A 47,117-nucleotide genomic window follows, 5' to 3' on the forward strand; every position below is an offset into this window, starting at 1 on the left:
TTGTGGAAGCTATCCGCGCCGAGGTCGAGTAACCCTTTCTGAGCCACCGCACGGGGGCAGCGCTCCTCCGTGCCATTTGACACCTTCAGGGTGGAGGCGGGACCATTGCTTTCCAAGCTAGACAGGTATTTCGAAGAGGTGATCTGTACGATCTGCCTGACGGTTGTGGTGGGGTCTGTCCTGCTTCAGGTCATCTTGCGCTACTTCTTTTCGACCGCCGCCGCCTGGGCCGAAGAGACGGCCGTCTACGGCATGATCTTCGCGGTCTATCTCGGGGCCACGATGGCGGTCCGCGAACGCGCGCACATCCGCATCACCCTGTTGGTCAGCCGCCTGCCGCGTGCCTTGCAGGTAGGGGCCGTGGTGTTGGCCGATACGCTCTGGGCCGGCTTCGTGATCTTCATGATCGTGCAGACCACGATCTACACGCAGCTTCTGTTCAACGTCACCTATATGACCCCAGGCCTAGGGATCGAGCAGCGATGGGTGCAGATGATCATCCCCATGGCCTTTGGCCTGATGCTGTTTCGCATCTTTCAGGTCTATTGGCGGTGGGGGCGTGACGGCTGGAAGGATCTGCCGCTATGAATGGCCCCCTTGTCATGGCTGCGGTCTTCGTCTTTGCGATGGCGATCGGCGTGCCCATTCCCTTCGCCGCCGGGCTGGCCACGGTCGCGGGCCTGCTGATCGCGGACATTCCCCTCACCCTGATGGCGCAGGCGGCCTGGACAGCGTTCGAGCCGTTTCCGCTGGTGACCATCCCGCTCTTCATCCTTGCGGGGCAGTTGATGGAACAGGGCGGCATGTCGGAAAAGCTGGTCACCATCGCAAAGCGCCTTGTGGGCGCCTACAAGGGCGGCATGGGGCTGGTGACGGTGGTGGCCTGCATGTTCTTCGCCGCGCTCTCGGGGTCGGGCCCCGCGACCACCGCCGCTATCGGCTCGATAACCATTCCGGCGATGCAGAGGGAAGGTTATCGCTCGCGCTTTGCCGGGGCCATCGCCGCTTCGGCGGGCGCACTCGGCAGCATGATCCCGCCCTCCAATCTCTTAATCATTTTTGCGCTGGTCACCGATGTTTCCATCCCGCGGCTCTTTCTGGCGGGAATCCTGCCGGGTCTTATCCTGGGGCTGATGCTGATGGTCGTGGTTTTCGTCATCTCGTGGAAGAACGGCTATGGCGGCACCGAAGAGCGGTTTCGCTGGGGCCCGCTGCTCTGGGCGTTATGGGATGGCAAATGGGCGGTTTTCGCACCGATCCTGATCCTCGGCGGCATCTATGCCGGCATCTTCACCCCGTCCGAGGCGGCGGCGGTGGCAGTTGCCTATGGTCTCTTCGTCGGGCTTTTCGTCTACAAGGGCCTGACATGGGCCAAGCTGCTACACGCGTTCAAGTTCACCGCCATCGTCATCGGCACGGTGCTGTTTATCCTCGGCTCCACCAAGGCGTTCGGCCAATTGGTGACGATCTTCGACATTCCCAGCGATATCCTCGCGCTGTTTCAGGGGCTGATCGCCTATCCGTGGATGATCATGCTGTTCATCGGGATCTTCTACATCCTCGTCGGCATGTGGCTGGAGAGCATTCCGCAGATCATCATCTTCACCGCCGTGTTCTTTCCGCTCGTGACCAGCCTCGGCATCGACCCGGTGGTGTTCGGCATCTTCACCGTGATGACCTGCGAGATCGGCTTTCTGACACCCCCCATCGGCGTCAATCTCTTCGTCGCAGCTCGGATCAGCAAAATCTCGATCGAGGATATATCAGTCGGGGTGCTGCCGCTGCTCATCCCCTACATGCTGATGATCCTGCTTCTCGTCTTTTTCTCGGACTGGGTCACCTGGCTCCCCGATCTCGTCTACGGCCCGCAACTGAGGTAAGCGCATGAATGAAGTCCCCCTAACCGGCTATACCGACCGTCTCTCGGCGCGGCCGGGCGAAGATATCGCCTTCAAGGTCTCGTCGACCAGTGGTGGCCGCTATCGCGCACGACTGGCCAGGTCGATCTGCGCCGATCCGAACCCAGTGGGCATGGGCATCACCGAAGTGGATGCAAGCGCATGGTTCGCACCGCGCGATCTGCCAGCCCGGCATCAGCCGTTCTTTCCCGGTTCCTACGGCCATAGCGACGCAGCAATCACGCTGCCCGCTCAGGGCAACGTCACTCTGTCTGCCACGATCCAACCCACGTACCTCAATGGAGGTGATCAGGCGGTTCTGTCCTGCGGTCCACTGACAATGGGGCTCGATGCAGAGGGCTGCCTTTTCGTAACAGCGGGGGCGGCGCGGGTCACGTCACCGGTGCCCCTGCCACCGCATCGCTGGTCGCAGATCGAGGCGCGATTGACGGATGGTCACGCGACGCTTGTCCAGACGGTTCTTGGACACCACAGCCGCGAGACGCATGAGGCAAGCGGTGCGCTGTCTCGCGCCGCGATCACGGCCCCTGTCGTCCTTGCCGCAGGTTTGGCTGATACCCGGGCGACAGAGTTCTTCAACGGCAAGATCGAGGCCCCGGCCATCGTAGGCCCGGAAGGAATGATCGCGGCCTGGGATCTGGCGCTCGCGATTTCGTCGGCCCATGTGCCCGCCCTGACCGGACCGGCGTTGCAGCTTGTCAACTTTCCCACCCGTGCGATGACCGGCTCGGACTGGGACGCCTCCGAAATGTGCTGGCGGCACAAGCCCGCGCATTACGGCGCTATCCATTTCCACGAGGACGATATCTATGATTTCGGCTGGCAGACCGATTTCACCCTGACCGTACCCGATGACATGCCGTCGGGCGTCTATGTCATGCACATCGAAGGCGATCATGGCAGCGACGCCTTACCGTTCTATGTCTGTCCACCTAAGGGCATGCGGCGCGCCGATCTCTGCGTGTTGATCCCGACCTTAACCTATGTGGTCTACGGCAACCATGCCCGGCCCGATTACGACCCGGCATGGCAGAGCCGCATGCGCGATTGGGGCGCCTATCCGTATAATCCGGCGGAATATCGTGAGTATGGCCTGTCAACCTACAACACCCATTCCGACGGGTCGGGCATCTGCCACGCCTCGCACCGGCGGCCGCTGTTCAATTTCCGGCCTGGTTTCGTTACCTTCGGGGCTACTACCTGCTCGGGCCTGCGGCATTTCCCGGCTGACAGCCACCTGATCAGCTGGCTGCATGCCAAGGGCATGGAGTATGATATCATTACCGACCACGAGTTGCATGCCGAAGGGGCTGAGGTTCTGGCCGGGTACAAGGCCGTCACCACCACCACCCACCCCGAATACCACACCGCCGAGACTCTGGACGCACTGCGCGATTATCGCGATTCGGGTGGCAATCTGCTCTATCTGGGGGGCAACGGCTTCTACTGGCGCATCGCCCGGCATGCCGAGAATGACAGCCTGCTCGAAATCCGCCGAGCCGAGGACGGCATCCGCGCATGGGCGGCGGAACCGGGCGAGTATTACAACGCCTTCGATGGCACCTACGGGGGCCTTTGGCGGCGCAGCGGGCGGGCACCGCAGGCCCTCGTCGGGATCGGCTTTGCCGCGCAGGGCGAGTTTCACGGTGCGCCTTATCAGCGGATGTGCTTCGATCCGAGGTTCGACTGGCTCTTTGAGGGCGTAACCGATGATCTGTTCGGCGATTACGGGTTCAGCGGCAACGGTGCCGCAGGCTTCGAGCTTGACCATGTCGATCATCGCATCGGCTCGCCGCAGGACCACGTTTTGCTGGCACGCTCCGCAGGCGACAATCAGGCCTTCATGCTGGTCCCCGAAGAGCAGCTTACCCACCTGACGAACCTGACCGGCGGGCCGGAGGAAGACGCCAAACACGCAGATCTGATCTATTTCGACCTGCCAAAAGGCGGATCGGTCTTTTCGGTCGGATCGATCACCTTTTGCGGCAGCTTGCCGTGGAACGGGTTCGACAATGATGTCTCGCGACTGTTGGACAATTTTCTGCGCTGCAAATTGGCGCTGCAGTAAACTCGAGTTATCCGAGTTCAAGAAGGCTCGGGAAGAGAGCCGCAATTTCTGCGCTCGCAAACGTCAATTTTTCCACAATATGGGCGATTTCCGGTCATTCGCGGCACCCAATTAGACCAAGCTAGAGCGCAGCAAAGCAACCATTCAAAGTCCGAGAGGCACGACCACGATGCTGCGGTTTGGACCAAAGTCTGCTACGCGCAGGAAGCGGAGTTTGCAAAGGCATGGTTGGTTCATGACAGCCAACCTTCGAGCCAATTGCGGTGAATGCCAGTAGTGAGCCCATTTTGACTGAGTTGGAGGTGCGGGCCCTGCAGTTACAACGGCGAAGTAGCTGGGGTGCCAGATAAAAACCTGCCCTCGGCCGACCCTCATTCCAACCACATTGCTTGACTGGTATCCCTCGCAAATGGGCCTGCCGGGTGGAAACCCATGTTCAAAACAAGGTCCATGACGGAAACGAGATCAGTCTGGACGAGCAAGTGCATTTGCCACGTCGCGCCGCGCCGATATACCATCGGCTTGCACCTGCGCGTGCAGCCAATCCGAGAACTCCGGAACCATAGGATCGTTTTTGCGCGCAACCGAAGAGGCGACCGAGTAGATCACGAAGGGCATTGTCACTGTATCGAAGTCGCTCACATGATCCGAAAGGACCAGTTTGCAGCAAACGGAACAACCCCCTTCCAGAAATTTGCTGCGCTTGCGGCATAATCATGCCCGCAGGTTAACCTTTTCAAAGCCTTGCTAAAGTTTGCGACAGAACCGAAACACGCGGGGGGCGGGTCCGTCCTGCCCCCCGCTCTGTTCCCTGACCGTCAAAGGGCGGAATTCAGGGCTGTTGCGCCTTTGAAATCCAAGCGCGCGTCTGCTCCAGTATCTCGTCCGACAAGGCACCATCATCGACGGCTCGGGCAAGGATCATCGCGCCGACCATCGCCGACCATGAGCCTATCGCCGCCCGACGCGAGTCTTGGCTGCACTGATCGGACAGCGCGTCGGTGATTCGGTCAATCTGCGCCTGTAGCCCGGCGGCCATCGCGGCGCGCGATTTGGCAGGCTGTTGGCGGGTGTCCGAAGCGAGCGCTGCCGTCGGGCAGCCTGTGGCGGCGCGGTCGCGGTGCCGGGGCGAAAGGTAAGACTCAAGATAGGCGTCAAACCCGCGACTGACCCCCGAATCCCCGGCAAGGGCATGCTCCAGCGTCTGTGCGATCAGATCGCTTTTCGAGCTGAAATGCCCATAGAAACCGCCATGGGTCAGCCCAGCGGCCTGCATCACCTCGGCCACCGACACCTGATCAAAGCCCCGATCCTTAAACAGGCGGCTGGCTTCGGCAAGGATCCGATGGCGGTTTTCTGCCATCTGTTCGCGGGACACTTTCATGGCTTGACCTCTCTGTTTCCTGCTCTTGACATATTCATGATGGTCATCATATTAGAGATCAATCATGATGCGTGTCATGAATATAGCCCCGATCCAGAAAGAGAGCAATGCCATGACCAAACCCACAGTCCTCATCACCGGCGCATCGACCGGAATTGGTGCGATTTATGCCGACCGTTTCGCGCGCCGCGGCCATGACCTTGTGCTGGTCGCCCGTGACCAGGTGCGGATGGAGGCTGTGGCTGCCCGTTTGCGTCAAGAAACCGGCGTAGCGGTCGACATCCTTCAGGCGGATCTGACGCAAGCCACCGAGCTCGCCACCGTCGAGGCGCGGCTGCGCGACGACGCCAGCATCGGGATTCTGGTCAACAACGCCGGAACCGGCATCGGCGGCAGCTTCATCGAGCAAAGCACCGACTCCGTTGCGCAGCTTGTGGCGCTTAACACCACCGCGCTGCTGCGGCTGGCCAGCGCGATTGCGCCGCGTCTGGCGAAATCCGGCGAGGGCGCGATCGTCAACATCGGCTCGGTGGTCGGACTGGCGCCCGAGTTCAGCATGACGGTCTACGGGGCAACCAAGGCTTTCGTGCTGTTCCTGTCGCAGGGGCTTAGCCTCGAACTTGGGCCGAAGGGCGTTTACGTCCAAGCCGTGCTTCCCGCCACGACGCGCACCGAGATCTGGGATCATGTCGGGGCTGACGTCAACACTTTGTCCAATGTGATGGAGGTGGGCGATCTGGTTGACGCGGCGCTGGTCGGCTTTGACCGCCGCGAAACCGTCACCATCCCGCCGCTGCCTGATGCCGGGCAATGGGAAGCCTATGACGCCACCCGCCAAGCGATGCTGCCCGGTTTTCGCAATGCCCAGCCCGCCGAACGCTACCGCAAGTCGGCCTGAACGAACACGCCACAGCAACCGTGCTGAACGAACGCAATTCCCAACCGAAAGTCTGAACATGACAAACAATGCACTCTTTCAACCGGTCACGGCACCGTAAGCTTAATGCACGGCCTCCATTGATGTGCGATGGGGCCGCATGATCACAACCAACACCGCACCGCTTTATCACCGCCACCGATTTCCACCTGAGGTGATCGCCCAAGCGATCTGGCTGTATTTCAGGTTTCCGCTCAGTTTGCGGATGGTCGAGGATATTCTAGCCGAGCGAGGTATCATTGTTTCGCACCAGACGATCCGAACCTAGGCTGAGAAATTTGGACGTCATTTTGCCGCCGACATTCGCCACAGATCGGCCGGTAAATTTGATGGCAAGTGGCACCTCGACGAGGTCGTGATCACGATGCGCGGCAAGAAGCATTGGCTGTGGCGCGCGGTTGATAAGGACGGATTTGTTTTAGACGTTTTGGTACAAAGTCGTCGCAATAGGGCCGCAGCTAAGCGCATCATGCAAAAACTTCTGAAGCGGCAAGGGGCAGCCCCGCGTGTCATGATAACGGACAAACTCCGGTCATACGGAGCGGCAAAACGCGAAATCATGCCCAGTGTTGAACACCGATCGCACAAGGGTCTGAACAACCGATCTGAGAATTCGCACCAACCGACGCGACAACGGGAGCGAGGGATGAAGACGTTCAAATCACCTGGTCATTTGCAGCGGTTCCTGCCCATCCACGATCCCATAGCCAACTTGTTCCATCTTCCGCGCCACGAAATGCCGTCCACCGACTTCCGCGAAATGAGATCGCTCGCCATGCAAATTTGGCGCGAAATCGCTCAGGTTGAAGTCGCGTAAGGATCAAACTGCTAGATTCCCTTGGCTGGAGTCAGTTAACTTTACGGTGCCGCCCCGCCCTCAGCCATCTTGAGGCGGGACAGGCTCGTTCATGACGGCGCGCACGGTGCGGGTCGTAATATCTTCGCCCGTGTTCCGGTCGATCAGCATCGGTGCGATCGGCTGATTGGTGCTGCGCGACAGAAGGGTCACCGCCGATTCACCTTCCAAAGGAACGTGCGCATTGGCCCAGTCGATCAGAGAAACGAGTATGGGATAAAGCGCCTTGCCTCTGTCCGTGAGCCGATATTCGTACCGCACAGGGCGATCCTGATAGGCCTCGCGCCGCAGAACGCCGTCGGCCTCGAGAGTTCTTAGACGATCTGCAAGGACATGACGCGTAATGCCCAAGCGGCTCTGCATCGCATCGAAGCGCCGAATTCCCAAAAAACACTCCCGAACAACCAGCATCGTCCAACGGTCGCCAATGACGGACAATCCGCGGGCAACTGGGCATGCATCTGAGTGAAGCTCGTTCCATTTCATACCCCTCTCGTATCAGGAATTGACAGGTTCCGGAAGGGAACTTACACATATAGAGTTCCCTTTTGGAACTTATTGGCTGAAAAGCCGTATTGGGCGCGTCTGAAGAGGGCAGCATGCAAATAAAAGAACGGTTCTGCCTCGCGAGGCAACATGCCTTATGCGGCTCGCCTGCATCCTGTTTTCGCGTGAGAGAGCGGCAATGAGCGAGGTTTCTCTTTCGGAAAACACTGAAGCTCCAAGTGCCGCTGCCACGCTGCGGGCCTCTCGCACGCGCGCGCTTTTGACTGCCCCGATCGGACCGACTTTGCTGAAACTGGCCGCGCCGAACGTCTTGGCAATGTTTGTTCAAGCCGCCCAGAGCGTCGCAGAGGCGTATTATGCCAGTGTGTTGGGGGTTACGGCCCTTGCGGGGCTCGCGCTGGTGTTTCCTCTCGTCATGCTAACGCAGATGCTGTCTGCGGGGGCAATCGGCGGGGCGGTTTCCGCCGCGATTGCGCGCGCCCTCGGGGCATCGCAGCAGCAGCGCGCCGCGACGCTAGCGTTGACCGCCGGCCTGATCGCCGTCGGGTTTACACTTGTGTCGGCGGCGCTGATGGCGACAGCTGGGCAAGCGGTGTTCGCCCGTCTGGGCGGTGGCTCTGACGCCATCACGGCAGCATCTACCTATGCCGCCGTCTTCTTTCCGGGCTGTCTCGCCATCTGGCTCTTCAACACGGCCCTCAGCGTCATTCGCGGGACTGGTGACATGCAGACGCCTTCCCTCATGCTGCTATTGGTTGCAACCGGATCCATCCCGCTGACAGGCGCCTTCGCGTTCGGTTGGGGCCCGTTCCCCGCCCTTGGCATCGTCGGGCTGCCGATGGGCCTAATCGTGGCCTACAGTATTGGGGCGCTTGTCGCGATCACGCTGATTGCCACGGGCAGGACCGGACTGATCTTCTCTGGCGCGGCACAACGGATTGACGTCGGTATGTTCCGCGACATCCTGCGCGTTGGAATGATGGCATCGGTGAACACGGTTCTGACTGTCTTCACGACGGTGGTCATGGTCGGCCTCGTCGGGCAGTTCGGCGAAGCGGCCCTCGCAGGCTATGGCCTCGGGGCCCGTCTTGAGTTCTTGATGATCCCCGTGATCTTCGGCATCGGCGCAGCCATGACCGCGATGGTCGGGGCGAATGTAGGCGCAGGTCAGACCGACCGTGCGCTGCGGGTGGCGTGGACTGGATCACTGGCAGCGGCAGTCATCGTCGGGGGTATTGGGCTGATCCTAGCGATCGTTCCGGACCTCTGGCTCGGCCTGTTCCTTGATCCGTCAAACGAGGCCGCGCTCGCCGTCGGGCGCAGTTATTTCCGCATCGTAGCCCCTTTCTACGCCTTTTTCGGCGTAGGCCTCGCGCTCTATTTCGCATCTCAAGGTGCTGGCCGCATGTTCTGGCCCATCATCAGCAGCCTGACCCGCGTAACCGTCGCGGTACTTGGCGCATTCGTTCTAATCCAAGTGACGCCGCTCGGAGTCCGCGGCGTCTTTGCCGCGATTGGCCTCGCAATGCTGGTCTACGGGCTGGTCATCGGGATCGCCATTAAACTGAAGCGCTGGCAGGAGAGACCGCAATGACACTTCTTTACCTTGAGGATTTCACGCCCGGCCGGACCTTCACAACGCGCAGCCTGACGGTGACGCAAGACGACATCATCGCCTTCGCCACTCAGTTCGACCCACAACCTTTTCACCTAGATCCAGAGGCCGCGACTGCGACGTTCTTTCACGGTCTCGCCGCCAGCGGCTGGCACACCGTGGCACTGACGATGCGTCTTCTGATCGGATCGGAGATGTCACCCGCCGGCGGAATCATCGGCGCCGGTGTCGACGAGCTCAGCTGGCTGCGGCCGGTTCGACCGGGCGACACGTTGCGCGCCGACAGCGAGATTCTTGAGGCCCGGCAATCGAGATCGCGTTCGACGCAAGGCCTGATCAAGGCGCGTGTTGTGACTCTGAACCAGAACGAAGATCCCGTTCAGCGCTTTGTCACCAATCTTGTCGTGCAGACAAGGCCGCTCCAGCCAGAGTGACGACGCGGGCACCGTAAAGTTAACCGACTCCAGCCAAGGGAATCTAGCAGTTTGATCCTTACGCGACTTCAACCTGAGCGATTTCGCGCCAAATTTGCATGGCGAGCGATCTCATTTCGCGGAAGTCGGTGGACGGCATTTCGTGGCGCGGAAGATGGAACAAGTTGGCTATGGGATCGTGGATGGACAGGAACCGCTGCAAATGACCAGGTGATTTGAACGTCTTCATCCCTCGCTCCCGTTGTCGCGTCGGTTGGTGCGAATTCTCAGATCGGTTGTTCAGACCCTTGTGCGATCGGTGTTCAACACTGGGCATGATTTCGCGTTTTGCCGCTCCGTATGACCGGAGTTTGTCCGTTATCATGACACGCGGGGCTGCCCCTTGCCGCTTCAGAAGTTTTTGCATGATGCGCTTAGCTGCGGCCCGATTGCGACGACTTTGTACCAAAACGTCTAAAACAAATCCGTCCTTATCAACCGCGCGCCACAGCCAATGCTTCTTGCCGCGCATCGTGATCCCGACCTCGTCGAGGTACCACTTGCCATCAAATTTACCGGCCGATCTGTGGCGAATGTCGGCGGCAAAATGACGTCCAAATTTCTCAGCCTAGGTTCGGATCGTCTGGTGCGAAACAATGATACCTCGCTCGGCTAGAATATCCTCGACCATCCGCAAACTGAGCGGAAACCTGAAATACAGCCAGATCGCTTGGGCGATCACCTCAGGTGGAAATCGGTGGCGGTGATAAAGCGGTGCGGTGTTGGTTGTGATCATGCGGCCCCATCGCACATCAATGGAGGCCGTGCATTAAGTTTACGGTGCCATCAGATAATGCTGCACGATGCCGCGAAGGCCCGGTTCGGGGAAGCTGCGCAGCAGCGATGACAAACCTCGCGAAGGTCCAGTTAGGGCCGTTGAAGTCGATCGACGGCGGAGAGTGGAAGTTCGCTGCGCTCTGCGACAATGGCCACTACTATTTTCGACGCGCAAGCTATGAAGCCAGCCATCGCCCGGCTTCATAGCCCGGGCGACGACGATACCGGGTGCTGTGCGGCCTCACCTGAAGATCAGAAAGAGACCGCTGACAATTGCAAAGACAAGCACGGCCAGACGAAGCCCCGGCCCGCTGATGCGGCTATGGGTCAGCCGCGACAGGCCACTTCCAAGCAGCACAGCGGGGCACAGATACAAGGCGGCAAGAAGTTGCTCCTGACCGATCCGTCCCGCGCCTGCGAGCACAATCAAAGAAAGAACCTCGCCCGCCAGAAAGCACACGGCAACGGTCGAGCGCAAAACCGGTCCTGACGCATGTTGATATAGCAGGGCCAGCGGTGGCCCCCCGATTCCTGTCGAGGTTTCGGTGATGCCGGTAAACAAACCGACCCCAAGCGCGGTAGGCTTGTTTGGATCAAAGGGGCGTGCAAACAGCGCTGCACCAGCCGCAATAATAGTGAACCAGCCAACGGCCAGATCCAGTTGACTTGCAGACAGTGCGGCCAACAGCCAGAGCCCGGCAAATGTGCCCGCAAACCGCCCGACGGTGATCCACTTTGCGCCGTTCCAGTCCACATGTGGCCGCTCGCGCCACGCGACAAGGCTGTTCAGCGGCAGCATTAGGATGAGCAACGTGACAGGAAGCAGGTCGGGTCGCATCAGGCCGATGATCGGTGCCACAATCAGTGCAAAACCGATGCCGATTGCACCTTGAACGAACGCAGAGGCAAACACGATCAAAGATAAAATGAGAAGCAATTCAACGGTCACGATGTGCGTGCCTTCTTGTGTGCTGCGGCAACCGGATGAATGCGTTTGATGTCAGACCTCTCAATCGCGTTGCCCGCATGCGCGCGGATCTCTGCCAGCAATGCGCGGGCATCCCAATCGACAGGCCAGCCCTGCCACAGCCGAAGCTTGCCTTGGGTGAATACCGCATCGATTTGGTCGCGGTTTCCGTAACGCACCAACTCCCAGATCAAATCATAGGTCGGCGTGAATTCGGGCCGATCCAGATCAACCAGAAGAAAGTCCGCCTCAAGGCCGATTTTCACCGCCCCCGTGACCTTAGACAATCCCGCACTGTCGGCGGCACGGCTGGTTACAGCTTCCAGCCAAAGCCAGCCGCCGCCACAGGATGAATCGCCAGTCGCCAGACCGAAGCCTGCACGCTGAAGGCTTTCGGCGGCATCCATCAGGCGAAACCCGTCTGCCCGTGTGCCGTCAGTCCCCAGACCAAAGCGAATGCCCAAGGCCTCCATCTGCAGGGCCGGTGCAATGGCATTTCCCTTCCAGACGCTGGCGACGGGGTTGTAGGCAACCGCTGTTCCGCTGTCGCGTAACAGGTTCAGTTCAGTTGGTGTGACCAATGTCGAATGGGCAATCAGAACATGCGGTCCCAGCGCACCGATGTGCGCCAGATGTTCCAGCGGACGCATGCCACGATCCACAAGAGACCTTTCGACAGCGACAAGGTGTTCATTGACATGGGTCTGGAAAATGGCCCCAGCCTGACCAGCCATCTGCGACACATCACACAGCATCTCATCGGTTCCGACTTCGGGAATGGAAATTGCCAACGAAGGGTGGATCAAGGGATCGTCTTGCCACCCGTCCAGATGGCGCTGCGCCCGATCCAGAATGTCCGCCCGGTCAGGGATATGTGCAGTACCGCCCAGATCGTTGCAGATCAATCCGATCACACTGCGCAGTCCGGTTTCCCGTGCCGCCTGTGCCAGTGCGTCGATGCATCCTCTCGAACGGGTACCTGCATCTACTGCGGTGGTGAAGCCTCCGCGCAAACACTCCAACGCAGATAGTTTTGTCGATAGATAAACCATCCGCTCGGAGAGGCTGGATTCAAGCGGCACCCAGATACGGCGGAAAATCTCGGACGGCTCGCCAAACACCAGCGACTTTCCAAGAGACTGTGTCAGATGCGTGTGGGTGTCGATGAAACCCGGCATCATCAGATGATCGGGAAGGTCAACCGGCGACAGGTCAGGATGACAGGCGGCAAGCGCCGCTGCATCGTCGATTTCGTGGTACTTACCCTTTCGGATAAGCACCCCTTTCCCGCTTTGACATGCGCCGTCAGCATAGAGCTGTCCCGGCAACAACAACAGATCGCCTTGGGCGGCCAGACGCTCGCGAAGGGCAGTCATACGCCTGTCTCCGCTTCGGCCACGGCCTGTTCGGTCTCACTCAACGTCCCTGCGCCGATATGGTAGAACAGGGCGTTGATGATCACGGCTGTGATCGTTCCCATCGCCAGACCGTTTCCAAGGATCATCTGGGACCATTGTGGAAACTGGCTGTAGACGCCGGGCACCAGGATGGGCAGCAAGCCCAATGACAGGGCTGTGGCCAAGGTGAACATATTGCCATGCTCACGCAGGTCGACACGGCGCAACAGATCGATACCGATAACACCAATGATGGCAAATACGATGACTGCAGTGCCCCCGACGACCGGCCCCGGCAAGGCAGACGCCAATCGTCCGATTGGCGCGATCAAGGCGATTACAACCAGAATGACGCCGGCAACAGCAGTCACATACCGTGATTTCACGTTGGTGGCGCGCACGATACCGATGTTTTCGCCAGATGTGATGATTAAGGATGTGCCAAACAAACCACCAACCAGAGATGTCAGCGCATCACCACGGATCGTTTTGGGCACGATTGCGTGCGCATCCCCACGTCGACCGACAATCTCAGCTGTTGCAATGGTCTGCCCTGTCGCTTCGGCCATCGAAATGATGGAAAAGACAATCAGCGGCAGGGCGGCAAGTAGGTTGAACGTGGGCATGCCAAAGGGAAACAACTGAGGGACGGCAATCGCTGGACCGGTTAGAACACCGGACAGATTGACCTGTCCCAGCGCCATCGCAATCAGCGTACCACCGACAAGACCCAGCATAACCGCAAGGCGTTGTAGTGTGCCCTTGAAAAATCGGGCAAAGAGCACTGTCAAAACAATGGTGGCCAAGGCCAGTCCGATCTTCACGGGGTCAGCAAACCCTTCCGATCCGGGTTTTCCCGTGATCGTGCCTCCGTAGATCCGCACAAGGTTGATCGAAACGAGAAGCAACATGGTTCCCACGACGATTGGCGGAAAATAGGCCAACAGCCTGCGGAACACCGGCAATGCGATAAAATAGAAGATCGCCGTCATGATCACTGCACCGACAGCGGTCTGGACATCGGTTTGCATAGCAATCGCCAGAAAGATCGCGATTGGCGCGCCACCCGGCACCATGATGAAAGGCAGGCGCGCACCAAATCCCGCAGGGCCAAAGCTTTGCAGGATCGTACCAAAGCCGCAGATGAGGAATGTCGCGCTGATCAGTGAAACGGTTACCGCATCATCAAAATTCAACGCCTTTGCAACGAGAAATACCGCGGTGATCGGCGATGCCGCCATCACTAGCACATGTTGCAGACCAAACAGGATCAGGCTGCGCAACGGCAGCACCTCATCGGTTGGGTCGTGTGGTTCATCAAGTGTTGTCATTTTTTTCTCCCTGTTGTCGCAAAATTCAGGAACGCAGCCCGAAACGTGGCGATGCAAATCGGTTTGCACGAGCTTTATCTAGCAGAAAATGTGATTCGTGCAAATCGATTTGCAAATCTCGGCCATTCGTTTAACTTTGGTCAAAGAGAAGCGTTCTTGATCTCGGGGTGAAATGAGCAAACCGACAATAAGCGATCTGGCCCGTCTGGCTGCAGTCTCGAAGACAACTGTTTCCCACGCCTTCAGTGGTCGGCGGCATGTTGACCCCGAGACTTGCAAGAAGATTAAGGACTTGGCACGGGAAATGGGCTATCGCCCTAATCGGTCGGCGCAATCCCTTCGCACCGGACGGACAGGCATGATCGCACTTGCATCTTCGATGCCCTTCTCGATTGCAGCCGGGCCATCGCGGCTTGGGTTCTTTATGGAAATCGCAGCGACCGCTGCGGTCGCATCGTTGACACGCAATCAGGCACTTTGCCTGATCCCGCCGATGGAGGCAGACAGCGAGCTTGATGCCATTGCGATGGATGGTGCCATTCTGGTCGAACCCTTTGCGGACGACCCCATGGTGGACCGCTTTTTTAACAGCGGTATCCCGGTCGTTTCAATCGGACGCGTGCCGGGGCGGGATGACATTCCTTTCGTCGATCTACACTCTTATGCGACCGCCCTTATGGTCCTGAACCACCTGCGCGATGCCGGTGCCACCAAGGTCGCCCTGATCACGGGCACACAACGCCGCAATTCCTATCTGGAGACCGAGGCGGCCTATACCGCCTTTTGTGAGAACCACAGCATCCCGCTAACTCTTGTCCGCGTAGATGAAGCCGGAGGGGAAACTGAAGCCGAACAATGTTGTACTGCCTTGCTGGCGGATCATCCCGACCTTGATGCCCTCTATGTGCCCGTCGACGCATTTGCCTCCGGCGCCACCAAAGCAGCCAAATCACTGCATCGGGCTGTGCCGGAAACTTTGCGTTTGGCCACTCGATATGACGGTTCACGTGCAAAGTTGGCTGATCCGCCCCTGACCGCGGTGGATCTGCATTTGGACGAGCTCGCCAAACTGGCCGTTGATCTGTTGATCCAGACAATTGAAGGACAAACCGGCAGGAATTTGATTTCCCCTATGCCGGACTTGGTGCCCCGCCAGTCATCTGGGCAGTGAGGGCGGATTCTGTTGAAAAACACCGTGCTGCGGCCGCAGAGATTTCGCCTTTGAGCGTGTCGTAAGCGCCTTTCCTATCAGACTTTCAGGGGGTCTGTTGCATTAACTAACCTGTCGTCGCAGGTTTGGTGTGTTCATGATGATGGAGGTGCCGATGGCGCAGCGCAAGAACCCGTTCAGGCGGCATCGGTTCCCGCGTGTTGAACGCTGTGAAGGTCCGACATGGTGGGATGGCAGCGCGTGGACACGTGCCGCCATCCCGGTTGGGTCAGGCTTCTTTCGGAACCGGTGTATTCAGCAATTGCTGTTCCCACAGGAGGGCGATGCCGCTGCCTCCGCAATGCTGGATCAGGAGTTGCCCCAATTCTTCGGCGTGCTCGGTCCAGGCCCAGTCGCGCTGCCATTCGGCGACCACCGCCAGCCAGGTCATCATGTTCGCACCCGCGCCGGTCATGCGTTGGATGGCGACCTCGTGGGCCTCGACTGAAGTGCCGCCGGACGCATCCGTGACGACCGTCACGTCCCAGCCATCACCCAGTGCATGGATTGTTGGCATCGCCACGCAGACCTCGGTCCAGAGACCGGCGATGATGAGTTGCTTGCGACCCGTGGCCTTTACCGCGTCGACGACCTTTTCGTCCTGCCAGGTGTTGACCAAGGTCCGGTCGATGACCTCCTGGCCGGGAAATACATCGGTGATCTGCGGAAAGATTGCTCCGCCCCGACTGGCGATGACACTCGTCAGGATTGTCGGGACATTGTATGCCTTTGCGGCTTTCGCCAGCGCCGTCGAGTTGTTGACCACCATGTGGGGATCATGGCTGTTCAGGTTTGCCAGTTGATAGGGCTGGTGGTCGATCAGAACGAGGACGGAGTCTTCGGGGCGTAGAAGTGAGTCGAGTCCGTTGCGAAAGGTCATGGGTGCCTCCTTTTCATGTGCTGTACTCAGCAATGGTTTCTCTCAGTGTGGCGGGCGCAAACTGCGCGTCTGCCTGCGGCGGTATTGCCGGTTCCCACCTGGCGGCGATAGTGCCGTGCGCCGGTACACTGTGTGCAGCGATCCGGGACACAACCCTGTGACCTGTGCGGATAGACCGGGTGTCCGGGTGTCGGGCGACCACCGAAAATACACGAAATATTGGGGTTTGAAGGACGGCAGGCGACTACTCTTCCTGCAATGATCCCGAAGCCGATATGCCCGGTTTTGCGAAAACCGGGACAGAGCTGGATGCTCCCTGGCAGTCAATGGACTTGCAATGTAAAGCGATCGTTTTACATTAGGGCACGCGAGCGCTGGAAAGGGGACCCCATGGATTTGACACGCAAGCTCATTGCGACCGCACAAAACAGCCTTCCGGGCGCGGGTGCGTGAAATCGTTTCCGAAGAGCTTGGACGTGACAACCCCGACCTGGCCGAGCAGGTGCTTCTGCTTTGCGAGGGTGCGACACATGCAACGGTTTATCGGGGCGCGGCGGCGATAACAGCTGCGAGATTGGCGGCAGCTGTCTTTGTCGAAAAAGCACGATCATGAGCCCGGCCCTGCGCATCGGCGCCACGGGCTTTGGCCTGATCGCTGTTTGTTACGGGTTCGCCCGCTTCGCTTTTGGTTTGTTTCTGCCGCAGATCGACGCCGATCTCGGCCTTGGACCGGAATTGAGCGGCGTGATCTCCGGTGGGTCCTTCGCCGGCTACTGCGTCGCGATCATCGTTTCGGCCGTGCTGACCGAGTGGATCGGCGCGCGGGCCGTTGCCACCACGGCGGCCATCGTTGCAGCCGTCGGCATGGCAGGCATCGCGCTGGCGCCGTCGCCGATGGTTTTAGCTGTCGTCGTGATCGTGGCCGGGTTAAGCACCGGATTGGCCTCTCCGCCGATGGCCGAAGCCGTGGCGGCAACCGTTCGCGCGAGGCAGCAAGACGCCACAAATACTACGATCAATGCCGGGACCAGCGCGGGTGTCGCCCTGTCCGGGCCGATCGCGCTGGCAATGGCAGGGCAGTGGCGGCTTGCCTTCGCCTGCTTCGCGGCCCTTGCGGCAATCCTCGCGGTAATCGCCGTGATCTCGTTGCCTGCATCCCGCGGCGGTACGCGGCCGGGCGGGGTTCCGGCCATTACGGGGCAATTGTTCCGGCTGGTCGCGGCAGCGTTCCTGATGGGCGCGGCGAGTACGGCGCTGTGGTCTTTCGGCAGCCAACTGATATCACAGCGCCTGGATTGGGGCATAACCGCATCGAGCTTCCTGTGGAGTTGCATCGGTGCCGGCGGAATCGCCGGGGCCTGGGCCGGGAGCCTGATCGACCGCTTAGGGCTGGAGCGCGTTCACTGCGCGTTCCTTGCCATGATGGCGGCCAGCATCCCGGCGGTTGGCTACACCGTGGCATCCACAGCGACGGCGATGCTGGGCGGCGCGGTTTCTGGGGCGTCCTATTTGATGCTTACGGGGGTCTACCTGGTCTGGGGCCTAAGGGTCCTGCCGCATCGTCCGGCGACAGGGCTGATGGTGGGATTTTTGACGATTGCCGTAGGGCAAACCGCCGGCGCACCGATTTTCGGGGTTTTCCTGGCAGCCTTTGGCGCGGGGCCGACCGTAACGGTATTCGCCGTGCTTGCGCTCATGACAGGCCTTTTTCGGCCCCAAAGGGCCGGGTCGCTCGCCGCGACATGAATCCGGGCTCGACGCGGGCAGAGATTTAAATTCGGGGCGAGAAGGGGAACGGATCGCACAGATTCGGTACCGTTCTGCGACCGCTGTTTGAAGTGAAATCCTGAGTCCTGCTCGACTTTGCCACCTTGAAAGAGCGGGCATAAGGCCGAGCAGGTTTTGCAGAGCCGCCGCGGCTCAGGCCTTTATGAAGGTCAGCAGGTCGGCGTTTATGAGATCAGGATGCGTGGCAAACATTCCGTGAGACAGACGCGGATAGACCTTCAGCGTTCCGTTCGCCAGCAGCTTGATCGACTTCTCCGCCGACGCGGCAATCGGAACAACCTGATCGTCTTCGCCGTGCATCACCAGCGTCGGCCCGGTGATCGCCTTCAGGTCTTCGGTCTGGTCGGTTTCCGAAAAGGCCTTGTTGCCGTCGTAATGCGCCTTGGCGTTGCCCATCATGCCCTGCCGCCACCAGTTCTGGATCATGCCTTCCTGCGGCTCCACGTCATCGCGGTTGAAGCCGTAGAACGGCCCCGCCGGGACATCGCGGAAATATTACGCACGGTTGGCGGCCAATGCTTTTCGAAAACCGTCGAAGACCTTCATCGGCGTGCCCTCGGAGTTGTCGTTGGTTTTGAGCATCAGTGGCGGAATGGCGGCAATGAGAATTGCCTTGGCCACCCGTCCCACCGTTTCCCCGTGCTGCGCCACGTAGCGGGCCACTTCACCACCGCCGGTGGAGTGACCGATGTGAACCGCGTTTCGCAGGTCCAGCGCTTCTGCCACGGCAAAGGCATCGATGGCGTAGTGGTCGATATCGTGACCGTCATCGACCTGCTCGGAGCGGCCATGACCGCGCCTGTCATGGGCGATGACGCGATACCCTTTTGACAGGAAGAACAGCATCTGCGCGTCCCGGTCATCGGAACTCAACGGCCAACCGTGATGAAAGACGATCGGCAGGGCGTCTTTAGGGCCCCAGTCCTCGTAGAAGATCCGGACGTTGTCTTTAGTTGTGATATAGCCCATGGCGTTTTCTCCTTGCGGGATATCGTGAATGGCGGGCCCTGCAGCCAGTGCCGAGCCCGATGGAATGGCCAGGCTTGTTGCGAATGCGGTGCCGGCGATCAGACTTTCACGGCAACTGCGCGGAAGGCCCTTGGCCGTTATGGAATGCGTGGGAAATCTCCTTGGTTGCGTGGAAGTCGGCAAGGGTCTGAATGTTAGTTCCGTATGGGATGCGGTAGCGAGTGCTGCCGGAACGCAGTGTTTCGGACTTCGGAACGCCGAATGCGACGCCTACGATGCAATTGAAGGGAGCCGGTCGAGGCGCCTACATCCGCGGCCGATGGGACAGGCTTGGTGGGAAGACGGTGGAAACCACGTTCCACGATTTCGGCGCTCGTCTGTTCTTAGATGCTATCGACAGCCCGTTCACGCGCCGCTTGTCGGAGCGGCACGTGAACAACCGGATCAGACCGTGGGTCTCAAGATCACGACAGTGCGGCCCGGCCTTGTCCTCGTGACGAGGCAGGAAGAGAACGGGATCACCGTGAGCCAGATCCCCGATTTGGGGAACGGCCAGGCGTGCAGCAGCGTGACCATGCCGAACGGTGCACTTATCAAGTTGGTCCGTTCTGTAGACGTTGTCGAACGGTAGGTGCGACTTCGGAGTCCAGCAGTTCGATCGATCTCATCATCGCCGCCGCGTCTTGAGCGCCGGTGCTCATCTGGAAGTTTATCCGGGAAACGCCTCCGAGCGTCTCGCTGGCAAACAGGATCTTGTCTACGACCGCGGCAGGTTTCCCGATCAGGAACGCGCCTTCCGGACCGGCCATCACGTAGAATTGCTCGCGGGTCGGCTGAGACCAGCCGCGTTCGCGGCCGATCTTTGCCGTCAGCCGGGCCCAGCCGGTGAAGAATGCGTCAGCCGCCGCCGATAATCGCCATCATCAGCGGCAGGCCCAGTGCGTCGTCACGAGCAAAGGATTGCAGCGTCCCGCCCACGCCCAGCCGGAGGGGTAGGCGGACCTGGTGCGGGCGCGGATAGACACCTGGCCGTCGAGCGTCGGACGGAAACGGCCATTCCAGGTGATTTCGGTCGTTTCGCGAAGTTTCAGTAGCAAGTTCATATTCTCGGCGAAGAGGTCGTCATGGTCGGCGGTGTCCAGCCCGAATAATGGGAAGGCTTCCACGAATGCTCCGCGACCGGCGACGATTTCGGCACGCCCGGCAGAGATCAGGCCAAGGGTTGCGAACTGATGGAAAACCCGCCAGCATTGGCCGCGCTCAGAACCGTCACGGCGCTGGTAAGGCGGATATTGCTGGTGCGGGCCGCCGCCGCGAGAATGACTGCCGACACGGCATCGAGGAATTCCGCACGATGGTGCTCACTTATCCCGAAGACATCGAGGCCGACCCGGTCGGCAAGTTCCACTTCCCCGAGGAGGGTTTTCATCCCATCGGTTGCCGAGGGTGGGGCACCTGTCGTCTGATCGGGATTATCGCGGCGAAGCTGTCGATGCCGATTTCCATTACGGCTCCTTAACGCAAATCATTCAATAGAGGCGATCTCGGGCCGATTTTCTCGGAAGAGCCGACCATGCGCTTTGGGCAAACCCGTTGCCCCTAAGCGCATGGCTTCGACGCAGAATTACTGGCCCGACTTCGACTTGGCATGGCGGCCAAAAGGTCGTTGGTGCTGTACGCTACGATAACAGCGTCAACACCTACCTTGTCGACAGCAGCGCATGGGGTGGTTCCATGCGGTCGCCATCCCCGGCCAGTGGGCCGGAGAGCGACAGGCCGTCGCAGATGCGGATGTGAGGTTTCGTCATGGATCAGGTCCCCGGCTGGTCAACACATACGAGAAAGTTCCGGATTTGTCTGTTTTCGAAACAGCTATATCGGTACCGGTCGCGTCGGCGGGGCCGTTGGGTGGCGTGGCGGGCCATTGCAGGCGGGCGACGTAGTCGAGGGCAAGGGCGGGCCTGATCGCGGTGAAGGCAGCGTGCTTTGGCAGGTCCGCCTGCAGCTGAGTTGCGGTGCGGTCGATCGCCACGTGGCCCCGAACGGACTCCGCCGGCTCATGAAGTTCGGCGAACTCCGCGTAAAACTCCCGCGTCGCTGCGAGGTGTCGGCGGAATCATGCTCGTTGAAGACCCGGTCGAGGTTGGCCTGTATTATCGTTTCATAGGTCATTGCTCTTCCCTTCGGACGGAGTGCTGTCAGCTTCGGTCGCCTTTTTTTGCCGCCCGTCGATCACGCCGATTGCAGATTGTACAGCCGGAAGGCATGCCGTTGTATTGCCGTTCCTGAATGAGATGCGATAGTGTCCTACAGCGAATAATTGAGTTGCAGAGCTGGGAACGCGAAAGTGGATGTCGAGGACCTTCGGACGTTCGTGGATGTAGCCGATGCAGGAGGTATCTCAGCTGCAGCACGGCGGTTGGGCGTCTCGAAGTCGATCGTCAGCCGGAGGCTCTTCAAGCTGGAGGGAGAACTTGGCGTCCAGCTTCTGCTGAGGACCACGCGTGGCGCCGCGCTGACGGAAGCGGGAATCACGTTTCGTGAACACGCTGCCCGGATCGGAGCGGAACTAGAGTTAGCCAGGGAGACGATACTTCCGACCGGCGAACTTCGCGGCCGCCTGAGAGTGGCGATGCCACTGACCTTCGGTCCGACCCATTTCGCGCCGGTCCTGGCCGAATTGTCGAAACGCAATCCCAAGCTTCAGGTCCACGCCACCTACAGTGACAGATTTGTAGATATCATCGCGGAAGGTTTCGATTGCGCGATACGTGTGGGATACCTTGAGGATTCGAATCTGATCGCGAAACGCATCGGTCCGATCACCGGAAAGCTGGTTGCAAGCCCCGACTATATAGCCGAGCACGGCGTGCCCGAGACGCTGGACGACCTTGCCACGCACAGGGCGCTCATGCAGGGAACCGAGACTTGGCATCTCACGGATGGCGGTAGGACCATAACCTTTCAGCCGCAGGGCATCTTCAAGGCCGATAACGGCATTGCCCTCATGACGGCATGTGTCGCGGGGCTGGGCATCGGTTACCTGCCGGATTGTATTACTCATCAGCATGTCGCCTCTGGCAGGCTCGTTGAGGTCATGCCAAATCATCAACCTCCTCCCGCGGCCGCTTACGTCATCCGTCCCCCGGGCCAGCATCCCGCGCGAAAGCTGCGGGTTCTGACGGACATGTTGATCGAGCACTTCAAGAAGAATCCTGAGCACTGGGGGCTGTAAACCTGAGTGTCGCAGGTTTCCGCGCTGTCCCCCTGCCAAATTCCCGACATCGCCACCCGGCGGGCGTTCCGCTCGACGCGACGGAAATTTGCGCATTGCGAGACTAGTGCCAGCGCCGGAGGCTGGCGACAGTGGAGGCAGCCGCGCACTCGTTTCGCGCGCCGCCGTCTGGGGCCTGCGTGATAGTCGGCCTCGCTTGCAAGAATGAAGAGGAACGTAATCATGAGCTGGAATCCATCCGTAGATCCGGGTTGTCCCGACGACGTTGGCGTGGACTCGATCGAAACACTCATCATTCCACGCTCGCGCGACCTGGGCAATTTCGAAGTGCGCCGCGCCCTCCCGGCGCCAAATCGGCAGATGGTCGGCCCCTTCATTTTCTTCGACCAGGCCGGTCCGGCCGAGTTCTTGACCGGCCAAGGTGTCGATGTCCGGCCGCATCCGCACACGGGGCTCGGCACGATCACCTACCTGTTTCGCGGTGACTTTCACCACCGGGATAGCACGGGCGCCGATCAGGTCATCCACCCCGGGGAACTGAACTGGATGGTTGCAGGGCGGGGCGTGACCCATTCCGAGCGCACCTCCGCGACGGCCCGCAGCGGACCGAACAGTCTGTTCGGGATCCAGACATGGCTTGCGCTGCCCGACGCGCAGGAAGACATGGTGCCCACCTTCGAGCACTTCGGCAAGCAGGCGCTCCCGGTGATTGAGGACAGCGGCGTGACCGTGCGGCTGATCCTCGGCAATGCTTACGGCGAAGCGGCGCCCGCAAAGATGTTCACGGAAACCTTCTATGCCGACGTGGCTCTTGAGGCCGGTGCCCGCCTCCCCATGCCGGACGATCACGAAGACAGGGGCATCTACATCGTCGAAGGCTCCATCTCGATTGCCGGGCAGGCGTTCGATGCGGGCCAGATGATGGTGTTCCGCCCCGACGACAGGATCACGGTCGCTGCCGGAGAGAGGGGCGCGCGGCTCATGATCCTCGGCGGCGCGACCTTCCCGGGCCCCCGCTATATCTGGTGGAACTTCGTTGCCTCCTCCAAGGAGCGCATCGAGCAGGCCAAGGTCGAGTGGCGCGCCGAGAACTGGGGCAAGGGGCAGTTCGACCTCCCGGCCGACGACCGGGACGAACACATCCCGCTGCCGGACTGAGCGAACCGGACCGGTACCCGACCAGAACTTGCACGACTGTGAACGGAGGACGCTGCAATGAGCCACAAGTGGCCGCAACTCGACTACCTGGGCTGGCGCGAGACTTGCTCCGCCCTGCATCTCTACCTGCAGATCGCGGGGAAATACCGCCTGGCCCACACCCCGTGGCTGAACCACTCCTGGAACGCCACCTTCTACGCGACGCCGCGCGGGCTGACCTCCTCGTTGATCCCCGATGGGCCGGGTCTCGAGATCCGGTTCGATTTCGTCGACCAAGAGGTTCAGGGGACGAGCGGCGACGGGAAGACGGCAAGCTTCGCCCTCGGCCCGTCGACGGCCGCCGGTTTTCACGGGCACTTCCTGAAACTGGTCGCGGATCTGGGCGGAACGCCCAAGTTCAGTGGTGTGCCGAACGAGGTGCCCTTTCCGATACCGTTCAGCGAGGACGAGCGCGATAGGCCCTGGGATGGCGAGGCGGTACAACGCTTCCACGGTGCTTTGCTCGCCATCGACGGCCTGTTCAAGTCCTTCCGCTCCTCCTTTCTCGGCAAATCCAGCCCCGTCCACCTCTTTTGGGGGAGCTTCGACATGGCTGTCACCCGTTTCTCCGGGCGGCGGGCACCCCTGCATCCGGCGGGTATCCCGACATTGCCCGATGACGTGGCGCAGGAAGCCTACGACCGCGAAGTTTCATCAGTGGGGTTCTGGCCCGGCGGCGGCGGGATCGACTACCCGGCCTTCTATGCCTACGCCTATCCGGAGCCGAAAGGTTTCCGCGCGGCTTCGGTCGGGCCGGAGGCCGCCTTTTGGCATGAAGGCATGTCCGAGTTCATCCTGCCCTACGAAGCCGTGCAGTCTTCTGCCGACCCCGAAGCGACGCTGATGGAATTCCTCGTGTTGACCTACGGGGCCACGGCCGACCTAGGAGGGTGGGACCGCGACGCTCTGGAGTGCGCGCCGGGACGGCGCGGCAAGCCGCGGCCGCACGACGCGGCGGTGCCGGGTTCGGGGCAACCGGCGATGGATCTGAAGGTCGAACGGGAGGAGGCGACCTCAAAGGGGCGGTATTTCGTCGTGGTCGACGGTGTCGTGGCCGAAATGACCTACAGCCGGGTCAGCAACGACATGATCATCATCGACCACACCGACGTTCCGGCAGCCCAGCGCGGCCGGAGGATTGGCGAACATCTCGTGAGGAAGGCGGTGGAGGATGCCCGGCAGGACGGTGTCGTCATCGTGCCACTCTGTCCTTTCGCCAAGGCGCAGTTCGAGCGTCACGCGGAGTGGCAGGATGTCATCGCCAGGTCGTGACCTGCGGATACAGGGTCTTGGCGGAGGCTTTTCGGCACCCCGCGAAGGACGCCGCCATGTCAGTCGCCGTCGCCGAGAAGAACAGGCCGGAGCATTGCCAACCTGTTTGTGCGTTGGCATTGATTTAGGCACCAGACATGAAGATACCGACCTCAATGCCGCGCCTTCTTGTTGATTACCTGTTCCCCGCACACGCGGTTCCCGCTTTCGCTTCGGAACGTCGAAGACTTTCTCCATGAGCGTGGCGTCGACGTCAGCCAAGAGACCGTTCGGTTCACCGTAATCACTGTCCGGGACTTAGCGAAACCCGCAGCTTGACAAGTGTTGAAGGAGGAGTGGTTACCGGCTGCTACTTAGACTTGGCTGTTTTCGCAACTGAGTGGAGACGCCAATCGCGACAGTTGTCGCGACAAAGATTGTGACAGCTATCGCGACAGCTCCTACATCCGTCCTCGGGAACTGCTTTCGGTATCAGTCCGCGCTTAGCCCATACAAGTCCTTGACCGCCTTTGCGTCATCCGAGGCTGCAAGGATATCACGACCCTGCGCCGCCTTGGCGAAATCCACTCGGCTCTCGTGTTGCGTATGCGGCCAATCGCTTCCCCAGACAAGGCGTTCGGCGCCGAGTGTCCGCATCAGAAATGCCGCGTGAGCGTTGAGATCAAACGCTGTCCGGTATGGCGCAGAGAGCTTGAAATAGAGACGGGATATGTCACGAAGCCGCGTGATCTGAGAGAGCAACGGGTCGCTGTCCGGTGCCACGTCAGAGGGCAAACCGAAATGATCCACCACAATTTTGCCCCCGATATCAAGCAAAGAGCCTATCCAAGGCGCAAGGCGGGGGCTTTCGAGGTGAATTTCCAGATGTAGATCACGCGCGAAGAGGCGGTCCAGAAAGTCGCGCACAAGGGGGGTGTTGAGATTTGGGATTTCCGCACCGCGCACGAGGTTCCAGCGGACACCGCGCACGCCCAAGGCGGCAAGCTGGTCAATCTCGCGCGTTGGCACGTCCGGGGCCACAACGGCCACACCCGCAAACCGGCGACGATCCAAGACTTCAAGGGCGCGGCACAGTTCGGCATTGTCAGTGCCAAGGAAACTCACCTGCACGATGACACCGCCGCGCAACCCGTGATCCTTTAGATGCCCGCACCATGTGTCCAGCGGTGCAGGGTCTTGCGGCACATACCGCGCCCCTGCGATCGCCGCGACGCGATGATAGACATGGGCGTGGCAGTCAAAGTTGATCATACATCCTCCACTCTTAATTCATATATATGTCTAGTTGACTTTATGAGTCAACGCCGGTATGCAGGCCCAAGGGAGAACATGACGATGCGCGCAGATCTGCATTCAGACGATCGCTTGCCAGCCTATGCACGGCTGAGGGATGCCTTGTCATCGCGCGTTGCCAGTGTCGAATGGGGGCCGGATGAACCGATCCCCTCCGAGGCACGTATCGCCAAAGAATACGCTGTTTCCGTTGGCACCGTGCGCAAGGCCGTTGACGGGTTGGTGGCCGAGGGGTTGCTGGAGCGTCGGCAGGGGTCGGGCACCTATCTGCGCCGCCCTTCCTTCGATGTGACCTTGTTCCGTTTCTTCCAGCTTCATAGCGGGGACGGTGCACAGCCCTCCATCCCCTCCAGCAAGCTTATCCTGCGCGCAAGGGCAGAGGCCCCAACCGAGGCCGCGGCGGCTCTTGGCACCTCTGACGTGATTCATATCGTGCGCCTGCGTAGCCTTGCAGACCAGCCGATCCTGTACGAGACGCTCTATATCCCGGCAGCCCGTTTTGAAGGGTTCGAAGCGTTGAGCGATGCGGATATGGGGCCGCTGCTCTATCCCGTCTATTTCGAACATTTCGGCGTGCTGGTGAAGCGCGCCACTGACGATCTGTCTTTTGGCGCGGCTGACTCCGAAACCGCGCGCCAACTGCAGCTCGCGCCTGGCGATCCTGTGGCGATCATCCGGCGGACCGCCTTTGATCTCGAGGGGGTGCCGGTGGAATGGCGCATCGCGCGCGGCAGCGCTGCTCAATTTCACTACCGCAGCGACATAGGCTGAAACGATCCATAACCCTAGGGAGAGAGACATGACACTCAAGGCAACACTGTTTGGCGCGACGGCGCTTACGATCCTCGCGGGGGCGGCCCTTGCCGAATACCCTGAACGCGCCATCGAACTGACCATTCCCGCCGGGGCCGGTGGCGGCACCGATACCAGTGCGCGCAAGCTGGCGCTCTTGCTGGAGGAGAAACTGGGCCAGTCTATCGCCGTGCTCAATGTCAATGGTGGCGGCGGTTCTGTCGGGACATCGCAATTTATCCAGTCCAAGCCTGACGGCTATTCGCTCTTTGCCACGTGGAACAGCCCGCTGACCACGGTGCCGCAGGTTCAGCAAGTTGCCTATGACATCGATAGCTTTACCCCCATCGCGTCAACCTCGGAAACGGCCTATACGCTCTGCGTCAAACAGGATTTCCCGGCGTCGACAGGAGAAGAATTCCTGGCCGAGTTGGCCGCGAACCCAGGCAAATATACCTATGGCAATGATGGCATTGGCGGCACCATGCAACTTGCGGCCGAGCGCATCTTTCAGGCGCGCGATATTCAGGCGGTCGCAATTCCGTTTGGTGGCGCGGGCGAAACGCTCCAGAACTTCCTCGGAGGTCATGTCGATGTTTATGGCGGTTCAATCTCGCCTGTGCTGCCTTATGTGGAAACCAAAGAGGCCAAATGCCTTTTGGTGACATCGGCGGCCGATGTTCCGGCCCTGCCAGAGGCCTCCGGCCTTGCTGCGGTCGGTCTGGGTGATGAGGAAACGTTGCTCTGGCGCGCCATTCTGGGGCCAAAGGGCATGGATCAGGCGATCGTCGACAAGCTGGCCGCTACCATCGACGAGGCGGTGAATGACGCGTCCTATGTCGAATTCCTTGCCAGCAAGGGCGAGATCCCGAATGTTGTAAAGGGCGATGCTTTGCGCACCCGCCTCCAGAACGAATATGACGCGCTTGCCAAAGTGTCTAAGGCGCTCGGTCTCGGCCAGTAACATGGAAAAGCGCCAGGACCTCTTAACAGGTCTGATCTTTACCGGGCTTGGATTGGCCGCCGCATGGATGGCCAGATCCTACTCGGGGGCCGGGGGCACCTATCCCATGGTGCTGGGCCTGGCGCTTGCCATCTTTGGCGGGGTTATTGCCCTGCGGTCGGTTCGGGCAAAGGTTAATGCAGTGCGCCCCTTGAGCGAGGCACCGCGCAACCTCTTTCTCGCGACCGTTGTGGCGACAGGATACATTGCGCTTGTGATGCCGCTCGGGTTCTTCACGGCCTCGGTTCTGCTGATGCTGGTCATGCCTGTGGTTCTCGGCTTTCGGCAACCCGTTTATCTGGTTTTGATGGCGCTGGTCTTTATGGCGCTGGTCTGGGTGGTCTTTTCCGCCGTTCTGGAGAAACCGCTTCCGCCGGAATTCTGGTCAACTTTGTGGCGCGAGGCGTGAGATGGGGTTTTTCGTCGATGCCACCACCGCTGTCTTTGCCGTCGGGCCGCTTTTGGCGATGTTTGGTGCCACGCTTCTGGGGGTCTTGATCGGGGCGCTGCCGGGTCTCAACCCGGTGATGGCCATCGCACTCCTCTTGCCGCTGACTTATTCGATGGAGCCGCTGGTGGCGCTTGCCATGGTTGCGGGCATTTACAATGGCTCGATGTACGGCGGGGCTATTCCGGCCATTCTCTTGCGGATCCCCGGCACGCCCGCCTCGATCGCCACAACCTTTGACGGCTTTCCCATGGCGGAAAGGGGAGAGGCGGCCAAGGCGCTCAAGGTGGCCTGCTGGTCCTCTGCCATCGGCGGGATTGCCAGCGCCGTGGCGCTGATGACGATGGGCCCGCTTTTGGCGCGAGTCACGCTGTTTTTCGGGCCAGCGGAATACTTTTGGATTGCAATGTTCGGTATGGCCTCTGTCGGGGTCATGGTGGGGTCAGATGCGGTCAAGGGGATACTCGCGGCCACTCTGGGCCTGCTGATTGGGACCATGGGGATCGATTCCCTCTCTGGTCAGCCACGGTTTACTTTCGGGCAGACTTGGCTGCTCGGAGGGCCTGACTTGATCGTTGTGCTTGTTGGCCTCTACGCATTGCCTCCAGTGCTGCAACTGGCAGAGAAATGCGACCTGCGCGGCCTGTCATCGGCGCAATTGCGGCTTGAAGCGGTGCCATTTGCCAAGGGCGAGCTGCGGGGCTTCGTTCCGACATGGCTGCGGTCCTCTTTCATTGGCATCGGTGTCGGCATTCTGCCCGGTGCCGGGGGCAATATCGCGGCCTTTCTCAGTTATAACGCGGCCAGAAACGCCTCGGATGAGCCCGAAACCTTTGGCAAGGGCAACCCGCAGGGCGTCGCGGCTGCAGAATGTGGCAACAACGCGGACAACGCTGCCTCAATGATCCCGGCCCTCTCCTTGGGCATTCCGGGCAATGTGGTGGCGGCCCTCGTGCTCAGCGCCCTGACGATCCACGGCTTGCAGCCGGGGCCGCAGCTCTTCCACCAGAATCCGGTGCTTGTTGGTGGGTTCATGGTCGAGATGCTTCTAACCTCGGTGCTGATCCTGCTTGTCGGCGGTGTGACCGCAACGCGGATGTTTGCCCAGATTCAGCGCTTGCCCGGCGTGTTGCTCGTGCCGTCGATCCTCGTGCTGATGTGCGTTGGGGTCTATGTCATCAACGGACGCCCCATTGATCTGTGGGTGATGCTGCTGGCTGGGCTCGCGGGATATGTTCTGGAAAAGGTGAACATCCCCCTCGCGCCGATCATTCTCGGCATGATCTTGGGGCCGATGGCGGAACAGAGCGTACGGCGCGCCCTGCTGATCAGCCGTGGCGATCCGACAGAGTTGCTCACCCGCCCCCTCTCTGCGGTTCTGGCCTTCGCAACGCTCGGGATGATCGTATGGCCGATGCTCAAGCTCCTGCGTGGCAAGCGCAAACTGTGATCAGGTCACCCAAACTAAGCCATGCATTTGAAAATGGGTCGGTTACGGCGATTGCATACTCCCGCAAACAAAATGATCAAACAATATCAACAGGATAAAGGCCACCCTCGGGTGGCCTTTCGCGCTTGCGTAAATCTTGTGTCAGCCTGGTGTCCGGTTGCCGCCCGAACTTCAATTCCATCGCCAAAACAATCCACCCCCCTTCCTTGCGCCCTTGTCTAGGTAATCTCCCGGTTTTTAAACTGGTGCATCCGTAAGAGGTGGCTGTGAAAATCTGAACAGCCGGGATAAGTGGATTTTCCGCGCAACAGCGGCATGATGCTGCGAGCGAGGAGAAGACCATGGCAAGGCCCGGCCGGCGAGAGCAATGTTCGCCCCCCGTCGCGCCACCGCGTTATCGGCCATCTCGCGGCGTTGAGATGGCCCAGTCACTTTTCTCCAAGGGCTTCCTTAAGCAAATCCGCCTGCATGCTCAGGTCTGCATACATCCCCTTCAACCGGCAGTTCTCATTCGGCGGGACAACAGTCCCCCAGACTGTTGTCCAATCCACCTCATTCCATCGCCTTCATCGGGCTGACCATCGAAGCATCCATGCCGCCATACTTGGCCCGCCATTTGTACAACGACGCGTCGCTCATCCCATGCGCGCGGCACAGCTCGGCCACCGGCACACCGCCTTCGGCCTGACGCAGGATCGCCATGATCTGCGCTTCACTGTATCTGCTTGTCTTCATTCGAAATCTCCTCGTTCATCTTGCCGAGAAAACTCTATTATTGCAGCCTCTTAAATTCGGGGGGATTACTCCCTTGTGCCGCATTTCGATCTGGGCCATGACGGCAACGCGGACGGAACGGGCGTTGGTTGCCGCGCCATCAGCATTCGATCTGACGTGAAAGATCTAGTGGACGAAGACTAGCGACATCGTCCCCACCAGAATAAGGCTAAGGGCCCAAATCAGGTCTAGGTTGAACCAGCCCCTTGAAAGAAACTGCAGTCCGAGCCATTGGTGAACGCCGATCGCGAGCAAGCCGCCCGACAGCGTCATCGCCAGCGTGTGCACGAGAGCGACAAGGGCAGCTATTGCGGTGTTGCCCCCCATCAAAGTGGCGGCCGCGCTGTGACCCGGATCCGCGTCCACCGTTCTGCATAATCCAAGGTAGATCGGCACCAGCATCAGGCCTGCACCGTGAGCCATCGCCGCGAGGAAAGACCATAGCGCCAGTCGCGAAGGCGGCACGCGGGCGAGAAAACGCGGATGGCGGCGATTGACGATCAAGTAGACGCCAAGAGCGATCACAAGGCATGCCGCACTGATCTGTATCTCCCGCTGCCATTCGACGAGGAACAGCAGAGCCGTGAAGGGAAACAGGATTGCGGCCATGGCCAGCAAATGCCCCATCGCCAGCGCAAGCAGCGCCTTGAAAAGGCTGCCACGGTTGCGGTCCATCAGTGCAGCGGACACCGCCAGCGGCCAGCCCATGCCGGGATTGACCCCGTGATAGATGCCGGAGGCGGCAACGGCCCACCACAGCGCCGTTGCCGTATCGACGCCCTCCACGCGTCAGACGGAGGGGTAGCAGAAACTGTCCGTGGAACAGTCGCCGCCTTCGAGGCGGATTTGGTGGCTCCGATAACCCTTGGGGAACTCGATATAGAAGTTCTTGTCCAATTCGAGCCCGCCGTTCTCGCCCACATTGGCCATGACCATCTGGCCACCTTCATCGTCAGGATAGAACTGCTCGTCCCACGTCGAGTATAGCGAGTTGGTCCAGTAGACACGCTTGCCGTCGCGGCTGATCTCCACCATCTGCGGCCCATAGGCAAAATCCTTGCCATTGGGGTGCTTGGTGCCGCGTGCGATGCCGCCGATTTCGACTTTGCCTGCCAGTTTGGGGTTCATCGGGTCGGAGACATCGTATTGATGCATTTCGCCCAGGCCCCAGCAGGCCACGTAGAGATATTTGTCATCAAGACTGAGATCGATGTCGGTCACCAGCGGCGGCACCGCCTCGAACCCCTGCAGGAGTGGCGGCAGGTTTTCGACCTTTTCGGGGCGCGGGTCGATGGTGATGGTCTTTTGGGCCTCGAACGTGCCGTCGTCTTTTCTCCACCATGAAAAGATGGCCCCCTGGAGATTGGTTGTGTCCACAACGACGCCGCAGAAGCCGTAGTCCTTGGCCGGATCATGAGCAGGTCGGATCTCCAGCGCCATCTGGTGGTTGGCACCGAGATCAATCGTCTGAACATTCCGGCGTTCGCGCAGTTTCCAGAAATGGATCTTGTGGCCATACTTGTTTGACAGCAGATCTTCGGCGACAAGCCCGTTCTCGAATTGTGGCGGAAGGCCCCATTCGGAACTGACCATGTAGTCGCGCGGCAGGTTCCACCAGAAATCGTAATGCTTGTCCTGTTGGCCGCGGTCCATCTCGTAGCGCCCAAGGATCTCGAAGGTCTCGCAATCCAAGATGAAGATGCCCGGCGGTCCGTCGGTTCCGTCGGGTCCACCGCCACCAAGTGTCGAGACATAAATGCCCTCGGGTCCGCAATGGATTGTGTGTGGGCGCGAATATCCAGTCTTGTCGAACACTTCTTCGGGTTCGATAATCTTGTGGATCTTGGCCTTCAGCGGTTCCTTGACATCGACGACGTAGATTCGAGACGACCGGATACCCGGAATGATCAGGTATCGCCGTTCAAGAAAGGCGTGCCCGGTCAGCGGGGACAGGGCCGAGGAACAGGCGTTCCAGCCGAAATGGTGAAACTCGTCGCCCTTGTTTGGCATGATGAGTTGGTGAACAATCTGGCCATATGTGACCGACTTGGGATCGACGTCGATGATGGCCAGCCCATCGGGCTTGGAGCCGTCAGGACTGAGCATAAGGGTGAAGGCCAGCGTCTCCGCCGGAGCCCGCATGGCAAGTTTTGGTGTCGCGTGAAATGTGGGGTCAGGTCTCAGGTTCATTGTGCGCTCCTCCAAGGTCAGGGGCACCGAAACTTGTTCCAGACTGTTTCTTCGCACCCGATGAACAGCCTGCCACGGTTCCGGGCTCAGAGCAAACAAACCGGTTCGCAGGATGGAGCCAGGGAAAGACTGCAAGTCCACGCTTACCCTGGGCTGCGGACCGTCGCATGGCCGTACAACATTGAGCGGCGCGCATGTGCATGTCGTCATGTCGCACTAGCCCTTTCGATCGTCTCCGGACAGGTTGCCACAATCCACGCAGACTGAAGGCGACTGCATTTCTAGCCCAACTCAAATTGCCGTCGAGTCCGCAGGCCAAAGGTCAGTTTGGCTCGAGTCTGCCCTGCGGCGGTGCGGTAACTTCTTGCAAATGCGGACGCCTGAAGCCGAGAGTGATGGCGCTGACCAGCCGTTCGAAATGGACAGGCTCTGCCTCAGCGCGGCCCGTCGATCGGGTCAGTCGCTGCACTTGCTCAGCTTGAGTTATCAGGAGCCCGCAAGCAACGCTTTCTGAACGGTTGCATCCCAACCCAAGTAAAACCTGTCTCGGTCACGGATGACCGGGCGTGCCATTACCTTGGGTTGGGCTGCGATCTGCGCCTCGGCTTCCGAATTCTTCAGCCAGTCATTGAGCGCTCGGTAATCATTCGATGTGCGGTCCACGAGGCGGTCCCCGAACTCTTCGATCAGCGCCGATAATTCCGTCTCGCTCAGCGGTTCTGCCCGGACATCACGGAAAGAGACATCCAGTCCTTCCGCCTCCAATGCTCTGCGGGCCTTCTGACAGATTGCGCAAGTCTGCAAGCCGTAGATCATCATGTGGAACTCTCCCTTGGCGTCGACCTCGTAACCTCCTCCATCGCCACCCCGAAAGCAATCATCTGAGCAGATATTTACGCTGTCGGACGGGTGCGTTCGACCGGATTTGTCGCAGTGTCGCCTGTGCGCTTAACCGAAGGATATGCTTGCAACAACGTCATTCCACGGCCATTCATGCTGATGTGACCATTTCATCAGATCAGTCCACCGTTTCATTGGCCGCTCTCGGCTGGTTGGCATTTTTTTCCGAGCAGCTGGAGGCTGGCGAGTCAGAGCTTGTGCCTATGCGCATCGGATCCGTTCACCGGGACCGGGTCACAGCGATATCCGAACGCGGCGCTGTGCGGCTGGTGCTCTCCGCCCAGTCGCGCACGACGGACATCGCCGTGGGGGATTGGGTTCTGGTCGACCCCGAAACCCGTTTGCTGGTGCGGCAGCTGAAAAGGCGGATGCTGTTACAGCGGAAAACCGAAGGCAGTCGGCCAACGCAGCTGATTGCTGCGAACGTCGACACGCTTCTGATCGTCACCTCCTGCAACGACGACTTTAATCCGGCACGGCTGGAGCGGTATCTGGCGCTTGTGAACGAGTCCGGGGCGACCCCGGTGATTGTCCTGACGAAGATTGATCAGACGGCTGATGCTGCCGCCTACCGGCGGCAGGCAGAAGCGCTTCAACTTGGATTGGATGTTGTCATGGTGAATGCAAAAGGACCGGAGGCGGCCCTGACATTAGCTCCTTGGTGCGGCCCCGGGCAAACCGTTGCCCTTGTCGGATCGTCCGGGGTGGGCAAGTCGACCTTGCTCAATACGCTGTCGCATAAATCATCCGAGGAGGCACAGCCGACAGGACTGATTCGCGAGGCAGACGCCAAGGGGCGTCACACAACCACGTCGCGTTCGCTGCATGCAATTGCCGGTGGCGGTTGGGTGATTGACACGCCCGGGATGCGTTCGCTGCATGTCAGCGACGTCGCGGCCGGACTCAATACTCTGTTCGCGGAGATTGTCGAGCTCGCCTCCCGGTGTCGCTTCCGGGATTGCACCCATGATCATGAACCCGGTTGTGCGGTTCAGGGCGCGACAGTCGACGGGACACTCGATCCCGCGCGCCTTGGCCGGTGGCGGAAGCTTACAGAGGAGAACCTGACCAACACCTCCATACAGTCCGGGCCGCGTGGCAACAAAATCACGAGGCCCCCCGGCAAACGGCGCTGACGCGACTGACCCAGAGCCGCCGTCCGTCAGCCTCACCAAATCGGCCATCCAAGCATGGTGCCGCATTTTCAAACTTGGATCATTCCATTGATCTGGTCCCCTGAAACCCTGCGTTTGATTGTCCGTCTTGTCTTGGGGCGGATGACAAACACCTCACTCGTCTGACTTCAGAGGGCCGGGTCGTGTTCCGGGTCGTGTTAGTGCCCCTTAAGTCTAGGGGAGCCTCTGTTCAGCAGGCTCTGACACAATGCGAAAGGCGCGGCAATTCTTGAGATCGCGCCAGAATGTCAGGCCAGCGTATTTGGCAAAAAGATCGGGTGGCAGAATTGTTTGGCGCGGCTTGGGGGCCACTTGGGCGCGCACGCGGTGCAAACCATCGAGTCCAAGCTGCGCATCAAAGGCGGCCGCGTCATATTCCACCTTGTCAAAATCATGCTCGAAGGGTGGCTCGCCCAGAAACTCATATAGCAGGCCCATGACATCGCGAGGGCGGCTCACAAGGATGTCGTAATCGACAATTACCAGACGGTCGGCAAACTCTCCCCAGCAGGCCTCGCGCAGGGCCTGATAGGAAAAACCCACGAGACGGTTTGAGGCGGCAAGGGCTTCGGTGCGGGTGTAGACTGTGGCGCGCTCTCCGGGAGTGTTAAAGAGGCCGGTATTCTCAAAGGTTTTGCTGCGATACTGGCGTTCCATGCTGTCCATGACCCAAGCCACATCGCGCACGCAGCAGATGAATTTCGCCTGTGGAAAGAGGCGCAACACCTCGGCCATCTTGGCAGTCCAGGCCCGGTTGGTGTCAAAGATCACCTCAGCCGGGTTGTCCGCATAATAGCTGTCGAACACTCCGCGCAGGACGCGCTCGCGCTGCGCATCATCGACCATCCGCGACAGTTCGTTTCCGGCTGACACCTGGGCCACGATACCTTCGAACAAGGACGCGATCGGGCTCGACATGCCAGCGGAAAACCGTGGGTTCTGTCGCAGAATTGCGCCCATCAGGGTAGAGCCAGAGCGCGGCAGCCCTGAGATGAAGTGGAAGGATCGGACATCGGTCATGTGGCAGCTCCGGTGGTGTTTCTCACGCGGTCATAGCGCATAAGTTCGGCCGGATCATGAGAAAAGACTCAATGCTATCAACGTGTGCCCGTCCATTTGAGGGGGTGGTGCCGGGTCTAAATCACAAATACTTTGTATTTTTGTGCAATTTGGCGCAGTATTTTGGAAATATTCTTTCAGTACTACCAATTTTATGTCCGCTGAAGTCAGCGTCGAGGGTTTTTTGTATGGTAACCTTTATCGTAACGACAACTGACGATGACATGTCCGATAATAGCCAGAGCTCGCTGTGCGAGGCTATTGATCTGACGCATGACACGCCGGGGGCTGACACGGGTATTCTGTGCGAGCGAGTCCGGCGGACGGGTCATTCTTGGCGCTCGAGTCGAAAGCCCTTTGACCGCTCCGCGGGTCCGTCCTGCGCGGCAAGCAACAGCGCTCATGAGATGTGTTCACAAGAGACGGTCCGGCGACCGCAGTCGTCCCTTGGAGCGCAGGGATCACGGGCTTTGCTGGCCCGGTCGGGCGACAGTCCCTAGAGGCGGCAAGATTTTTGAGAGTGTGACGTCTATCACGCGCCACCATTGTGGCGATTTGGGTGAGGAAAATTCAAAATGGCTTTGTTCATAGTCGACAACATCAGCGACATTGATGACGATAATCTTGGCGCGGGTCAGCTTTCGCTGCGTGAGGCGATCCGTACCGCCGTAGGGGGAGACGCGATCCTTTTCGCCAACAGCCTCGCCGGGCAGACGATCACCCTGAGCAGCGTGCTGCAGATCGACAAGGACCTGCTGATCAACGGTTTCAACCAGATCACCATCTCGGGCGGCGGCACGACGCAGGTATTCAGCATCATCGGCGGGCTGGAAACCGAGGTCGAACTGCGTGGCCTGACGCTGACCGACGGGCTCAGCGCTAGCCTCGGCGGCGCGATCCTGAGCAACGGTACGCTGGAGCTGTTCGAGACGACGGTGCGCGACAGCTTTGCATTCGGCGGCGGTGCCGGGATATTCTCGAGCGGTGACCTGCGCCTTGTCAACAGCCTCGTGACCGGGAACAGCGCAAACGGCGACGGCGGCGGGATCGCCCAGGATGGCGGAAGCGTGCGGGCGATCAACACCACCATCGACGGCAACACCGCCGCAGGCTTTGGTGGTGGCATCACGCTCAGCAGCACCGCCAATGGGACGTTCGAGAACAGCACGATCACCGCGAACATCGCCAGCAACGGCGGCGGCGGCATCGACGATTTCAACGCCGGCATCATCACTGTGACCAATTCGGTGGTCGCCGGGAACACGCTAGTTGCCGGTGCCACCCCGGACGACCTGGGCTCAGGCGTCGTTGATGTCGCGCGCAACAGCTTCTTCGGCACCAATGTCACCATCACCGATGCCACCAACACCATCCTAAATGGAGGCGACCCGCTGCTTGGCGCGTTGCAGGACAACGGCGGGCCGGTGCTGACGCGGCTGCCGGACGCGGGCAGCCCGCTGATCAACGCGGGCGACGCGGCGCTGCTGCCGGCCGACACGTTCGACATTGACGGCAATTTCAATCTCGCCGAGGCGCTACCCGCGGATGCCCGCGGTCAGGCACGGGTGCAGTTGGGCGCGCTCGATATCGGCGCGGTCGAGCGGGCGAACACGCCCGTAACCGGGTCCGTCACCGTCACAGTCACCGGTGCGCCAGCGCAGGGCACCGCGCTGACCGCCAATGCCAGCTTCTTCGATGCGGACGGGCAAAGCGGGCTGCCGTCGTTCCAGTGGTTCGCGAACGGCACGTCGATCACCAGCGCGACTGGCGCGAGCTTCACCCCCGGCCAGGCGCAGGTTGGCACCACGATCAGCGTGCGGGTATCTTTCACCGACGACCGCGGTACTCTTGAAAGCCTGACCAGCGCTGCCACGGCGCAGGTTACGAACGTCAACGACGCGCCCACGGGGGCGGTCGTGATCTCGGGTGATGTGCGCCAAGGCGGGTTCGTGAGCGCCAACGCGGGAGGGATCGCCGACGCCGACGGGCTCGGTGCGTTCTCGTTTCAGTGGCTGCGTGACGGGGTACCGATCGCGGGTGGCGAAAACGGCACGCTCCAGCTTTTGCAAGCCGATGTCGGCGCCGAGATCAGCGTGGCGGTCAGGTACACCGACGGCTTCGGCACGGAAGAAACGGTCACCTCGACCCCGACGGGCCCGGTCGAGAACGTGGCGTTCACCCCACAAGGCGATTTGATGCTGAGCGGCAGCGCGACGCAGGGTCAGACGCTCAGCGTCGACTCTTCCGGCGTGTCCGACCCCGACGGATTGGGACCGTTCTCTTTCGCGTGGTTTCGGGAAAACGCGAGCGGTTTCATCGACAGCGTAATAGAGGGGGCGACCGGCGCCAGCCACGTTCTGACGCAGGCCGAGGTCGGCTTCACCATCGTCGCGAGCGTCTCCTACGTTGATGGCGACGGCGACACGGAATCGGTCAACACCCGCTCCGCTGTCGTCGCCAATGTCAACGATGCGCCCACCGGGGCGGTGACGATCAGCGGCACGGCCAAGCAGGGCGCTGTGCTGACCGCCAACACGGCCACGATCACCGATGCTGACGGGTTGGGCACCTTCGCCTTTCAATGGCTGGCGGACGACACCCCGATTGCGGGTGCTACCGGGGTTAGCTTCACCCCCGGAGCGGCGCAGGTCGACGCGGCGCTGTCGGTCGAGGTTCGCTATAGCGATGGTTTCGGCACGTCCGAATCCCTGACCAGCGCTGCGACTGCGCCGGTGGAGGACCTCGGGCTGGACCTGTCCGGCACGCCGGGCGCCGACAGCCTCGTGGGCGGGGACGGCAATGATGTGATCCGTGGCCTTGGCGGGAATGACGATATATCCGGCGGGCTTGGCTTTGACTCCGTGTTCGGTGAGGGGGGCGATGACACGCTCTCGGGCGGCGATGGGGACGATGCGCTTGCGGGGGCTGACGGCAATGACATCGTCAATGGCGGTTCTGGCAATGACAACATCGGCGGCGGGCAGGGGGATGACACGATCGACGGTGACGACGGCGATGACATCATTGGCGCGGGTTTCGGCAATGACACGGTGATGGGGGGCAACGGCAATGACGTGGTTGCCGGTGGTGCCGGCAATGACACCTTGTCCGGGGGGGAAGGCAACGACAGCATGTCCGGCAGTTTTGGCGACGACAACATTATTGCTGGCGGTGGGGCAGATGATATCGGTGGCGGGACGGGGCGCGATACGATCGACGCAGGCGCTGGGAATGACCGGGTCGGCGGGGGTGAGGGCAATGACAGCATCTTTGGCGGCGACGGTAACGATTTTCTTGCCGGCGGTGGGCGTGATGATGTGATCGACGGCGGCGCGGGCAATGACACGATCAACGCCGGGGCTGGCAATAATCAGATCACCGGCGGGGCGGGCGCGGATCAATTCGTGTTCAGCGCCTTTACTGCCGGAGAGGCTGACGTGATTACTGATTTCGAAGACGGGCTCGACAGATTCCTGATCAGGATCGTCAATCCCGAAACGGGTGAGGTGAACATCTCCAATGGGAGCAACGGGCTTGCGGGTTTTGTGGCGGCCTTGGGCATCGTGGACACAGTGGCGGGCGCGCAACTCAACGTTGGCGGCCAGACGGTTTTGGTCCAAAGCGTTGCTGCGGCGGACCTGACAGTGGATGATTTTCAGTTCCTTTGATGGCTGCGGTGCAGTCGCCCGACAAGGGTATTCGGGCCGAGACGGCGGTCGATCGAGTACCTTCCGGGTAACGATCTGATCATTCTAACCACGTGCAAAAGCCGTGACATTGCCATCAGGTTTCGGTACTGAGGTCAGGCCGTACGCAATGTTTATCCGCTTGGTCACGAGACACAGAAGACCTGATGTCACGCGTTTTTTCATTTCTTGTTTTGCGAATGGTTTGCTGTACTCTTGTCGAGATTTAAGAGAACATTTGACTGATCAGGGTGGCCTGCATGCATCGTTCCAAGAAGAGATTAGATGTTATCAGCCTTGTTTTGGTAATTTCCGCTTTGGCGCTTGGCGGGTGTAGCGCGCCACCTCAAGTCATAGGTATCTCCAATCCAAGTATATCGGCAGAGTCCGTACCCAACATCACTCGACATCGCATATTCATCACCACGACGCGAAGGCCATCAGATGAACCCGGTGCATTTCTGGGGCCGGGTCGAGCGCTAGAGCTTGGTGTTGCCTCGGTGGACGTTACGATTCCTCCGACCCACATCACGGGGCAATTGGAACGCCCCAAGCAACTTCCGCCTGATCCGCGCAAGGAGTTTACGGTGATCAATCCGGTCACGTACCAATCCGACGCAGCACTGATTGCCGGAATCAACCGGGAACTGGCAAAACGGAAACCCGGCGACAGAAGGCTTCTTTTGTTCGTTCATGGCTTCAACAACACGGCCTCCGACGCCACGCTGAGGTTGGCACAATTTGTTGAGGATACCGGGTTCAAGGGTGTTCCCGTCCTGTTGACATGGGCATCCGCTGCCAAAGCCTCGCGCTATGTCTATGATCTCAATAGTGCACTTATCGCGCGGGCGGCGGTGGGCGAGATCGCGGATATCTTGGTAAGGACCAATGCCGAGTCAAACGATGTATTTGCCCATTCGATGGGGACATTTCTCACTATGGAAGGACTGCTCGATCAGCAACAGAAAGGAGACCTTGGTCACCGCAACCCCATCAACCACATCATGCTGGCAGCGCCTGACATTGACTTCGACCTGTTTCGGACACAGTTGAAACAGCTTTCGCCCGAGATCCGCAAGAAGATGTTCATCTTGGTATCCAAGGATGACAAGGCACTGCGCCTGTCGACGAGGATTGCGGGCGGGGTGCCACGTGTGGGGGTCGCAAACACCGCTGAACTCGAAAGTCTTGGCCTCACGGTCATTGACCTGTCCGAGATCAGCGATTCGTCATCAGGTAGTCATTCAAAATACGCAGGATCACCCGAGGTGGTTCAACTCATTGGGGCGGGTCTCAACTCGGTGAGCCGTTTCCACACGGACAACAGATCGGCCGTCCAGCAAATCCTGGCTGCCTCACCCATAAGGATCTTTGGGAACGGAACGGGTTTTTCGAACTAGAGTACTTCCTTCGCGGAAGACTTTTTCGAATTGATCCGTCAGCGGCCGCGCGAAATAGGCCGCAGTTTGCTCTTGGGTGGAGATATAGACTTCGGTCGGCGTGCCCGGCATCACGGCTAGACCATTCAGCCTTGCAAACTCTTCGGGCGCTACAACTGATATTCAGGATTGTGAGATGCTGTCCGGTTTGCTTGTCGGATTTCGCAATTTCTGCTAATTTTGGCATCATATTATCTAGAGCGTTTTGCCGAATGGTCATCATTTCGGGCCCGAAGGAATTTTTACGATCAGCGACAAAGGAATAGGTCAAATGGGTATTGAACTAGACGCCTACAAAGTCCGCACAGATCAAACAATTATAAGATTACAAGCACTTAAAGACATAACGTCAAGGATTGGTTTGCTTGTTTCCGCAGCGCAGTTTGGGGTCGCAAAATACAAAACCGCGGATAAAACCGCTGAAAAGATAGATGATTCCCTCTTCACGATAAAAAACCTTTTAACCGTCGCAGGGTTTGTCTCCCCACTCAAAACACCTGTTACTGCACTCCAACGGGTCTTGGACCGAATTGAGCCGCCAGTTGACAAGATCGATGACAAGTTTGACGAGATAAGTGGTAAGGATGACACCTCTACCCCCGCGACAGAAGGGGACGGCCAGTTTGTCGAGAATGTCGAGACTGGCCTGACCGCGGCGGGCCTCACGCTCGCTGTGGTCTCGGATTCACTGACGCTCCGCATAAGACAGCTTGAAATCGCCTCTGAAGCGACCGGAAGTTTTCGTCAGGCAATTGATGTCGCGACGCGCAGTGCAGAGGTTTGGAGCGGAACCTATACTGCCCTCAATTCTGCCATCGAAGCGCAGATGGCCGCGCGCAATGCTGTGATCGTGGGCGTTGAAAGCCTGTACACCAATGTCAAAGCAGAGGTTGATGCCTTCCTTGCGGTGCTTGAGGACATCGACTTTGGGCAAATCCTAGGAGGATTGGTCGATCTCGAAGAAATCGGCAAGATTTTTGATTTTCTGAAAACACCGCTCAGTGCCGCTGAAAGCCTCCTTGCCCCGATCCAGCCGCTCTTGAACGCTGTCGATTTTCTCATCGGGCTTATTGTCAATCCAGTCATAGATTTCGTCATCGAAACACTGAACCTTGACAACATTCTAGAGGCAACTGAAGCAGCAATTGATGCGCTCATTCCGTCCATTAACCTGTTGGATGCATTCGAACAGCTCATCCAGCCGCTACAGGACTTCCTGTTGGAATATATCGTGGATGCGCTGGGAACGATACCGCTTCTGGACACAGTGGAGTCAGCTTTCTTTGGCGGTGTTGTTGGTGAGGCTGATCTCGGCCCGACCGGATGGGGCAATGATGTCGGCAATGTGCTTGTGGGCGACGACGGCGACGACATTCTCGATGCCCTCGACGGGAACGACACGATCCTTGGCGGCGGTGGCAACGATGTCATCATCGCAGGGGCTGGCTCTGACCTTCTCAATGGCGGAGCGGGTGACGATCTGTTCTATTTCGGGGCCAGTTTTACCGAATATGAACTGCTTCGCGATCCGGATACCGGGGATATTATCGTCAGCCATCTTGCGCCCCAGACCGCTGTCAATACCGGCATTGATACTCTGGTCGCGCTCGACGATGGGGATCATGTCGTCTTTACCGATATTTCGTTCACCGGGGCCGAACTGAACAATGCGCGGATCGGCGGATCGGTTCTGAACGGCGATCAGGGTGGTGTGCCGACGGATGACTTGCTGTTTCTCAACTCATCGCGCCCTGAAAACCGGATCAACGGCTTTCATGTCGCAAACGGGTTGCTGGGGGACGACCGGATTTTTGGTTCGATCGAGGCAGACCAGCTGAACGGTGGACCGGGCGACGATGTTCTGGTGCCGGGTCGTGGTGACGACCAAGCGAATGGCGGCACCGGCACCGATACGTTTCAGGTGCTCAGAGGGGCCAATTCCAGACTTAGGGTGGATCTGATCAACGGGACATCTTTTGGTCAGGGGCAGGACACGCTCAGCTCGGTCGAGAACGTCGTGGCGTCTCCCGATCAGGACCACACCGTGCGCGGGACCGATGGGGCCAACGCAATCTACACCGGCGACGGGGTTGACATCATCACGGGCCGGGCCGGCAACGACACGATTGATGCGGGCGGCGACGATGATTACATCATTGGTGGCGCCGGCGCGGACGTGATCAACGCAGGTGCCGGCGGGATCGATGTCATGGTATCGGGCAGCGCTGCAGTGGCAGGCATCAGCGATCATTACATTGGCGGCGACGGGTTCGACTGGGTATCCTACACCAGTTCTGCCAATACGATCCGGTTCGACATCAGCGATCAGGGCGACGATCCGAACCACATGCAAGTGTTCAACGCCTTCATGGGGGAAGTGGAGAACAGCGGCGCGGTGCGGATAAATGGTGCAGACCGCACCATCACCCGCTTCGACCTTAACGGAAACGAAGTCACCACCGACACCACCGACGGTGTCGAGGGTTTCATGGGATCGGATCTGGCCGATGTGTTGCTTGGCGCGCCGGATGTGACCTCCCTGCATGGCGCAGGTGGCGATGACACGATCCGCACCGGCGGGTCCACGAACATCTTCGGCGGCACCGGCGACGATTTGATCTATGTCGAAGAGGTGGAAGGCGGCTCGACTGCTCTACAGGTTGACGGCGGCGGCGGATCTGACACCATTTCGCTGGACGACGTCAGCGATGCACGCTGGTTCTTTAATGTGAACACAGCGATAGCGCTCACTCTGCGCGCCCACAAGACAACCGTCGAGGGCGAAGATCTGCGCAACGCGGGCGATGTGTTCTTTAACGTTAAACCGAGGGATTTCTCGGAACTGTCGTTCGGTAATTTCGCCGACCACGTGATTTTTGAACCTGGCGGCAGCTTTCCCGTCGTCTTCAGAATGCTGGACGGCAATGACCGCTTCGACGCTGAGAACGGATTTGCCGATGTTCACGCCGGGAATGGCAACGACATTGGCAATTTCGACGGCGGCGGCGGTGGCATCTTCCGCGGTGACGCAGGCGATGACTATGCCGTCTTCAATGACGCGGGCACGGACAATGCCGCCCTCATGGGGGCCGACACCGATTTCGTTCAGATCGAACGGTTTCGCGGCCATGCTGATGGCAGCACAGGCTATGACACGATTTCCTTCGACGTCGCCTTTAGCTCTCGTATCGTGGTGGATCTTGCGGCCGGGACGGTGACCTCTTTCAAGGGCGTCCCCTCAAGCAACGCCGATCAGGTCAACATGACCCTCGAAAATTTCGAAGTGCTGATCGCCACGGAATTCAACGACCTGATCGACGGCAGCGCCCAATCGGAACAGATCCTGGGGCGGGGCGGCAATGATACGCTCAGGGGCGCGGGCGGCAACGACAAGCTCTTTGGCGGCACTGGCAATGACACGCTCGAAGGGGGGGGCGGGGATGACTTGCTGCACGGGGGCGCGGGCGATGACCGTCTTGATGGCGGCGCGGAAAGCGATACCGCGTCTTATGCCTGGGCCCGGCCCGGTGGCATAGACGGCGCGATCTTCGCCAACACCTTCGGCTCAGTATCGGTCAGTTTGTCAACCGGAACCGCTATGGGCGTCTTCGGAACCGATACCCTGATTTCGATCGAAAACGTGATCGGCACCGGCGCCAACGACATCCTGCTCGGGAATGAACTGGACAACATGCTCTCGGGGGGTGCGGGAAACGACAATCTGGAGGGCTTGGGTGGCGATGACGTCCTGATCACCGGCTCAGGCGATGACACCGTATCAGCGGGCGCGGGCGACGACACCGTTGTCGTCGGCCTCGGCAACAAGAACCTCAACGGCGGGTCAGGGTTTGACACGCTCGATTTCGGCACAGTCTCGGGCGCCATCTCTCTGAACCTGGGCACCGGCACCTATACCGGCAGCCTGATCGACAGATCACCGCGTTGGGCGGATCTTGACCCCGACGGCGATGGTATTGCCGAAAGCGACGGCACAGAGGCCCGCATTTTCAACAGCGTGGCGCTGACACCTCTGGATGTGTTCGAGGCCAACCCGATCCAATCCAACAGTGCGGATGACCTGAGTCGGGTCTTGCCCACGCTCGGGGACCATGAATTCTCCGCCTTTCAGATTGCACTGGTCGATATCGAAACCTCCGCTTTTGGCAGCTTTATCGACTTTGAGCGGGTGATCGGCGGCGACAGCGATGACGCCTTCACCGGAACAGGGGCAGCGAACCAACTCTCTGGTGGCGCTGGACAGGACAATCTGACCGGGCTTGCAGGCAACGATGAACTCAGCGGCGGTCTGGGCAACGATACGCTCAACGGCGGCGCGGACGATGACACGCTTGATGGGGGCGCAGGCAACGACAGCTTGCTCGGCGGCGCAGGCTTTGACCTGGCGATCTTCGCGGTGGCCTCGACAGAGGTGAATATCTCACAGGCGGATGGTCCTCTGACGCTCTTCTCGTCTGAAGGTGACGATACGGTCGATGGCATCGAGAGTTTCCGTTTCACGGATGCAACGCTTACGCTCGCTCAGGTTCTCGCCTTGCCGCCCGTTGGACAGCAAGTGACCGGCACGGCGGGGAATGATACGATCAATGGTGACGCGGGCGACGACACGCTGATCGGTCAGGGCGGGAATGACTCGATCCTTGGTCTTGGTGGAGATGATGGCGTGTTCGGCGAGGCTGGCAACGACACGCTCTCTGGTGGCGATGGCAACGACTCGATCGCTGGGGCTGACGGCGATGATGTGGTCAACGGCGGGGCTGGCAATGACAATATCGGCGGCGGTTTTGGCAATGATACGATCAACGGCGGTGACGGCGATGACATCATGGGCGCGGGCTTTGGCGATGACAGTGTTGTTGGGGCTGCGGGCAATGACGTGGTTGCGGGTGGCGCTGGCAATGACACGCTTTCGGGCGGGTCTGGCGATGACAGCATGTCCGGCAGCTTTGGCAATGATCTGATCAACGCCGGGGGTGGGGCCGATGACATCGGCGGCGGCGCCGGGCAGGATACGATTGATGCCGGCGCCGGAAATGATCGAGTTGGGGCTGGCGAGGGCGATGACAGCGTCTTTGGCGGCGACGGCAACGATTTTCTCGCGGGGGGTGGGCGCAACGACACCATCGACGGCGGGGCTGGCAACGATACGATCAATGCAGGAGCTGGCAATGACGTGATCACTGGCGGCACCGGCGCGGATCAGTTCGTGTTTGCATCCTTCTTTGAGGGCGAGGCGGATGTGGTCACCGATTTCGAGGATGGTATCGACAGCTTCTTCATCCGGCGGTTCGACCCCGATACCGGCATTGAGAATATCACCAACGGTGGCAACGGTCTGGCCGGATTCGTGGCGGCGATGAATATCATCGACACCGCCGCGGGCGCACAAATGACCGTCAACGGCAACACGATCCTCGTTGAGGGGATCACGGCGGCGCAACTGACGGTGGACGATTTCCAGTTCCTGTAAGGCTAAAAACGGAAAACTGTTCAATCGGGATGACGTCTTTTGAGACGCCAGAGATCGCGCCACTTTGGGTGTCACGAGAGACCGGAAGGCGGAACGACTGTTATGAATGAATTGTGTGCATGAGAGATCCTGTATCTTTGACCCAACCGACTTACCAATCTTCGGGGCCACAAGCCAAGGGATCAGACTTATGAAAGGAGCGAGGATGGGTTCGTTTGGAAGTGGGACGTAAGATCTTGATTATCCGGATGCCTATAGGGTCGATTTATATGGGAGTTGCCAGTGCTGCCTTTGTCCCTTTGATCACCAAAGAATGCTGGGACGTGGCGTAGATCACTTTCCAGATTCTCGCTTCAAAGCTCACAAGGCATAAAAGCCCTTTGAAATAACGACAAAACTTTCATTTGCCAGATTTATTGCTGGGCTGTTACGATTTTGGAGAATTTTTTTCGTATCTGGTTTGTATCTACAGTGCCTTTGTTTCAATTCACGAACAACGATTAAGCGCAATCTCTTAACTCTGGAATAGGGGGTATTCCATGTTAATTAACATCAGTCCGACATCCATTGAAGAACGTGTAAGTTTCTCAAGCGGCGTGCTAGAGTTCAGTGTCACTCTTGATGAACCGTCAGAAGGC

General features: G+C 59.6%; 34 protein-coding genes and 5 pseudogenes (1 of these 39 cut by a window edge). 22 read left to right on the forward strand and 17 right to left on the reverse strand.

All coding sequences use genetic code 11. The annotated features are described in order from the left end of the window. From VR71_RS18995 to VR71_RS19010, 4 genes are all read left to right on the forward strand, one after another. Nucleotides 1-32 carry the final stretch of a TRAP transporter substrate-binding protein gene (locus VR71_RS18995; protein WP_296430614.1) on the forward strand. It extends 967 nt beyond the left edge of the window, so only the last 32 of its 999 coding nucleotides appear in the window; its start codon lies beyond the left edge, outside the window; it ends in the stop codon at nucleotides 30-32. A gap of 73 nt (nucleotides 33-105) precedes the next feature. Then, entirely contained in the window at nucleotides 106-588 is a 483-nt protein-coding gene (locus VR71_RS19000) for a TRAP transporter small permease (protein WP_045686209.1), read from the forward strand. After that, nucleotides 585-1,880 carry a TRAP transporter large permease gene (locus VR71_RS19005; RefSeq protein WP_045686175.1) on the forward strand — a complete coding sequence of 432 codons (1,296 nt, stop codon included), beginning with the start codon at nucleotides 585-587 and terminating at the stop codon, nucleotides 1,878-1,880. The genes VR71_RS19000 and VR71_RS19005 overlap by 4 nt, the downstream gene beginning before the upstream one ends. Nucleotides 1,881-1,884: 4 nt before the next feature. Beyond that, a complete protein-coding gene (locus VR71_RS19010) occupies nucleotides 1,885-3,987 on the forward strand; it encodes a N,N-dimethylformamidase beta subunit family domain-containing protein (RefSeq protein WP_045686176.1) in 2,103 nt (700 codons plus the stop codon). Between the two features lie 832 nt (nucleotides 3,988-4,819). Here the strand turns inward: VR71_RS19010 and VR71_RS19015 are convergent. Then, nucleotides 4,820-5,371: a TetR/AcrR family transcriptional regulator gene (locus VR71_RS19015; RefSeq protein ID WP_045686177.1), complete on the reverse strand. Its 552-nt coding sequence runs from the start codon at nucleotides 5,369-5,371 to the stop codon at nucleotides 4,820-4,822. 112 nt (nucleotides 5,372-5,483) lie between these two features. On the opposite strand from VR71_RS19015, the gene VR71_RS19020 reads away from it, so the two are divergent. Together VR71_RS19020 and VR71_RS19025 are read left to right on the forward strand one after the other, a co-directional pair. Next, nucleotides 5,484-6,269 carry an SDR family oxidoreductase gene (locus VR71_RS19020; protein ID WP_085978790.1) on the forward strand — a complete coding sequence of 262 codons (786 nt, stop codon included), beginning with the start codon at nucleotides 5,484-5,486 and terminating at the stop codon, nucleotides 6,267-6,269. Nucleotides 6,270-6,411: 142 nt separating this feature from the next. Next, nucleotides 6,412-7,125, forward strand: a pseudogene (locus tag VR71_RS19025) (IS6 family transposase). Nucleotides 7,126-7,185: 60 nt separating this feature from the next. On the opposite strand, the gene VR71_RS19030 reads toward VR71_RS19025, so the two are convergent. Beyond that, nucleotides 7,186-7,650, reverse strand: coding sequence for a helix-turn-helix domain-containing protein (locus tag VR71_RS19030; protein ID WP_040650478.1), 465 nt, complete (start codon nucleotides 7,648-7,650; stop codon nucleotides 7,186-7,188). A gap of 199 nt (nucleotides 7,651-7,849) precedes the next feature. Here VR71_RS19030 and VR71_RS19035 point away from each other — a divergent pair, with 199 nt between their 5' ends. Next, entirely contained in the window at nucleotides 7,850-9,265 is a 1,416-nt protein-coding gene (locus VR71_RS19035) for an MATE family efflux transporter (protein ID WP_045686179.1), read from the forward strand. Next, entirely contained in the window at nucleotides 9,262-9,720 is a 459-nt protein-coding gene (locus VR71_RS19040) for a MaoC family dehydratase (RefSeq protein WP_009817420.1), read from the forward strand. Before VR71_RS19035 ends, VR71_RS19040 begins: the two co-directional genes overlap by 4 nt. A gap of 58 nt (nucleotides 9,721-9,778) precedes the next feature. Here the strand turns inward: VR71_RS19040 and VR71_RS19045 are convergent. From VR71_RS19045 to VR71_RS19060, 4 genes and pseudogenes are all read right to left on the reverse strand, one after another. Next, nucleotides 9,779-10,492, reverse strand: a pseudogene (locus tag VR71_RS19045) (IS6 family transposase). A 285-nt stretch (nucleotides 10,493-10,777) separates the two neighbouring features. Continuing rightward, nucleotides 10,778-11,485, reverse strand: coding sequence for a sulfite exporter TauE/SafE family protein (locus tag VR71_RS19050; protein WP_045686180.1), 708 nt, complete (start codon nucleotides 11,483-11,485; stop codon nucleotides 10,778-10,780). Beyond that, nucleotides 11,482-12,879: an amidohydrolase family protein gene (locus VR71_RS19055; protein ID WP_045686181.1), complete on the reverse strand. Its 1,398-nt coding sequence runs from the start codon at nucleotides 12,877-12,879 to the stop codon at nucleotides 11,482-11,484. The genes VR71_RS19050 and VR71_RS19055 overlap by 4 nt, the downstream gene beginning before the upstream one ends. Beyond that, a complete protein-coding gene (locus VR71_RS19060; RefSeq protein ID WP_296430616.1) occupies nucleotides 12,876-14,300 on the reverse strand; it encodes a uracil-xanthine permease family protein in 1,425 nt (474 codons plus the stop codon). The genes VR71_RS19055 and VR71_RS19060 overlap by 4 nt, the downstream gene beginning before the upstream one ends. Before the next feature lie 103 nt (nucleotides 14,301-14,403). Between VR71_RS19060 and VR71_RS19065 the strand changes: the two genes are divergently transcribed. Beyond that, nucleotides 14,404-15,402, forward strand: a complete 999-nt coding sequence (locus VR71_RS19065) for a substrate-binding domain-containing protein (RefSeq protein ID WP_040650480.1) — start codon at nucleotides 14,404-14,406, stop codon at nucleotides 15,400-15,402. A gap of 268 nt (nucleotides 15,403-15,670) precedes the next feature. Here VR71_RS19065 and VR71_RS19070 read toward each other — a convergent pair whose 3' ends face one another. Further along, entirely contained in the window at nucleotides 15,671-16,321 is a 651-nt protein-coding gene (locus tag VR71_RS19070; protein WP_045686183.1) for a hydrolase, read from the reverse strand. A 609-nt stretch (nucleotides 16,322-16,930) separates the two neighbouring features. Between VR71_RS19070 and VR71_RS19080 the strand changes: the two genes are divergently transcribed. After that, on the forward strand, nucleotides 16,931-18,067 hold the full coding sequence (locus VR71_RS19080) for an MFS transporter (RefSeq protein WP_045686184.1): 1,137 nt from the start codon (nucleotides 16,931-16,933) through the stop codon (nucleotides 18,065-18,067). A gap of 174 nt (nucleotides 18,068-18,241) precedes the next feature. Here VR71_RS19080 and VR71_RS25600 read toward each other — a convergent pair. The 4 genes and pseudogenes from VR71_RS25600 to VR71_RS25255 form a co-directional block, all read right to left on the reverse strand. After that, nucleotides 18,242-19,078 (reverse strand): annotated as a pseudogene (locus tag VR71_RS25600) (alpha/beta fold hydrolase). A gap of 593 nt (nucleotides 19,079-19,671) precedes the next feature. After that, nucleotides 19,672-19,887, reverse strand: coding sequence for a hypothetical protein (locus tag VR71_RS25245; RefSeq protein ID WP_296430619.1), 216 nt, complete (start codon nucleotides 19,885-19,887; stop codon nucleotides 19,672-19,674). A gap of 114 nt (nucleotides 19,888-20,001) precedes the next feature. Beyond that, a complete protein-coding gene (locus VR71_RS25250; protein ID WP_367118664.1) occupies nucleotides 20,002-20,292 on the reverse strand; it encodes an LLM class flavin-dependent oxidoreductase in 291 nt (96 codons plus the stop codon). After that, the gene (locus VR71_RS25255) at nucleotides 20,289-20,507 is read right to left on the reverse strand and encodes an LLM class flavin-dependent oxidoreductase (protein ID WP_296430621.1); all 219 of its coding nucleotides are present in this window, start codon (nucleotides 20,505-20,507) and stop codon (nucleotides 20,289-20,291) included. Before VR71_RS25255 ends, VR71_RS25250 begins: the two co-directional genes overlap by 4 nt. A 918-nt stretch (nucleotides 20,508-21,425) precedes the next feature. Between VR71_RS25255 and VR71_RS19095 the strand changes: the two genes are divergently transcribed. From VR71_RS19095 to VR71_RS25260, 4 genes and pseudogenes are all read left to right on the forward strand, one after another. Then, on the forward strand, nucleotides 21,426-22,313 hold the full coding sequence (locus tag VR71_RS19095; RefSeq protein WP_045686185.1) for a LysR family transcriptional regulator: 888 nt from the start codon (nucleotides 21,426-21,428) through the stop codon (nucleotides 22,311-22,313). 222 nt (nucleotides 22,314-22,535) lie between these two features. Further along, nucleotides 22,536-23,471: a pirin family protein gene (locus VR71_RS19100; protein WP_009817436.1), complete on the forward strand. Its 936-nt coding sequence runs from the start codon at nucleotides 22,536-22,538 to the stop codon at nucleotides 23,469-23,471. A gap of 57 nt (nucleotides 23,472-23,528) precedes the next feature. Beyond that, nucleotides 23,529-24,782: a DUF5996 family protein gene (locus VR71_RS19105; RefSeq protein WP_045686186.1), complete on the forward strand. Its 1,254-nt coding sequence runs from the start codon at nucleotides 23,529-23,531 to the stop codon at nucleotides 24,780-24,782. Between the two features lie 189 nt (nucleotides 24,783-24,971). Continuing rightward, a pseudogene (locus VR71_RS25260) lies at nucleotides 24,972-25,058 on the forward strand (IS6 family transposase); the annotation flags it as partial. Between the two features lie 195 nt (nucleotides 25,059-25,253). Here the strand turns inward: VR71_RS25260 and VR71_RS19110 are convergent. Beyond that, nucleotides 25,254-26,033: an amidohydrolase gene (locus VR71_RS19110; protein ID WP_009817441.1), complete on the reverse strand. Its 780-nt coding sequence runs from the start codon at nucleotides 26,031-26,033 to the stop codon at nucleotides 25,254-25,256. 84 nt (nucleotides 26,034-26,117) lie between these two features. On the opposite strand from VR71_RS19110, the gene VR71_RS19115 reads away from it, so the two are divergent. From VR71_RS19115 to VR71_RS19130, 4 genes are read left to right on the forward strand one after another with little or no spacing between them, the layout of a single operon-like run. Beyond that, entirely contained in the window at nucleotides 26,118-26,846 is a 729-nt protein-coding gene (locus tag VR71_RS19115) for a GntR family transcriptional regulator (protein ID WP_157046573.1), read from the forward strand. Between the two features lie 28 nt (nucleotides 26,847-26,874). Beyond that, nucleotides 26,875-27,831, forward strand: a complete 957-nt coding sequence (locus VR71_RS19120; RefSeq protein WP_045686187.1) for a tripartite tricarboxylate transporter substrate binding protein — start codon at nucleotides 26,875-26,877, stop codon at nucleotides 27,829-27,831. A gap of 1 nt (nucleotide 27,832) precedes the next feature. Next, nucleotides 27,833-28,279, forward strand: a complete 447-nt coding sequence (locus tag VR71_RS19125) for a tripartite tricarboxylate transporter TctB family protein (RefSeq protein WP_009817444.1) — start codon at nucleotides 27,833-27,835, stop codon at nucleotides 28,277-28,279. 1 nt (nucleotide 28,280) lies between these two features. Beyond that, nucleotides 28,281-29,768 (forward strand): tripartite tricarboxylate transporter permease, encoded by a 1,488-nt coding sequence (locus VR71_RS19130; RefSeq protein ID WP_045686188.1) that lies wholly within the window; start codon nucleotides 28,281-28,283, stop codon nucleotides 29,766-29,768. A 348-nt stretch (nucleotides 29,769-30,116) separates the two neighbouring features. Here VR71_RS19130 and VR71_RS25265 read toward each other — a convergent pair. The 4 genes and pseudogenes from VR71_RS25265 to VR71_RS19150 form a co-directional block, all read right to left on the reverse strand. Next, nucleotides 30,117-30,503, reverse strand: a pseudogene (locus VR71_RS25265) (transposase); the annotation flags it as partial. Nucleotides 30,504-30,668: 165 nt separating this feature from the next. Then, entirely contained in the window at nucleotides 30,669-31,328 is a 660-nt protein-coding gene (locus VR71_RS19140; protein ID WP_045686189.1) for a hypothetical protein, read from the reverse strand. A gap of 3 nt (nucleotides 31,329-31,331) precedes the next feature. Then, nucleotides 31,332-32,732, reverse strand: a complete 1,401-nt coding sequence (locus VR71_RS19145) for a selenium-binding protein SBP56-related protein (RefSeq protein ID WP_045686190.1) — start codon at nucleotides 32,730-32,732, stop codon at nucleotides 31,332-31,334. Nucleotides 32,733-33,218: 486 nt separating this feature from the next. Next, nucleotides 33,219-33,551 (reverse strand): arsenate reductase family protein, encoded by a 333-nt coding sequence (locus VR71_RS19150; RefSeq protein ID WP_009817449.1) that lies wholly within the window; start codon nucleotides 33,549-33,551, stop codon nucleotides 33,219-33,221. Between the two features lie 146 nt (nucleotides 33,552-33,697). On the opposite strand from VR71_RS19150, the gene rsgA reads away from it, so the two are divergent. Continuing rightward, nucleotides 33,698-34,768, forward strand: coding sequence for a ribosome small subunit-dependent GTPase A (gene rsgA, locus VR71_RS19155; protein WP_296430623.1), 1,071 nt, complete (start codon nucleotides 33,698-33,700; stop codon nucleotides 34,766-34,768). Nucleotides 34,769-34,981: 213 nt separating this feature from the next. Here the strand turns inward: rsgA and VR71_RS19160 are convergent, their stop codons facing one another. After that, on the reverse strand, nucleotides 34,982-35,827 hold the full coding sequence (locus VR71_RS19160) for a sulfotransferase (protein ID WP_040650484.1): 846 nt from the start codon (nucleotides 35,825-35,827) through the stop codon (nucleotides 34,982-34,984). Nucleotides 35,828-36,441: 614 nt separating this feature from the next. On the opposite strand from VR71_RS19160, the gene VR71_RS25270 reads away from it, so the two are divergent. From VR71_RS25270 to VR71_RS19175, 3 genes are all read left to right on the forward strand, one after another. Continuing rightward, complete coding sequence (locus VR71_RS25270; RefSeq protein WP_296430625.1) at nucleotides 36,442-39,534, forward strand: choice-of-anchor Q domain-containing protein; 3,093 nt, start codon at nucleotides 36,442-36,444, stop codon at nucleotides 39,532-39,534. 278 nt (nucleotides 39,535-39,812) lie between these two features. Then, complete coding sequence (locus tag VR71_RS19170; protein ID WP_045686191.1) at nucleotides 39,813-40,952, forward strand: alpha/beta hydrolase; 1,140 nt, start codon at nucleotides 39,813-39,815, stop codon at nucleotides 40,950-40,952. 310 nt (nucleotides 40,953-41,262) lie between these two features. Then, entirely contained in the window at nucleotides 41,263-46,479 is a 5,217-nt protein-coding gene (locus tag VR71_RS19175) for a calcium-binding protein (protein WP_296430627.1), read from the forward strand. Nucleotides 46,480-47,117: the final 638 nt, after the last annotated feature.

Origin of the sequence: Roseovarius sp. BRH_c41 (assembly GCF_000961715.1) — a bacterium.
GTDB lineage: Bacteria > Pseudomonadota > Alphaproteobacteria > Rhodobacterales > Rhodobacteraceae > Roseovarius.

Bases quoted from the DNA above. Each gene is read 5' to 3' on its own strand.
- VR71_RS19005 (WP_045686175.1), top strand. From the start codon at position 585: ATGAATGGCCCCCTTGTCATGGCTGCGGTCTTCGTCTTTGCGATGGCG.
- VR71_RS19010 (WP_045686176.1), top strand. From the start codon at position 1,885: ATGAATGAAGTCCCCCTAACCGGCTATACCGACCGTCTCTCGGCGCGG.
- VR71_RS19015 (WP_045686177.1), bottom strand. From the start codon at position 5,371: ATGAAAGTGTCCCGCGAACAGATGGCAGAAAACCGCCATCGGATCCTT.
- VR71_RS19020 (WP_085978790.1), top strand. From the start codon at position 5,484: ATGACCAAACCCACAGTCCTCATCACCGGCGCATCGACCGGAATTGGT.
- VR71_RS19030 (WP_040650478.1), bottom strand. From the start codon at position 7,650: ATGAAATGGAACGAGCTTCACTCAGATGCATGCCCAGTTGCCCGCGGA.
- VR71_RS19035 (WP_045686179.1), top strand. From the start codon at position 7,850: ATGAGCGAGGTTTCTCTTTCGGAAAACACTGAAGCTCCAAGTGCCGCT.
- VR71_RS19040 (WP_009817420.1), top strand. From the start codon at position 9,262: ATGACACTTCTTTACCTTGAGGATTTCACGCCCGGCCGGACCTTCACA.
- VR71_RS19055 (WP_045686181.1), bottom strand. From the start codon at position 12,879: ATGACTGCCCTTCGCGAGCGTCTGGCCGCCCAAGGCGATCTGTTGTTG.
- VR71_RS19065 (WP_040650480.1), top strand. From the start codon at position 14,404: ATGAGCAAACCGACAATAAGCGATCTGGCCCGTCTGGCTGCAGTCTCG.
- VR71_RS19070 (WP_045686183.1), bottom strand. From the start codon at position 16,321: ATGACCTTTCGCAACGGACTCGACTCACTTCTACGCCCCGAAGACTCC.
- VR71_RS19080 (WP_045686184.1), top strand. From the start codon at position 16,931: ATGAGCCCGGCCCTGCGCATCGGCGCCACGGGCTTTGGCCTGATCGCT.
- VR71_RS25245 (WP_296430619.1), bottom strand. From the start codon at position 19,887: ATGGCCGGTCCGGAAGGCGCGTTCCTGATCGGGAAACCTGCCGCGGTC.
- VR71_RS25255 (WP_296430621.1), bottom strand. From the start codon at position 20,507: ATGAAAACCCTCCTCGGGGAAGTGGAACTTGCCGACCGGGTCGGCCTC.
- VR71_RS19100 (WP_009817436.1), top strand. From the start codon at position 22,536: ATGAGCTGGAATCCATCCGTAGATCCGGGTTGTCCCGACGACGTTGGC.
- VR71_RS19105 (WP_045686186.1), top strand. From the start codon at position 23,529: ATGAGCCACAAGTGGCCGCAACTCGACTACCTGGGCTGGCGCGAGACT.
- VR71_RS19110 (WP_009817441.1), bottom strand. From the start codon at position 26,033: ATGATCAACTTTGACTGCCACGCCCATGTCTATCATCGCGTCGCGGCG.
- VR71_RS19115 (WP_157046573.1), top strand. From the start codon at position 26,118: ATGCGCGCAGATCTGCATTCAGACGATCGCTTGCCAGCCTATGCACGG.
- VR71_RS19120 (WP_045686187.1), top strand. From the start codon at position 26,875: ATGACACTCAAGGCAACACTGTTTGGCGCGACGGCGCTTACGATCCTC.
- VR71_RS19125 (WP_009817444.1), top strand. From the start codon at position 27,833: ATGGAAAAGCGCCAGGACCTCTTAACAGGTCTGATCTTTACCGGGCTT.
- VR71_RS19130 (WP_045686188.1), top strand. From the start codon at position 28,281: ATGGGGTTTTTCGTCGATGCCACCACCGCTGTCTTTGCCGTCGGGCCG.
- VR71_RS19145 (WP_045686190.1), bottom strand. From the start codon at position 32,732: ATGAACCTGAGACCTGACCCCACATTTCACGCGACACCAAAACTTGCC.
- VR71_RS19150 (WP_009817449.1), bottom strand. From the start codon at position 33,551: ATGATGATCTACGGCTTGCAGACTTGCGCAATCTGTCAGAAGGCCCGC.
- VR71_RS19160 (WP_040650484.1), bottom strand. From the start codon at position 35,827: ATGACCGATGTCCGATCCTTCCACTTCATCTCAGGGCTGCCGCGCTCT.
- VR71_RS25270 (WP_296430625.1), top strand. From the start codon at position 36,442: ATGGCTTTGTTCATAGTCGACAACATCAGCGACATTGATGACGATAAT.
- VR71_RS19170 (WP_045686191.1), top strand. From the start codon at position 39,813: ATGCATCGTTCCAAGAAGAGATTAGATGTTATCAGCCTTGTTTTGGTA.
- VR71_RS19175 (WP_296430627.1), top strand. From the start codon at position 41,263: ATGGGTATTGAACTAGACGCCTACAAAGTCCGCACAGATCAAACAATT.